58 protein-coding genes (2 of these 58 only partly in view) are annotated in these 57052 nt (G+C 69.7%); 26 read left to right on the top strand and 32 right to left on the bottom strand.

All coding sequences use genetic code 11. The annotated features are described in order from the left end of the window. From ABIA35_RS02855 to ABIA35_RS02770, 18 genes are all read right to left on the bottom strand, one after another. Window positions 1-291, bottom strand: the 5' portion of a protein-coding gene (locus ABIA35_RS02855; protein WP_370356421.1) for a hypothetical protein. The gene continues 87 nt to the left of window position 1, outside the view; the window shows 291 of its 378 coding nt (coding positions 1-291); it begins with the start codon at window positions 289-291; its stop codon lies beyond the left edge, outside the window. Between the two features lie 92 nt (window positions 292-383). After that, window positions 384-1136 carry a hypothetical protein gene (locus ABIA35_RS02850; RefSeq protein WP_370356420.1) on the bottom strand — a complete coding sequence of 251 codons (753 nt, stop codon included), beginning with the start codon at window positions 1134-1136 and terminating at the stop codon, window positions 384-386. Window positions 1137-1205: 69 nt separating this feature from the next. After that, window positions 1206-2057: a hypothetical protein gene (locus ABIA35_RS02845; RefSeq protein ID WP_370356418.1), complete on the bottom strand. Its 852-nt coding sequence runs from the start codon at window positions 2055-2057 to the stop codon at window positions 1206-1208. A 5-nt stretch (window positions 2058-2062) separates the two neighbouring features. Next, window positions 2063-2785, bottom strand: a complete 723-nt coding sequence (locus ABIA35_RS02840) for a hypothetical protein (protein WP_370356416.1) — start codon at window positions 2783-2785, stop codon at window positions 2063-2065. A 255-nt stretch (window positions 2786-3040) separates the two neighbouring features. Beyond that, window positions 3041-5314, bottom strand: a complete 2274-nt coding sequence (locus ABIA35_RS02835) for a cell division protein FtsK (RefSeq protein ID WP_370356414.1) — start codon at window positions 5312-5314, stop codon at window positions 3041-3043. Then, on the bottom strand, window positions 5311-6468 hold the full coding sequence (locus ABIA35_RS02830; protein ID WP_370356412.1) for a hypothetical protein: 1158 nt from the start codon (window positions 6466-6468) through the stop codon (window positions 5311-5313). Before ABIA35_RS02830 ends, ABIA35_RS02835 begins: the two co-directional genes overlap by 4 nt. A gap of 74 nt (window positions 6469-6542) precedes the next feature. Next, a complete protein-coding gene (locus ABIA35_RS02825; RefSeq protein WP_370356411.1) occupies window positions 6543-7424 on the bottom strand; it encodes a hypothetical protein in 882 nt (293 codons plus the stop codon). Window positions 7425-7496: 72 nt separating this feature from the next. Continuing rightward, the gene (locus ABIA35_RS02820; protein ID WP_370356409.1) at window positions 7497-8153 is read right to left on the bottom strand and encodes a GGDEF domain-containing protein; all 657 of its coding nucleotides are present in this window, start codon (window positions 8151-8153) and stop codon (window positions 7497-7499) included. Next, on the bottom strand, window positions 8150-8701 hold the full coding sequence (locus tag ABIA35_RS02815) for a hypothetical protein (protein WP_370356407.1): 552 nt from the start codon (window positions 8699-8701) through the stop codon (window positions 8150-8152). The genes ABIA35_RS02820 and ABIA35_RS02815 overlap by 4 nt, the downstream gene beginning before the upstream one ends. Beyond that, on the bottom strand, window positions 8698-9030 hold the full coding sequence (locus tag ABIA35_RS02810; protein ID WP_370356405.1) for a hypothetical protein: 333 nt from the start codon (window positions 9028-9030) through the stop codon (window positions 8698-8700). Before ABIA35_RS02810 ends, ABIA35_RS02815 begins: the two co-directional genes overlap by 4 nt. Further along, on the bottom strand, window positions 9030-9923 hold the full coding sequence (locus tag ABIA35_RS02805; protein ID WP_370356403.1) for an NUDIX domain-containing protein: 894 nt from the start codon (window positions 9921-9923) through the stop codon (window positions 9030-9032). The genes ABIA35_RS02810 and ABIA35_RS02805 overlap by 1 nt, the downstream gene beginning before the upstream one ends. After that, window positions 9920-10390, bottom strand: a complete 471-nt coding sequence (locus tag ABIA35_RS02800) for a transcriptional regulator (RefSeq protein WP_370356401.1) — start codon at window positions 10388-10390, stop codon at window positions 9920-9922. The genes ABIA35_RS02805 and ABIA35_RS02800 overlap by 4 nt, the downstream gene beginning before the upstream one ends. Beyond that, on the bottom strand, window positions 10387-11499 hold the full coding sequence (locus ABIA35_RS02795; protein WP_370356399.1) for a hypothetical protein: 1113 nt from the start codon (window positions 11497-11499) through the stop codon (window positions 10387-10389). Before ABIA35_RS02795 ends, ABIA35_RS02800 begins: the two co-directional genes overlap by 4 nt. Then, a complete protein-coding gene (locus ABIA35_RS02790) occupies window positions 11496-11951 on the bottom strand; it encodes a hypothetical protein (protein WP_370356397.1) in 456 nt (151 codons plus the stop codon). The genes ABIA35_RS02795 and ABIA35_RS02790 overlap by 4 nt, the downstream gene beginning before the upstream one ends. Window positions 11952-11954: 3 nt before the next feature. After that, window positions 11955-12206 carry a hypothetical protein gene (locus tag ABIA35_RS02785; protein WP_370356395.1) on the bottom strand — a complete coding sequence of 84 codons (252 nt, stop codon included), beginning with the start codon at window positions 12204-12206 and terminating at the stop codon, window positions 11955-11957. Beyond that, a complete protein-coding gene (locus tag ABIA35_RS02780; RefSeq protein WP_370356393.1) occupies window positions 12203-12544 on the bottom strand; it encodes a hypothetical protein in 342 nt (113 codons plus the stop codon). Before ABIA35_RS02780 ends, ABIA35_RS02785 begins: the two co-directional genes overlap by 4 nt. Continuing rightward, window positions 12541-13326, bottom strand: coding sequence for an RNase adapter RapZ (locus ABIA35_RS02775; protein ID WP_370356391.1), 786 nt, complete (start codon window positions 13324-13326; stop codon window positions 12541-12543). Before ABIA35_RS02775 ends, ABIA35_RS02780 begins: the two co-directional genes overlap by 4 nt. After that, on the bottom strand, window positions 13323-13604 hold the full coding sequence (locus ABIA35_RS02770; protein ID WP_370356389.1) for a helix-turn-helix domain-containing protein: 282 nt from the start codon (window positions 13602-13604) through the stop codon (window positions 13323-13325). Before ABIA35_RS02770 ends, ABIA35_RS02775 begins: the two co-directional genes overlap by 4 nt. 340 nt (window positions 13605-13944) lie before the next feature. Here ABIA35_RS02770 and ABIA35_RS02765 point away from each other — a divergent pair, with 340 nt between their 5' ends. From ABIA35_RS02765 to ABIA35_RS02755, 3 genes are all read left to right on the top strand, one after another. Continuing rightward, window positions 13945-14427, top strand: a complete 483-nt coding sequence (locus ABIA35_RS02765; protein ID WP_370356387.1) for a GntR family transcriptional regulator — start codon at window positions 13945-13947, stop codon at window positions 14425-14427. Window positions 14428-14517: 90 nt separating this feature from the next. Continuing rightward, window positions 14518-15765 (top strand): hypothetical protein, encoded by a 1248-nt coding sequence (locus tag ABIA35_RS02760; protein ID WP_370356386.1) that lies wholly within the window; start codon window positions 14518-14520, stop codon window positions 15763-15765. Window positions 15766-15771: 6 nt separating this feature from the next. Further along, window positions 15772-16590, top strand: a complete 819-nt coding sequence (locus tag ABIA35_RS02755) for an integrase (protein WP_370356384.1) — start codon at window positions 15772-15774, stop codon at window positions 16588-16590. Here ABIA35_RS02755 and ABIA35_RS02750 read toward each other — a convergent pair. After that, complete coding sequence (locus ABIA35_RS02750; RefSeq protein ID WP_370356382.1) at window positions 16576-16977, bottom strand: type II toxin-antitoxin system VapC family toxin; 402 nt, start codon at window positions 16975-16977, stop codon at window positions 16576-16578. The genes ABIA35_RS02755 and ABIA35_RS02750 overlap by 15 nt on opposite strands. 457 nt (window positions 16978-17434) lie before the next feature. Between ABIA35_RS02750 and ABIA35_RS02745 the strand changes: the two genes are divergently transcribed. Further along, window positions 17435-18004 carry a hypothetical protein gene (locus ABIA35_RS02745; RefSeq protein ID WP_370356381.1) on the top strand — a complete coding sequence of 190 codons (570 nt, stop codon included), beginning with the start codon at window positions 17435-17437 and terminating at the stop codon, window positions 18002-18004. Between the two features lie 1017 nt (window positions 18005-19021). After that, entirely contained in the window at window positions 19022-19570 is a 549-nt protein-coding gene (locus tag ABIA35_RS02740; RefSeq protein WP_370340983.1) for an N-acetyltransferase family protein, read from the top strand. Between the two features lie 60 nt (window positions 19571-19630). Here the strand turns inward: ABIA35_RS02740 and ABIA35_RS02735 are convergent, their stop codons facing one another. The 3 genes from ABIA35_RS02735 to ABIA35_RS02725 all read right to left on the bottom strand — a co-directional run bounded on the left by ABIA35_RS02735 (window position 19631) and on the right by ABIA35_RS02725 (window position 22395). Beyond that, window positions 19631-20128 (bottom strand): FBP domain-containing protein, encoded by a 498-nt coding sequence (locus ABIA35_RS02735; protein ID WP_370340982.1) that lies wholly within the window; start codon window positions 20126-20128, stop codon window positions 19631-19633. Between the two features lie 138 nt (window positions 20129-20266). Further along, complete coding sequence (locus tag ABIA35_RS02730) at window positions 20267-21787, bottom strand: hypothetical protein (RefSeq protein WP_370340981.1); 1521 nt, start codon at window positions 21785-21787, stop codon at window positions 20267-20269. Window positions 21788-21813: 26 nt separating this feature from the next. After that, window positions 21814-22395: a SigE family RNA polymerase sigma factor gene (locus ABIA35_RS02725; RefSeq protein WP_370340980.1), complete on the bottom strand. Its 582-nt coding sequence runs from the start codon at window positions 22393-22395 to the stop codon at window positions 21814-21816. 187 nt (window positions 22396-22582) lie between these two features. Between ABIA35_RS02725 and ABIA35_RS02720 the strand changes: the two genes are divergently transcribed. The 3 genes from ABIA35_RS02720 to ABIA35_RS02710 are packed head-to-tail and all read left to right on the top strand — an operon-like array spanning window position 22583 to window position 24525. Then, on the top strand, window positions 22583-22879 hold the full coding sequence (locus ABIA35_RS02720) for a type II toxin-antitoxin system VapB family antitoxin (protein WP_370340979.1): 297 nt from the start codon (window positions 22583-22585) through the stop codon (window positions 22877-22879). Continuing rightward, window positions 22876-23172, top strand: a complete 297-nt coding sequence (locus tag ABIA35_RS02715; protein WP_370340978.1) for a hypothetical protein — start codon at window positions 22876-22878, stop codon at window positions 23170-23172. Before ABIA35_RS02720 ends, ABIA35_RS02715 begins: the two co-directional genes overlap by 4 nt. A 48-nt stretch (window positions 23173-23220) precedes the next feature. Further along, window positions 23221-24525, top strand: a complete 1305-nt coding sequence (locus tag ABIA35_RS02710; protein ID WP_370356379.1) for an MFS transporter — start codon at window positions 23221-23223, stop codon at window positions 24523-24525. Here ABIA35_RS02710 and ABIA35_RS02705 read toward each other — a convergent pair. Further along, a complete protein-coding gene (locus ABIA35_RS02705) occupies window positions 24456-25931 on the bottom strand; it encodes a CCA tRNA nucleotidyltransferase (RefSeq protein WP_370340976.1) in 1476 nt (491 codons plus the stop codon). The genes ABIA35_RS02710 and ABIA35_RS02705 overlap by 70 nt on opposite strands. 56 nt (window positions 25932-25987) lie before the next feature. Between ABIA35_RS02705 and ABIA35_RS02700 the strand changes: the two genes are divergently transcribed. From ABIA35_RS02700 to ABIA35_RS02645, 12 genes are all read left to right on the top strand, one after another. Continuing rightward, a complete protein-coding gene (locus ABIA35_RS02700; RefSeq protein WP_370356377.1) occupies window positions 25988-28126 on the top strand; it encodes a hypothetical protein in 2139 nt (712 codons plus the stop codon). Between the two features lie 54 nt (window positions 28127-28180). Continuing rightward, the gene (gene murJ, locus ABIA35_RS02695) at window positions 28181-30979 is read left to right on the top strand and encodes a murein biosynthesis integral membrane protein MurJ (RefSeq protein WP_370356375.1); all 2799 of its coding nucleotides are present in this window, start codon (window positions 28181-28183) and stop codon (window positions 30977-30979) included. Between the two features lie 183 nt (window positions 30980-31162). Beyond that, window positions 31163-32905, top strand: a complete 1743-nt coding sequence (locus ABIA35_RS02690; protein ID WP_370340973.1) for a protein kinase family protein — start codon at window positions 31163-31165, stop codon at window positions 32903-32905. 10 nt (window positions 32906-32915) lie between these two features. After that, complete coding sequence (gene sigM / locus ABIA35_RS02685; RefSeq protein WP_370340972.1) at window positions 32916-33593, top strand: RNA polymerase sigma factor SigM; 678 nt, start codon at window positions 32916-32918, stop codon at window positions 33591-33593. Beyond that, the gene (locus tag ABIA35_RS02680; protein ID WP_370340971.1) at window positions 33590-34465 is read left to right on the top strand and encodes a hypothetical protein; all 876 of its coding nucleotides are present in this window, start codon (window positions 33590-33592) and stop codon (window positions 34463-34465) included. The genes sigM and ABIA35_RS02680 overlap by 4 nt, the downstream gene beginning before the upstream one ends. Before the next feature lie 109 nt (window positions 34466-34574). Continuing rightward, window positions 34575-35528 carry a thioredoxin-disulfide reductase gene (gene trxB / locus ABIA35_RS02675; protein WP_370340970.1) on the top strand — a complete coding sequence of 318 codons (954 nt, stop codon included), beginning with the start codon at window positions 34575-34577 and terminating at the stop codon, window positions 35526-35528. Between the two features lie 103 nt (window positions 35529-35631). Then, on the top strand, window positions 35632-35958 hold the full coding sequence (gene trxA / locus ABIA35_RS02670) for a thioredoxin (RefSeq protein ID WP_370340969.1): 327 nt from the start codon (window positions 35632-35634) through the stop codon (window positions 35956-35958). Between the two features lie 93 nt (window positions 35959-36051). Continuing rightward, window positions 36052-37197 (top strand): N-acetylmuramoyl-L-alanine amidase, encoded by a 1146-nt coding sequence (locus tag ABIA35_RS02665; RefSeq protein ID WP_370356373.1) that lies wholly within the window; start codon window positions 36052-36054, stop codon window positions 37195-37197. Window positions 37198-37323: 126 nt separating this feature from the next. Further along, the gene (locus ABIA35_RS02660) at window positions 37324-38325 is read left to right on the top strand and encodes a DUF371 domain-containing protein (RefSeq protein WP_370340967.1); all 1002 of its coding nucleotides are present in this window, start codon (window positions 37324-37326) and stop codon (window positions 38323-38325) included. After that, a complete protein-coding gene (locus ABIA35_RS02655) occupies window positions 38322-39077 on the top strand; it encodes an rRNA methyltransferase (RefSeq protein ID WP_370340966.1) in 756 nt (251 codons plus the stop codon). Before ABIA35_RS02660 ends, ABIA35_RS02655 begins: the two co-directional genes overlap by 4 nt. A gap of 250 nt (window positions 39078-39327) precedes the next feature. Then, window positions 39328-40641, top strand: coding sequence for a PLP-dependent aminotransferase family protein (locus ABIA35_RS02650; RefSeq protein WP_370340964.1), 1314 nt, complete (start codon window positions 39328-39330; stop codon window positions 40639-40641). A gap of 271 nt (window positions 40642-40912) precedes the next feature. Continuing rightward, a complete protein-coding gene (locus tag ABIA35_RS02645; RefSeq protein ID WP_370340963.1) occupies window positions 40913-41860 on the top strand; it encodes a D-alanine--D-alanine ligase in 948 nt (315 codons plus the stop codon). A gap of 237 nt (window positions 41861-42097) precedes the next feature. Here ABIA35_RS02645 and ABIA35_RS02640 read toward each other — a convergent pair whose 3' ends face one another. From ABIA35_RS02640 to rpmH, 9 genes are all read right to left on the bottom strand, one after another. Continuing rightward, the gene (locus tag ABIA35_RS02640) at window positions 42098-42313 is read right to left on the bottom strand and encodes an IS3 family transposase (RefSeq protein WP_370340962.1); all 216 of its coding nucleotides are present in this window, start codon (window positions 42311-42313) and stop codon (window positions 42098-42100) included. Window positions 42314-42714: 401 nt separating this feature from the next. Continuing rightward, a complete protein-coding gene (locus ABIA35_RS02635; RefSeq protein ID WP_370340961.1) occupies window positions 42715-43902 on the bottom strand; it encodes a ParB/RepB/Spo0J family partition protein in 1188 nt (395 codons plus the stop codon). A gap of 22 nt (window positions 43903-43924) precedes the next feature. Then, window positions 43925-44905, bottom strand: a complete 981-nt coding sequence (locus ABIA35_RS02630; RefSeq protein ID WP_370341229.1) for a ParA family protein — start codon at window positions 44903-44905, stop codon at window positions 43925-43927. Between the two features lie 492 nt (window positions 44906-45397). After that, window positions 45398-46135 (bottom strand): 16S rRNA (guanine(527)-N(7))-methyltransferase RsmG, encoded by a 738-nt coding sequence (rsmG, locus tag ABIA35_RS02625; protein WP_370340960.1) that lies wholly within the window; start codon window positions 46133-46135, stop codon window positions 45398-45400. 29 nt (window positions 46136-46164) lie between these two features. Further along, window positions 46165-46743 carry a protein jag gene (locus ABIA35_RS02620; RefSeq protein ID WP_370340959.1) on the bottom strand — a complete coding sequence of 193 codons (579 nt, stop codon included), beginning with the start codon at window positions 46741-46743 and terminating at the stop codon, window positions 46165-46167. Between the two features lie 15 nt (window positions 46744-46758). Next, the gene (gene yidC, locus ABIA35_RS02615) at window positions 46759-47745 is read right to left on the bottom strand and encodes a membrane protein insertase YidC (protein WP_370340958.1); all 987 of its coding nucleotides are present in this window, start codon (window positions 47743-47745) and stop codon (window positions 46759-46761) included. Continuing rightward, window positions 47742-48149: a membrane protein insertion efficiency factor YidD gene (gene yidD / locus ABIA35_RS02610; protein WP_370340957.1), complete on the bottom strand. Its 408-nt coding sequence runs from the start codon at window positions 48147-48149 to the stop codon at window positions 47742-47744. The genes yidC and yidD overlap by 4 nt, the downstream gene beginning before the upstream one ends. Next, the gene (rnpA, locus tag ABIA35_RS02605) at window positions 48146-48496 is read right to left on the bottom strand and encodes a ribonuclease P protein component (protein WP_370340956.1); all 351 of its coding nucleotides are present in this window, start codon (window positions 48494-48496) and stop codon (window positions 48146-48148) included. Before rnpA ends, yidD begins: the two co-directional genes overlap by 4 nt. 28 nt (window positions 48497-48524) lie before the next feature. Then, window positions 48525-48662 (bottom strand): 50S ribosomal protein L34, encoded by a 138-nt coding sequence (gene rpmH / locus ABIA35_RS02600; protein WP_015797593.1) that lies wholly within the window; start codon window positions 48660-48662, stop codon window positions 48525-48527. Between the two features lie 473 nt (window positions 48663-49135). On the opposite strand from rpmH, the gene dnaA reads away from it, so the two are divergent. The 6 genes from dnaA to gyrB form a co-directional block, all read left to right on the top strand. After that, window positions 49136-50794 (top strand): chromosomal replication initiator protein DnaA, encoded by a 1659-nt coding sequence (gene dnaA / locus ABIA35_RS02595; RefSeq protein WP_370340955.1) that lies wholly within the window; start codon window positions 49136-49138, stop codon window positions 50792-50794. A 754-nt stretch (window positions 50795-51548) separates the two neighbouring features. After that, window positions 51549-52736, top strand: a complete 1188-nt coding sequence (dnaN, locus tag ABIA35_RS02590) for a DNA polymerase III subunit beta (RefSeq protein WP_370340954.1) — start codon at window positions 51549-51551, stop codon at window positions 52734-52736. An 85-nt stretch (window positions 52737-52821) separates the two neighbouring features. Next, entirely contained in the window at window positions 52822-53700 is an 879-nt protein-coding gene (gnd, locus tag ABIA35_RS02585; protein WP_370340953.1) for a phosphogluconate dehydrogenase (NAD(+)-dependent, decarboxylating), read from the top strand. 8 nt (window positions 53701-53708) lie between these two features. Continuing rightward, window positions 53709-54854 (top strand): DNA replication/repair protein RecF, encoded by a 1146-nt coding sequence (gene recF / locus ABIA35_RS02580; protein ID WP_370356371.1) that lies wholly within the window; start codon window positions 53709-53711, stop codon window positions 54852-54854. Beyond that, window positions 54851-55366, top strand: a complete 516-nt coding sequence (locus tag ABIA35_RS02575) for a DUF721 domain-containing protein (protein WP_370340951.1) — start codon at window positions 54851-54853, stop codon at window positions 55364-55366. Before recF ends, ABIA35_RS02575 begins: the two co-directional genes overlap by 4 nt. A 470-nt stretch (window positions 55367-55836) precedes the next feature. Continuing rightward, window positions 55837-57052 carry the 5' portion of a DNA topoisomerase (ATP-hydrolyzing) subunit B gene (gene gyrB, locus ABIA35_RS02570; RefSeq protein ID WP_370340950.1) on the top strand. Its footprint extends 773 nt past the window's final position, so only the first 1216 of its 1989 coding nucleotides appear in the window; its start codon is at window positions 55837-55839; its stop codon lies off the right edge, out of view.

Here is a 57052-nt window from a genome sequence, read left to right as displayed (position 1 = left end):
GGTCGAGCCCTGGTGCTCTTGCGGCTCGCTCAGCCGGGTCACGCCGCCGTCCAGGACGGTGGTCCAGGCGCGGATGGTGTCGATCCGGTCAGCCTCATCGCCGACGGCGGAGCAGTCCTGCGCCTTCAGCGTCCAGCTCCGGTTGGAGTTGTCGTAGTTCAGCGAGTACGACGCCGGGTGCGACATCGTGTTGTGGACGTCGATGAAGCGCACCAGAGTGGCGATGGCGTCGCCCAGGCCCGAGTCGGTGGGGATTTCGACGGCGCGGGTGTTGCCGAGGATGTGAATCATGGTGAAGCCCTTTCCTCTTTGCGGGTTTGGGGTTGAGAGCCGGTCTGTGGTCGCGTTTCCTGGCGGATTCAGGCGCCGCGCACCGGGCGGGGTCAGAACTCGACGTGCTTGTCGGCGAGCTGGGGGCAGGTGCCGTCGGCGACCAGGTCCAGGACGTCGCCGAGGGCAGTGATGCCGTCGACGCCGTGTTCGTGGCTGCGCCCGCAGCTGCCGCAGCCGGCGATGACGAACGCGGTGTGCTTGGTGTCCTGGCGGTCGACGCCGCCGAGGGCGTGGGAGCGGTGGGCCAGGAACATGCCGTCGCCGAGGAAGGCCAGGGCGTGGATGTCGTCGGGCTCGTGCTGGTCCCAATGGGCACGACTGTCCGACAGCGGATATCCGACCCAGGTCAGCATGGGCGGCTCCACACCGCCTACGGCGAAACGGGTGCACCACCAGGCGGCGGCCTGCGCGGCGCGGTCGCTGGCGATGCGCTGCTGCTCGGCCAGGCGCCGCGCGTGCAGCCGGGCTTCGGCGCCGGCCTTCGCCTCGCGGGCGGCGCGCGCCATCGTGCCCAGCGTGGCCAGCAGCTGCGGGCCGCCGGCGACCGGGCCGACGACGGCCGAGCGCTGGTAGTACCGCTTGAAGTCGGTGCCGTTGAACGGCTTCAAGCCGATCGAGGCCAGCGCGGACTTCACCGCGGCGGCGTCGGTGCCGAAACCGGGGTTGACGGCGGCGATGCGGGTGAGCAGCTCGGGGACGGGCAGCCGCTCGTCCGGCCCGAACGCCTCCAACACCAGCAGTCGCAATGCGGTCGCCTTCTCCTGCGCGCCGGCGTCGACGTCGCTGTGGTCAGTGATGGTCATGTCGTGGTTCTCCTTCGGGTCGTGGTGCGGCCGGTCACCGGTTTGGTGGCCGGAGATCTCAGGCGGCGGTCATGCCGTCATGCGCAGCACGCCGAGGGCCTCGGCCAGGTCGGCGAAGTCGTCGACGGCGGCTGCGGCGGGCTCGATCTGAAGCCGAGGCGTGGCGTCCAGGGCGTCGCGCGCTGTCGAGCTGAGGGCGTCCGCGGCGGCCGGGCGGGGTTGCTGCATCGCATCGGCGGCGGTGGGGCTGACTGTCATGAAGTGCCGGCGCCGGGTGTCGCGTTCGGTCCTCAGCGCGTCGTATTCGGCGGCGTCCAGGCGCAGCTCGGCCCGCTTGGTCTTGCCGAGCTGCCGCAGCTTCTCCCGGTTGGTCGCGCCCTGCTCACGCAGCGCGGTGACCTCAATCGCGGTTTGGCACTGCATGCCAACGACATTCGCCTCATGGTCGCGCTCGGCCTGCCGCTCGGCGGCGGCCTGGCGGCGGATCCCGCGGGCGAGCCACTGGCGGCGGGTGAACACCCAGCCGGTGACCGTGGCCACGGCGGTGACGATCAGCGGCTCGGACATGCCGGCCGGGTAGGCCATCATGCCAATTCCCAGCGCGGCGGCCGTCAGGGATCCGGCCGTGCCGACCAGCACCGCGTCCTTCGTCGCCGCGGCCCAGGCGGTGATGGCCGCGCCGAGGATCATCCCCACGCCGATGCTGACCATGTCGCCGTTGCTGTGCCGGGCGCCGTGGTCCGACCAGTGCCGGGCCAGGGTCAGCATCGTCGTGGTGACGGCCGGGGATGCCAGCGCGAGGGCGGCCGAGGTCGGCGACACCGGCAGGTGCCGGCGGGCCGTGTCCGGCGCGGCCGGGGCGGTGCCGTCGGCGGTGTGGATGGTGCCCGAGAGGGGCTGCGCTGTGGTCAGCTCGGTCATGAGGTTCAGCCCTTCCGGGAGTCGGTGGTGTTCGGGCCCTGCGGGTCCAGGCGGAACGGGGCGCCGGGGTGGGTGCCGGCCCAGTGGGCGGCGGCACGGCCCACAGCGGTGTCGGCGTCGCGCAGGCCGGTCTCCGACGCTGCGCAGCGCGGGCAGCGCCACCAGGACGCGCCGGGGTTGCCGCCGATCGCGATCGTCTGGCCGAAGCTGCGGTTGTTGCGGGCCCGGGCCTGCGCCGTGGTGGTGGTGGTGCGGGTGCCGAAGGCGCCGCGGGCCCAGCCGCGCACCGCGCGGTTGACCGGCAGGCGCTTGCCGCCGATCCCGAACAGCCGCAGCACCGTCGACGTCTTCTTCGCGGTCTTCTTCGTCTTGCGGTCGGCGCTACGCCGGTTGGCGGCGGCACCGTAGGCGGTGCGCGCACCGGTACCGGAGGCGGCCGGGCGCCTAGCGGCCACGGTCTGCCCGGAGGTGCGGGCCGGGCCCGGCTTCGGCGCGCCCTCGGCCGGCTTCTTCGCCGGCGGCTTCGTGGCGGGCTTAGCGGGAGTGGCGGCGCGGCCGGTGCCGTTGCAGCGGCGGCACGGGCGGGCTTTGCCAGCCTTGGTCTTGCCGTGGGTGCCCAGTCCGGAGCAGGTGGGGCAGTAGCCGCGCGCGGTGTTGGTCGCCGGCGCGAGCTTGGTGGCGACGCGCAGCTGCTTGCCGCCGAGCCGCACGGTCTTGCGCTGAGCCATCTCGGGGCGCTCCTTCATCGGGCATGGGGGTGGCGTGATCTGGCGGGCACAACAGCGGGGAGGGAAGACGCGTGGGGGATCGAACAGGGCTGTTTTCAGTGGTTGAGAGGCCGCTCACCTGGGCGGTTCCCCGGGCTCCCTGTGATCCCTTGCGCTGGTCGGATCGGGGGAGGCGTCCGGCGGGCCGGTTGGGGAGAACTCCCCGCTTCCCCGGCGCCTCCCCGATCTCTCGGTTGGCGGGAAACCGCTTTTCGGCTAGTCGACGTCCTCGTCGTCCTCATCGTCGAACCCGTCATCGGGCTCCTCGTCGGGCTCGTCGTCGTCGCGGTCGGCCAGCGCGGCGGCGACGGCCTCGGCCGAGACGTGCATCCGGCCGGAGGTCTTGTAGGTGGGTGCGCCGGCGGCGTCCATCGCCTCCTTGAACCCGGCCGGGGTGAGGTCCTTCCACACCATCGGGTAGCGCGCGGCCAAGGCGGCGATGACGGCCGAGCACAGCATCCGGTCGGCGTCGCCGAGGATGTCGGCGACCTCGGCCAACAGGTCCGGGTCCGGCTCGGCCGCGGTCTCGGGCTGCTCCACGCCAGAGGCGTTCAGCAGCGCCATCGCCCGAGTCACCACCGGCGTGATCTCGTCGGTGGCGCCTTCCTTTTCCACGTAGTTCATCCGCACCAGCTCGAACCGGTTGCGGGTGAACCCGATCGTGACCGCGGTGCCGATGTCCTCGTTCGGGTCCAGCTCGGTGGCAGTGATGCCGGCCTTGTACTTGCCGGTCCCGAGGATGCCGTCGTTGGCGATGTAGTCCTGGACCGCGAAGGCCGCGCGGTGGCTGGTGGTGCGGGTCACGTCCTTCGGGATCGAGTCCTTAGCCGGGGACACCGTGATCCACATCAGCGTGATGCCAGTCTTGCGGGCCTTCTTCATCACCTTCACCGCCAGCTCAGCGGCCTCTTTGCCGTACTTCTTGTGCTCGAACAGCTCGTGGCACTCGTCGAACACGACGATCCGCGGACGCAGCCGAGCGTCCTTGGCCGCCAGGTCGCGAGTCAGCTTGATCTCGCCGTACTGCTCCAGCAGCTTCCCGCGGGCCGACACGTCGCTGCGCAGCTCGCGCAGACCCTTCAGCGCGGCCTCGATCTGCTCGTCGTCATCGCCCTTGACCAGGGTGCGAAGCCGAGGCCGCATCGCGTCGTAGTCGGCGTTGAAGGCCATGGCGTAGACGTCGATGACGGTCAGCACATCCAACATCGCGCCGAGCAGCAGGTTGCGGGTCAGCGAGGACTTCCCGGTCCCCATGATCCCGCCGATCATGTAGTTCTTGCCCATGAGCTGCCCGAACACGATGTCACCGCGCTGGGTGATGCCGATCGGCACGCCCTTGAAGTAGTCGGCGGTGCCCTCGGTCAGCAGCGGCCACGGCGGCACCGGCCCAGACAACGAGCCCTGATGGGCCACCCACAGGTCCATCACGCCGGGCTTGTCCCGCGGTTGGGTCGGCCACACCTCCACCGGGGCGCGCAGCAGGTTGTGGGCCAGGGTGACCTTCTTCTCCACGATTTTGAACAGCGGCACCTCAGGCGGCAGCAGCAGCTGGCAGGACCAGCCCTCGCCGGCCAGGTGTGCCGGCTCGATCCACCGCGGCTTCCACCCGTTCTTGAAGTGCTTGTTCAGCGCCGGGATCCCGAGTGCGGCCAGCGCAGCCAGGATCGCCGACTCGTCCGGCACCATGTCCCGGTCCTCGCCGTTGCCCAGCTCGGCCGGGGCGTCCCAGGCCAGCTCGGACTCGCCGGCGCGGCCCATCGCCCAGAACGTGGCCAGCACCACGAACGGCGCGGACCAGGCGGCCGGGCGCCATCCGACCTCCACGACCGTGACCAGGAACTGCACGATGTCGGCGGCGATTTTGAACGGCGTCGCCACCTGCGCGAAGTCGTCCGTGTTCGCCCACAGCGCGATACCGGCGACCAACAGCAGAAACGCCGTCCCGGCCACCGTGGCCAGCACGCCCCGGGCGATCTCCACCGGCGCCGCCAGCAGCGCCATGCGCCGCTCGTGCCGCTCGTACCGGGCCAGACGGCCCCGCTCCTCCCAGGTCAGCGCCGACTCATAGTCGCCGGCCTCATGCGCGGCCTTCATCATCCGGTCATGCAGCGTGGACGTCTTCGACTCCCACGTACGCACCGCCGCAATCCGCGCACCGGAACCGATGTAGCGCAGGTGAAGACCGGTGGCGGCGGTGGCCGGGTGGCCGGCCGCCGCGCGGACCTTGGCCCAGAAGCGGCGCTTGCGGATCCGCCGCTGCGCCCGCGACGGCCCGGCGCCGCGGTTGACCACCACACCCTCGATGGCGTGGTCGGACACGGCGGCCTCGGCCAGGCTCGGCCCGGCCTGCCCCGGCTCCTGGTCGCCGCCGGAGGCGTTGACGAAGCCGGGCACGCCCAGGCCGTCATCGCCGGCCTCGCCACGCTGCGGGAACGTGTAGACCTGCGCGCCCTGAGGCTCGAAGAACTCTTCCTCGCTGTACTCGGTCATGACTGGGCCTCCTGCTCTCCGCTCGTGCCCGGCTCGGTGTTCTCGCGCAGCTCGCTCACCACGCGGAACGCAGTGGCCTGACTCACGCCGGTGGCCTTGGCCAGACGGCGAGTCGACAGCGGCTTTCCGGCGGCGACTGAGTCAAGCCAGGTCTGGGCGACTGATTCATGGTCGGTTTTGATTCGCGCGGTCACCGAGGCCTGACGGCGTGCCGGGGCCGATGCCGGGGCGGTGCGGCGGGACTTCGCGGTGCCGTTCACCGCAGGGGGGAGATTCGCAACCACCTGCGCAAACACCGGGTCTCCGGGGGTGAGGATGTTGCCGGGCTGAATCACTTTCAAGGGCAGTGATTCACCGCCGGACAGCACCGGTGAATCACCACGCGACTCGGCCGGTGACTCAATCGCGGGCGATTCAGGCAAGCCGTTGGACTCGGTGATTCCCAGGCGAGTCAAGGCGTCGGCGAACGCCGCGCGGGACAGCTTCTCGTGCACGCCGGTCGGGTCACCGTGCCGCAGCGCATCCCCGATCAGCCGCATCCGGCCCCGGTAGGCCCGCGGCCCGGCGAGCGTCAGCACAGCCAGCCACTTCGGCCGCTTCTCCCGATCGGTGGCTTTCAGGTAGCCGGCCACCCGCCGCGCGGAGTCCGCCGTCCACACGTCGGTGTCGATCGCGTCGGCCAGGCGCAGCCACACGAACACCCGCTCCGGGGTGATCCGCCAGCGGATCGGACCCTGAACACGGCGTTGGCGAGCGGCACGGCGCTGCGGGGCAAGAGCCCGCTCCCACAGCCACGCACCAACCGCCGGGATGATGGCGCGGCCCAGGGCCTCGCGGAAGTTGCCGGCGACCGAGGTGGACAACGCCGCTGAGATCCCGGTCAGCACCCACAGTCCGACGCCATCGACACCGGCCGCGCCGTGCTCCTTGATGTTCTTGCGGGCTCGCAGGGCCTCGGCGACCTGCGCTCCCTCCAGGACGGCGACCATCGGAATCTTCAGATCCAGGCCGTAGTGCATCGCGTCCGACAGGTACTTCCAGGTGCCGGTGGCCGCATACGTGGTGGCGCCCAAAGCGATCACCGCCGTGATCAGGTCGGCCAAATCCACCCGGCGCAGCCTGCCGACGGTGCGCACCAGCGCGTACAGCGCCACGACCAGCGCGACGGCGCCGCCGACCAGGGCCCAGCCCGGCAGGGCCGAGAGCTGGTGGGCCAGTGTGGAGGTGTTCACTGCCCACCCCCGGAGCGGAGATTGAACGCGGTGACGGTGGCATCGGCCGGGATCGGCTCGGTGGCGGCGGCGGAGCGCAGCCCGCGCCACAGCTGGTCCAGCACCACGGCGCGGGACACCGGGCCGTCCAGCGTCAGCTCGCCGGGGAAGGTCGTGATGAGCGGATCGCCGAGCTTGGGCCCGGTCCGGCCCCAGCTGCGCAGGTCCACCGGCCGGGCGGGCCAGGTCAGCTGGACGGACCAGCGGTAGGTGCCGGCGGGCAGCTGCTCGGCGGCGTCGCCCTGGTCATAATCGGCCAGCAGGTTCCGCACCGCCAGGTGCTGCGTGCGGTCGACGATGGGGTTGGTGTTCTCGGGCATATCAGAGCCCTTCCGGGTCGAAGAAGTCTGGTCGTGCAGCAGCGCCGGCGGCTCCGGAGAAACCGTGGTCATCAACGCACCGATCTGCGTGGCACCAAGGACGCCGGCGCCGTCCACGCCGAGCTCGGGCGGGAAGCCGGCCCGGTCGGCCTGGCTCGGCCACGTTCCGGCGTCCAGCAGCACCTGCACCGCTGCGGTGCGGTCGGCGCGGTCGAGCAGCACCGCGGCCAGGCGCCGCAGACCGGCGGCGTCGCCCTCGATGCTGATGCCGGGCAGCTCGACACCGCTGTACGCGCGCATCTCGTAGTTGCCGTAGACATGCAGCGCGCTGACGGCGGTGTCCTTGGTCAGCGGCACCACGACGACGGGGAAGAAGACCATGGCGATCGGGTGCCGCAGCCACATCCGCGTCCAGTGCGCGGCCCGCTTGGCCCACGACGGGCTGCTCATGCCGGCCTGGTCGCCGATGCGGTCCAGGTCTTGGGGGTAGTGCCAGCTGTAGGTGTTGGGCTTGCTCATGTCAGGAGCCCTTTCGGGTCGAGAATCCGAGGTTGTGCAGCGGGGTCCGACTCCGCGGGAAGGTCGCGGACATCAGGCACCGCCGGTCTGCCCGGCCGGGCCGACGCTGCGGGTCCGGCGCAGCGGGGCAGGCTGGATCGTGTAGCCGCCGGCGGGGGGCTCGGCCAGGCGCCAGGTACCGCGCCCGGCCGCCTTGGCCGCATACAGCGCCAGGTCCGCGCCCTTCATCGCCTGCGGCAGGGACGGTGCCGGCAGCACGGCCACCTCGATGACGCCCACCGAGGCGGCGGCCGGGATCCACGCCGTGCCGAACCGCACCGGCTCGGACAGGTCAGCCAGCAGCTCGGCCATGCGCACCGTCAACGGCCCGTCGCCGCGGCGCGGACGCCAGGTGGCCATGAACTCATCGCCACCCAGCCGCCCCACCGTGCCGCGCGGCCCGACCCAGGCAGCCAGACGCAGCGCGAGCGCGGCCAGAACCACATCGCCGGCGTCGTGGCCGTGGGTGTCGTTGACCGCCTTAAAACCGTCGCCGTCGACGGCCAACAGCCACAACCCGGCCGGGCGGCGCACCGCCTTGGCCGCGTGCCGCATCCACTCCGCGCGGGTAGCCAAGCCGGTCACCGGGTCACGGCGGCCGGCCACGACCTGGCGGCGCTGCGCCAGGTTCAACACGGCCAGGGCGCCAGCGGCGGCGGTCGGGAACGCCAGCTGAAGCAGGCTGCTCATGCCGACCTCCCCGGGTCGTCGTTGTGCACGTCGTGCCAGGCGCCGGCCCCGGCGTTGAAGGCCTGGATCTGGAGGAACTCGGCCAGATGCGGGCCGTCCTCGTCGCCGCCGATCTCCTCCTGGATCGGCCGGATCCGCCAGGTGCCCTCACCGGCCGGCCACTGGTCGGCGCGGTTGTCGTGGTCGAACCAGCACACCGCCCAGGGCGGCAGCACGTGGCACTGCGTGGGGTGGGTGACCTCGAAGAACAGTGCGTCGCAGTTGTCGATGGGGTGCCTGTCGGTGAAGCGGCGCACGGTGTGCCAGGCCGCTTCGGCCTCCTCTGCCAGCAGGTCCGGGCCGCCGTGCGCGGCCAGCAGCCGCAGCGCCTCCCGGCCGCCGTTGTGCTGCTTCACCTGGTCGACCAGGCGACCGGCGAGGATCTGCTGCCCGGTGCTGCCGGTGCGCAGCGCCGCCACCAGCCGGGCGACAGCGTGCGAGCCGCTGGCGACCAGCACCACCACCGGGCGGCCCGACTCGTCGTCGTAGGCGCGGGTCTGGATGCTCACTGCTCCACCCCCGCCCCGTCGAGGACGTCCAGGAGCGCGGTGAGCTGACGCTTGACCGATTCCAGGGCGTAGGTGCGGTCGGCGTGGTCGTCGTCCAACGTGGTCTCGACCTCGGTCAGCAGCGCCTTGATGGCGGTGACCGACTCCGGCGCGATGCCGGACGCGTTCGGGGCGTCGTCGCGCAGCCGCAGGTCCAGGTATTTGCGGACCTTCGCCGAGCCGCCGCGGTTGGCGTAGCTCGCCGACTCCTCCACCACGTCGAAGGCGCGACGCATCACCGTGGCGAAGGCCTCCACCTGGTCGGGGGTGTCCATCAGTCTGATGTCCATCACGCACCGCCCGTTCCGGGCCGACGCATGGCCCGCAGCGCCATCGACAGCATCGGGACGTGCGCCTCGTACAGCCGCCCGCCAGCCTCGGCCACCTCGGCGGTCAGGCCGTCCAGGTCGGTGAAGCCGAACCAGGCCGCGTCGGCGGCGTCGTCGCCGGCCTTGGCGGGGATAACGGTGGGCAGGTGGAACAGCGCGGCGGTGGTGCACACCCAGGCGTAATCGGAGTTGCGCCAGTCCTCCACGTAGCCCGAGCCCAACACCTGCGGGGTCTCCTGGGTCAGGTCGACGCCGGTTTCCTCACGCAGTTCCCGGACCAGGGCCCGCGGCGCGGTCTCGCCCGGGTCGACCATCCCGCCGGGGATCGCCCACACCCCGATGTCGGCACGCCGGATCAGCAGCACCCGACGCTCCGCGCCGTCGCCGGCGACCACGATCGGGTCGGCCGCGGCGTTCTCACCCCACTTGCCGAGGTTCCGGCCGGTGCGGCCGGTGCGACCCGTCGGGTTCAGCGGCCACCCGAACGCGTCGAAGGTGAACGGCACCAGCGCCGTCTTGACGCGCGAGCCCCAGTTTCCGATCTCGGACGGGGTCGCGAACGACTCGGCCCAGCCCTCGGCGACCGCGACGGCCAGGTTCTCCGGGCGCAACTCGGCCGGGGTGATGTCCGTCGGCGCGTAGTCGGGGTGCGGAACGGTCCAGGGCCGCAGCCCGGCCGGCACCGTTGAGACGCAGTAGTCGCGGCGCAGCTGAATCTCCAGCTGCTTGCGGGCGGTCCGCACCGCCCCGCGGTTGATGTAGGAGGTGTATTCCGAGGTCACGTCGAAGGCCTCGAACAGCACGTCGGCGACGGCCTCCACCTGCTCGGTGGTGTCGAACAGCTCGATCTTCACAGGGCACCCCCGGCCAGAATCAGAACGGTGATGAACAGCCAGCCCTTGTGCCAGGCCTGGTCCAGCAGCGCCGCGCCGGTCGTCGCCGGCACGTTGTCGTCGTGGCCGGGGCGCGGGGCGCCCAGGTCGTAGAAAGCGGCCTTGCCCGGCCCGCACAGCGCGGCCAGACGGCGCAGCGTGCTGCGCCGGTCAGCCCAGTAGTGCGAAGCGGCGTCGATGCCCAAGGCCAGGGCCCACCACGCCGGGCGGACCGGCAGCCCGGTCACGACGAACGCGGCCAGCAGTGCGGCCACCTTGGTCGCGGTCAGGGTCGCCACGTGCCGCGCGCACGCGGCCCGTCCGGCCCAGCCGGGCCCGCCCTTGGTCATCGCCTGGCACGGGGTCTGAAGCCAGTAGTCGGCGACCTCGTGGGCGGCGATCAGCGCCACGTAGGACACGGCCATCACGGCCGCAGCGGTCAGGTTCACTGGTCCGCCTCCTTCGTGCAGGCCTTGGCGTGCCACGACGCGTCGTCGACGGCGGTCTGCCATCCGGCGTCTTTGAGCTCGGGCAGGTAGCTGTGCAGGCCCCGCGGTCCGCACGCGGTGCAGATCGTGGAGAAGGTGTTCGGCAGCAGCGGGTACACCGCGACGTTCACCGCAGCCCCGCCGGCAGTGGGGAATGTGGCCAACGGCGCCGGCAGGCCTTCAGCCTCGTCGTCGTCCTGGCCACCGGCGCTAGGCGTGGTCACGGGCAGGTAGTCGTCCAGGTGCTCGTCGTCCCAGCCGACGGTGCCGGCCACGAGCCGGTGGACCAGGTCGGCCTCCCACGAGCCGGGCCGGTTCGCGGTCACCGCCTCCACCGAGCCCAGCTGTGCGGCAACGCGGGCGAGCACACCGGCGAGCCATCCGGCCACGTCCTTGCCGTGGGCGGCGACGGCCAGCACTGCCGGCAGCGCCGCCTCGGTCGCAGCGGCCACGTCCGGCAGCGCCAGCGCCGCCCGCAGCCGGGCCGTCGCGCCGCGGTGCGCGGCACGGGCCGGGCCCATCAGGGCCGCGATTTTGGTGCGCTGCTCGCCCTCGGGCAGTCCGGTCAGCAGCTGCTCGCCGGTGGCGAGCGTGTGCGACAGGTCCCGCAGCAGGTTCCGTGCCGAGTCGTACTCGCCAGCCTCGATCAGCCCGTTCAGGCCCGCGTCATACGGCAGCCAATCCAGGTCGATCGCCGTGTCGCAGATCCGGCAGGACTCCTCGGCGCCGTTCCACCACGGATACCCGAAGGCACAGCTCGGGCAGGACACCGGCGAGAACTCGGCGTCGACGGCGTCGATGTCATCGGCGAGGTAGGACTCAGAGAGCATCCAGCCCGCGGCGGTGTAGCCGGGCAGGATCTCATCCACGACCTGGCGGAAGCCATGGAGGTAGTCGGTGCTGCTGTCCGCCTCGGTGGGCAGGGGCAGCTGGTCGGCCAGGTAGATGCAGACGTTCTGGTTGCCGTCCCACAGCCGGATCATCATGTTCCCGCCGGCCGGATGCGTCAGCATCCACTCGGCCAGGATGTCCCGGCCGTCCAGGGCGTCGACGGGCCACACGCGGGTCATTCGGCCACCCCCGGTGCCTCGATGCCGTCCAGCGCGGCCAGGTCGCCGGCGCCGTTCAGCAGGCACGCCGGGCAGCCCGGCGCCTGGTGGTCGTGCACCAACCCGGCCGCGTCGACCCCGTCGACGGCGGCGATGTCGAAGGTGGCGTCGTGCAGCGCCGCCAGCTGCGCCAGCAGCCGCGGCGAGGCGGTCTTGCCCTGGCTCATCAGCCCGCCGATGAGGACGTGCTGGATGTACGGGCGGCCGGGGTCGGCGTTCAGCGCGTCGATGAGCGCCTCGGCGACGGCGGCGTGTCCGGCCTCGATCCGGTTGGCCTCGGCCAGCCGCGCCACCACCTCCGGGGCGGTACCCGGGTTGGCGATCACGGCACTGCGCTCACCCATGGCGAAGCGGAAGCCGGCCAGCACACTGCTGACCGCAGCCGCCTCGGGGATCAGGTTCGGGTTCGTCATGGCTCAGACCGCCTTCGGGTCCAGCACGCGCAGCCAGGACGCCGTCATGGGGCGCCGCTCGTTGCTGCTCAGGTCGGAGGTGATCTGGTTCTCGGCCGTCAGCGCGATGCGGGCGGCATCCATGTGCAGCGTGGCCATCTGCGTCCACAGCGCCACCTGCTCGGCGTCGTGCGGCGCGTCGGAGTAGTCCGCGGTGACGTTGGCGACCAGCGCCAACAGGCGCGAGGCCATCGCGTAGTGCTCGGGTCCGGTCATCGGGAAGCCCCCTTCGGGACTGAAGAATTCGACGGAGAAGAGTGAGAGGACGTGGGCCCGGCCGGGCTGAGCCCGTCGGTCGTGCCGTCCAGCGGCCCGGTCGGGCCGGGCGTGGTGTCGTCGGTCTTGGCCAGCCGCACCAGCGCCAGCACCATCGCCACGATCAGCGCCGCGTAGATGACGTTGGCCGGCAGCACCTGCCACCAGCGCGGCCCGGGCGGCGTCACCTGGTACACGGCCTGGGCCTTGAACGCCTTGTTGGCCTTGTAGATCCGCCGCTCACGGGCGATGACCAACACCACCGCCACGACCACGCCGAGGATCGCCAGCACGGTCACCGGGACACCGCCTTGGCGGCGTTGCTGGGGTCCTGCTCGCTGCGGGCCACCGGCGCGTCGATGCTGATGTGGCGGTTGCCGGCGACCAGCTTGTGGGCGTGCAGGATCACCTGGCCGTCGTCGTAGACCTGCGTGTCCAGCGGCGTGTCCAGGGCGTCGGCCAGCAGCTGCACCGCCGCGGCACGCTCCTCCATGTCCAGCTCGGTGCCGAAGAAGCCGATGGTGATGTTGCCGCGTGCGCCGACGAACGTGACCGTCGCCGAACCCAGCTCCGCGTGACGGTCGATGAACGCCGCCAGGGTCCGCAGCGACCGCGCCAGTGGCACGTTCCCGCTGGCCCCGTCGGCAGCGAAGCCGGCCCACAGCGACGATCCGCCCTGCGAAGTCGGGATCTTCTGCACCACCGGCTTGTCGATGTCGCGGTGGACCACCGCGACCGGCACGCCCTGAGCCCGCAGCCGGGCCGCGGTCGCCTCGGCGATCGCCACCGAACGGTGCCGGCCACCCTTGCAGAACACATGAACCGGCAAGTCCAGACCCTGCGGGTCCGACACGTGGTCGAACAGCGCCAGGACGCGGGCCACCGTGTCGTCCACGATCTCCATCGCGCCCGGCGTGGCCATCACGTGGTCGAACACCACGGCGTCCAGGCCGGTCTTGAACCGCATGCCCGGGTCGTCGTGCGGGTTCCGCAGCGCCGTACGCAGGTCCACCGACAGGGCATTGCCCTCCGGCGGCTCACCGTGCAGCACGCCGAACGTGGTGATGACGACCCGGCTCATGCCGCCACGTCCTCGACCGCGGCGGCGTAGAGGCCAGCCTGGTACTCAGCGAAGGCCTCGACGGGGATGCGGATCGTGCCCCGGCCGCGGCCGATGCGCAACGCCTTCAGGTCGCCGGCCTTGATGGCGCGGTAGATGGTGGTGGGGTCGACGTCCAACAGCTCAGCGACCTCGGCCACGTGCAGGGGCTTCTCCGGCGTGTGGAGCGTCGCGACAGCCGCCTCCGTAAGGCGGTACGGGCCGTTTTCGCCCAGCACAGAGGTACTCTCGTCGTGCATCGATGCTCTCCTTGACGGGTGGGGTTGGTGCACTCCGGTCCTGGTGGGTGGCACCCCGCCAGGACCTCTTTCGTTCAGGGCTGTTCTCTAGCTGCTGTAGGTGTCTGAGCTGCTGAGATCAGTGAACTCGCATGAACGTCGCGCAACCATGTACTGGGCATGTACTGGCACTGCACTAGCCGCGCATGTACCCGTTCACTGATTTGCTTGAGTTCACTGAGTTGCTTCAGTCGCTCTAACTTGCCCTACTGCACCTAGAGTGCTCTAGGGTGCTCCGACTGTCAAGGGCACACTCTTCAGCGCCCTAGTGAGGGCTAGGTGGCCGTGGGAAGATGACCGCATGCCCATCGACCGCAACTCGCCGACACCGCTCAAGGAGCAGATCCTTGACGACCTGCTTACGCGGCTTCGGTCGGGAGAGTTCGCCGTTGGCCAGCGGTTCCCATCGATGCGAAACCTCTCCAAGCAGTACGAGGTCGCCGAGATGACCGTCATGCCGGTCGTCCAGGACCTCCAAAGGGCCGGCTACCTCGTGGCGTATCCAGGCAAGGGCACATTCGTCCAGGCCCTCCCGGACATCAAGCCCGAGAGCAACGACGTCGAGCTCCTCAGATCACAGGTCAGCGAACTGACCCAGTCGGTGGCACGCATGGCGAACTGGGTGAGCGCGGTTCAGGAAGTCCTCACCGAGGAAGTGGTCGGCGTCTCGCATCGCGTTGCTGCGCTCGATGGCGGCGAAGTCGTCGACCCCGATGTCGTCGAAACCAAGGTCACGGAACTCAACCGTGAAACTCGTTCTTGGGCCCACGAAGACCTCACATAGCCGCACCTATAGCGCCCCAGTACCCACTACACGGAGCGTGATGGGTTCTGTACGCTCGACCCGAGACATGTGATCGGGGGTGAATCAGGCGTGGAAATCGTCGGGGTCTGGACCGGCCGCTTGGCACAAGCGCTTCGAGTCGCGATGCGCATGACGCACGAAGATTTCGCGGCGCGCCTCGGCTTCAACCCCCGGGGCGTCGCGAAGTGGGCGGCTGAGCCTGATGTCGTCCTGAAGATGTCCACCCAGCAGGTTCTCGATCTCACCCTTTCGCAGACAACAGATGACGTCAAAGCGCGCTTCGGCCTTCTAGCCGCAGAGACTGGCGAAGCTTCGCAGCTGATGTCCGCCACGGAAGTACGGACCATTCGGATCGAGCCGCCCGCCATCCCAGGCCTCAGGCCCGCGAGCGCGCGGCGTCGCCTGACGCCGGAGACGCTGTCATACCTGCGGAAACACCTTCAAGACCAATACGTCGCCGACAACCTCCTCGGTCCCAGGGTCATGCTTCCTGGGATCATCGACCACTTCGAGACCATCGAGGCATTACGGCGCGATGCGAACGGCGACGTGCTGATTGAACTCCTGCGCCTCGCAGCCGGCTACGCCGAATTCGCTGGCTGGCTGTGCCATGACGCAGGAGACCTTGACGGCGCTGCTTCGTGGTGTGGCAAGTCCCTGGAGATGGCCCAGGCCGGGGGAGACGACGTGATGGCGGCCTTCACCATGATGCGTCGAGCGGCAGGGGCAATCAGCGCCCGAGACGGTGCCTTCGCCGCTCGGCTCGCAGCTGCCGTGCAGCGGTATTCCACACCCGAGACGATCCGGGTTCGAGCCATCGCTGCCCTGACCGAAGCCCACGGCCACGCGCTGGCAGCGAATGCCGGCGAAGCAGACCGCGCGCTCGACCTTGCTGCCGGGCTCGTCGAGCAATCGGACCAGGTCTACGAGGGTGACCCCACAGTGGCCCGCTACTGCGCTATTCCGCTGTACGAGAGCATCTCGAAGGCCAAGTGCCACCTTGAGCTCGGTCGGGCGCCCGAAGCTATCGAGTCTTTCAAGGACGTCCTCGACACGTTGCCACCCGACTACCACCGCGACCGCGGCCAGTACCTGGCGAGGCTGACCCAGTCCTACGTGCTCGGCGAACAACCCGAGGCAGCATGCGCCGCTGCCGAGGAATCGCTCGCGATCGCACTTGAGACGGGATCCTCGCGCACCCTCGGCGACCTGCGGCGTACCGTGCCCACGATGGTGTCACGCTGGGGTAAGGTGCCCGAGATCCTCCGGTTCCGGGACATGCTCGCAACCGTCGAACGCTCGAATGGTGGTGCCTAGCACTTCATGTTCTCTCTCGCGACCGACGCAGCCCCTGGCCGCCCGAACGAAGACTTCGCCATTGTCACTCCCCACCTCGCCGTCGTCGTCGACGGCGCCGGCGTCCCACTCCGCGGGTGTCGTCACGGAGTCGCCTGGTATGCCCAGCAGCTTGCAACGCAGACCGTTGCGGCGCTCGCTGGCTCGCCCAGTCGGCCGCTGACCGAAGGTCTCGCCCAGGGGATTCGTGGCGTTGCCGAGCTACACAAGGACACCTGCGACCTCACTGATCCGAGCACGCCGTGCGCTGCCATCGGGATCCTTCGCGTCGGGACTGACTTCGTCGACACGCTCGCGTTGTCGGACTGCGCCGTCGTGGTCGAAACGGCCGAGGGGCCCAAGATCACATGCGACCTTGCGATTGAGCAGCACTCCGCGCCGGAGCCCGTCGCCCTAGCCGGGCTCCAGTTCGACACTCCCGAGCACCGGGCTGCTCTCGCTCGGCTGGTCGAGTCGCAGACCAGGACACGGAATCGCGAAGACGGATGGTGGGTCGCTGCGAGTGATCCAGATGCTGCATACCAGGCGATGACGAGTTCATATCCCACCTCGACGGTGCGCCGGATGGCAGCCTTCTCCGACGGTGCGACCCGCCCGGTTGATCAAATGAGCCTCTACGAATGGCCGGCCTACCTAGACCTGCTCGACAAGCTCGGGCCCGCAGATCTCATCGCCTTGGTCCGGCGGATTGAGTCAGAGGACCCTGCCGGCGCGCGCTTCCCTCGCACCAAGCGGCATGACGACGCGACGGTGGTGCAGTACGTCGCAAGCTCACGCAACAAGTAGCCGCAGACCGTGCCGCTCGGCGAAGTAGGTGTAGTCCTTGACGTTGAGCGTCGCAAGCGGCAAGTCGTAGGTAAGACACGCCGCGGCGATCCAACTGTCGTTCGTCGGCTGCGGCCGGCCATCCCTGATGGCCTGGGCAGAGATCTCGCCCCACACGGTCGCCACGTCCATATCCCCGTGGATGAGCGGCCGGTCAGTGAGCCAGTCGCGCAGCTTCACCTGTCGCTGCGTGCCCCACAGGCGTAGCCGAACCCACTGGGTCAGCTCGCCGTAGGTGATGAACGTGATGCACAGCTCGTGGCCTGCCAACTGGGCGGCGACGGGGCCTGGCAACTTGTCCTTGATGATGAACGACGACACGTCAGTGTCCAGGACGATGGCGGCCACGGAACGACTAGCCCTCGATGCTGAGTTTGCGCTGCGAGCGGTAGAAGGCGATGAAGTCCTCGACCTCCGCGTCGGACTCGAAGGCGCCGTCGACCGCCAGCTCGTGGATGTCCCTCACGGGGGCCGCATGCTTTGCGCGGAGGACGTCGTCGATTGAGCGACGCTTGTAGTGCGGGAACGGATGGGCTCCAGTCGTCTCAGCCGTCATCCTGTGCCTCCTGCTCCGGGCGTAGTCGCTTCACTACCAGCGTACGTGCCGCGACCCGCTCCCGTCGCGTCTTCACCGCTCCCGACCGCCGGATCTGCGTGGCCTGGATGTCCAGTCGCGTGTTTTTCCCGACGCCGGGAAAAACCCTGGAGCGTTACCAGCTCGGCCGATGGACGGTCGAACGAGCTTCCTAACGCAAGGTGTCCGAAAGGGCACGGGTTGTCAGAGCCTTCTGGGACTCTCGGCGCCATGAGCTATGCAGCTGGGGCGGAGGTCCCCCAAGAAGTCGTGCCCGTTCGAGTTCGGATCGGCATCCAGGAGCAGCCGACGCATCTGCGCACTGCTGCACAGATGGTGGCGTCAGGTCTTCGGCTCCTACCTGGGCAGACGCCCGCCGGCTGGCTTGAACGTGAGATGGAAGGCGACATCTGGACGACAGCGCTGTATGACGTCTCGGCCGCGCAACTCGAACCTGTACCAGTGCCGACGGCCCAGTCAGAGATCCCAGACACGGCACCGCCAGCCAACGAAGCCTCAGTCGAGATGTGTGCCGTGAGCTGGAGCAAGCGGATGCAGCGGTGGAGCGACGGCGTGGAGTACGACAAGCCCAGCAAGCGCCACATCACCTTGAACGGTGAGGTCACTCACTGCGGCACGGCTATCCCGGACGACGCGACGTTCAAGCCGGTCACGCTGGAGCGCTGGCCCATGTACACGGATTGCTACAACTGTGCCTACCGTCTGTGGCCGGACTATGGCCCAGCTGACTACATCCGCCCCAAGAACAGCGCCGACTTCCCTCCGCGGCGTATCTGTTAGTCGCAACGGCAGCAGACGGCGAGAAATCGGGCCGGGTTCATCGAGACAGGTCAAGCGATCCCACCAACGGTCACACGCAGGGGTGGCAATGTGTATGCCCGCTTGACTGGCAGCGCCGCCCTGTTGGGCGCCGGCCAGAAGAGGCGTGCCGGCGGTCGCAGACGCTCAGCGCACAACGTGGGACCGCAGAGACGCCAGCACGGTTCGACACGCCACGGATCCGGCGCCAGCCGGCGTCTCCTAAACCGAGCAGCAGCGCCGACCACTGAGGGTGTGGCCTGTCGTGACCATCGGTGATTTGGGACTTCAACTGGCCGACGATCAGCCGCTGAACTTCTTGGCGGAACCGGCTGGCGCCTTGACTGTGGTTGCAGTTCAGCACGGTTCGCCTGGTGACCGGGGCTGCGCAGCATGTGCCAAGATCCAAACTGCACCCGAACGGTTTCCCGATGCCTGGAAATTGCCTCTGATTCCAGGGGTGCAAATGTGTATGCCCGCTTGACTGGCAGCGCCGCCCTGTTGGGCGCCGGCCAGAAGAGGCGTGCCGGCGGTCGCAGACGCTCAGCGCACAACGTGGGACCGCAGAGACGCCAGCACGGTTCGACACGCCACGGATCCGGCGCCGGCCGGCGTCTCCTAAACTGAGCAGCAGCGCCAACTACTGAGGGTGTGGCCTGCCGTGACCATCGGTGATTTGGGACTTCAACCGGCCGACGATGAGCCGCTTGGCGTCGTGGCGGAATCGGTCGGCGCCGTCGCCGTAGTTGCAGTTCCAGTTGCAGTTCAGCATGGTTCGCCTGGTGGCTAAGGCTGCCCGAGACGTGATCGACTGACCCCCGCGCAGGTCACGCAGCATGTGCCAAGATCCGAACTGCGCCCGAACGGCTTGGAAAGCGTGTTGGGGGCAACCCCTCACGAGTTCAAATCTCGTATCCTCCGCTTTCGCCCAGCTCGGGCGCACAAAGGCCCGGACCCCAGGTCCGGGCCTTTGTCGTTTCCCCGATCCGAGGAGCGGCCGTGTCGGAAGCGGTGTCACCGTTCGCGGAGTACCTGCCCGCGCCGGCGGATCGGCGGGCCTCGGTGGCCGTCACGCTGGCCCGGGCCTCGGAGGAAGACGTCGGCGAACTCGCCGCGTTGCAGGTCGGGGCGCGTGGCGGCACGGTCGCGGACTGGGCCGGCCGGATCGGGACGACGCTGCGGGGCGAGCGGAACGTGGTCGTGGCCGCGCGGGTCGGCGGGGAGATCGCCGGGTACGGGAATGTGATTCATCTCGCACCGCATCCCGACGACGGGGCCCCCGGCGGCTACTACTTGATGGGTGTGTCGGTCGCTCCGCGATGGCGGCGGCGCGGGATCGGGGACGCGCTGACCCGGTGGCGGATGGCCTGGGTTGGTGAGCGTCAGGGCGCGCCGGAGGTCTGGTGCTTCGTGTCGGCGGCCAATCCCGCCTCGGTCGACCTGCACCTGGCGCTGGGTTTCGTGGAGGTGCGGCGGGCGCCGGCGCTGCAAGGGGTGTCCTTCGACTACGGCGAGGGCGTGTTGTTGCGGACGGAGCGCGGGCGCTGAGCGCACTTCAGACCGCACTTCACACTTTCGAGTGACACAGGTGCCTTACATCGCGATGCCCTATACGCCGAGCCGCACGAGGAACTCCTCCAGCTTCCCGGTCATGCGCCCCAGTTGCTCCCCGACGTTGAGCGTCTCCTCCATACGGTCGCCCGCAGCCCCGGGCGACTTCGTGCCGCGGATATAGAGCGAGCACGCGAGGTCCGAACACAGGTAGAGCCCCACGGAGTTGCCCTGGCGGCCGGCGTCCCCGGCCTTGCGGCCGGTCATGAGCGACACGCCGCCGCCGGGATGGGTGGTCAGGCACAGCGAGCACAGGTTGCGGCGCAGGAAGCCCTTGCGGGCCGTGGCGCTTCGGAGCATGACCCCGGTCAGCCCGTCCCCGCGCGGGGTCACCAGGTAGGCGCGGTCCTGCGCGCCGAGGTCGCGCCAGCCGAGGAAGTCGAGGTCCGGCCACGGGGTCCCGGCCAGGTCGCGGGGCATCGGGATGCGCTTGGCCTCGCCCTGGGAGCAGTTGGCGAAGCTGGCTCGGATGGCGTCTTCGGTGACCGGGTGCATGGGTTCGAGCTGACCATGCCGGGCCCGGAAACGGCAAAGCGGATTCACCGGCGTCTCACGACGCGACAGTGCCCGGACCGTGGAAGGCCCGGGCACTGTGGATATGACTGTGGATATGCGGCGACGAACGCGAAGAACCTAGTCGAGGGTCTTCAGGAGCGCGTTCGTCGTGGTGATGGCGGTCGCCAACTGCCCGCTCTGGACCACCGCGAGGAACTGGTCCGCACTCACCTGGACCGGCGCGTACGGCCCGTTGTTCACCGAGTAGGTGTTCCCGGGGTCGGGTTCGGACTTGCCGGGCAGGCCGGTCTGCTCCGCGGACGTCGCCAGCGTCATGGAGGCCACCGGCTTGCTGGTGTCGTCGGGGAAGAGCCAGTACTGGTAGCCGGACGGCGTCTGGTCCAGGATCGTCCCCTTGCTGTCCATCGGCTTCTCGGCCCAGACCAGCAGCGTCCCGCCGGGGACCGTCCGCTTCGTGCACGTGACGTTCGGCGGGCACCACCCCAGCGACTGCTGCCGGTTCTGCGCGGTCTGGGGGTCCACCGACCACGTCAGCTGGTTCTTGCCGGTCGGCCCGGTGACCATCAGCTGGGCCTGCGTCATTCCCATGTCGACGCTGGCCTTCACCCCGGTCGGAAGGGCGGCCTGCGCCGCGCCGACGATCTGCGCGTCGGTGCTCGCGATCCGGTTCCGCGTGTCCTTCGAGACCGCGGTCCGCGGATCGAGCAGGGACTCCAGCTTGTCCAGGCCCGGCCTGCCGAGCGTCGCGACGAGATCGTCCTGCGACATCAGCGGCCCCGACGGGTCCTCGCCCACCACGGTGCCGACGACGACGGGCGGCCATTGGCCGCCGGTCGCGAAGTCCGACGGCTCGTGGTCCGCGTACTGGACCTGCGCGGTGTGGGCGGACTCAGTGATGCTGAACGCGTACTTGGAGCGGTCCGTCGGGACGAAGACCATCGACAGTGTTCTGAACACGATGGTCTTGCCCGTGCCCGCCTTGACGGAGTCCACCGGGTAACCGGCCCCGTGCACGTAGTCCGTCGCCGTGGTGCTGTGGTCGTCGAAATAGACGGTCCCGCCCGCGACGCTCCTGCTCGTGCAGGTGCCGTCCGAGCACGTGGCCTGACGGACCGCGGTGTCGTCGGCCGGGGCCGTCCCGACCCACATCTGCACCTGGTTGGTCCCGGTGGGCCCGGTCAGCAAGCCGGTCGCCAGGCCTTCGTCGGGAAGCTCGGTCGGGGGCACCTTCCCGGCCGTGATCCCGCTCGGCAGCAACGGCTGCAGCAAGGCGGGCAGACGCTCCTTGATGTCCAGATTCTTGTCGACCCCGCCCGGCACCGGACCGAAGCCCAGCGGCCTGGTCGGGCTCGCCGAGGTCGAGGGCGAGGTCGCCGGGCTCGCCGGGTTCGGCGGCCCGTGCTTGGCCGGGCCCGCCCCGGCCACCAGGGCGAACGTCCCGAGCACGGCCACCACGCTGAGCGTGGCCCCGCCCGCGGCGGCCATCCGGTTCCGGTGCCGTGCGGCGTCCCCGCGGGCGATGGACCCGCTCGCGAGGTCGCGCAACGGCGGCTCGGACTCGGCGAAAGCCGTGCCGAGCAGACCGTGCACCGTGGCGTCAGTAACGTCAGTGGCGTGTTCGTTGTCTTCGATACTCATCGTCAGGTCTGCTTCCTCGCTCCTGCTCACGATCGGCCCGACGTCCCGGCGAACCCGGCCAGCGGCTCCCGCAACAACGTGAGGCCCCGGCTGGCCATGCTCTTCACCGCGCCCTGGGAGATGTCGAGGATCCCCGCGGTCTGCTCCACGCTCATGTCCTCCCAGTACCGGAGCACCACGACGGCGCGGGTACGGGGCGGCAGTTGCTTGAGCGCTTCCATGACCGCGAGCCGTGTCTCGGTCGGCTCCGCCGGCGACGCCTTCTCAGGGAGGTACTCCAGGGGCACCACGTCCAGGCGCCTCTTCCTGGAGTCCAGGAAGCACCGGTAGACCACCTGCCGCGCATAGGCACCGGGGTTGTCCGCGGCGCGGACCCGGTTCCAGTGCCGGTAGATGCGGTCGAAGGCCATCTGGACGAGGTCCTCTGCGAAGTGCCAGTCACCGCAGAGCAGGTACGCCGACCGCCGCAGATGGCCCTGGCTGGCCACCGCGAACTCGCGGAACTCCTCCCGCGTGTCCGGGTGTTCCGCACGGTTTCGGGGATCAAATTTGCGACGCGTAGCGTCTCCATAACGGGTGGCAGTGGGTGACGGGTGGGGGGATCTCACGTCAGTCTGGACTCACGTGATCTCGGAACAGGTTCGTAGGACAGGACAAGATTTTCGCGTCGTGACCTCCGGACGATCGAGCACCGCAGGAACGGAGATCACAGTCCGGCCCCGTTCCGTCACGATTTTGTGTCCTCTTTGCCGATCGGTAGCCGCCTCCCCGAGCCGCTCCGGCTACCCTGGTGCCGTGATCTTCAAGCGCATCGGCGAAGGGCGGCCCTACCCCGACCACGGACGCTCCTTCAAGGAGTGGGCCGAGGTGGCCCCGCGCCAGATCCGCCTGGACCAGCTCATCACCACCAAGCGCCACCTGGACCTGGACGCCCTACTGTCCCAGGACTCCACCTTCTACGGCGACCTGTTCGCGCACGTCGTGCACTGGCACGGCGGCTACTACCTGGAGGACGGCCTGCACCGGGCCGTGCGCGCCGCGCTCCAACAGCGCACGGTGCTGCACGCGCGCGTGCTGGACCTCGGGGAATGAGGAGCCGCGCAGCGGCGCTGACCGGCGCGGTCGCGGTCGTCGCGGTCCTGGCCGCCGTGCTCTGGTACGCCAACCGCCCCGCACCGTCTCCGGCCCGGGCCGGAGACTGCATCACGGCCCCATCCGGCGGGAGCTTCAAGACCGTCGGCTGCACCGACGGCGGCGCGGCCTTCAAAGTGGCCGCGGTCCTGAGCACCGGCGACAGCAACGGATGCGACGCCTACCCCGCGGTCGTGATGTCCGTCGTGGACAAGAACCGCACCAAGACCCTCTGCCTCGACAGCCCCAAGTAGATCCCCGGCTACAGGCGCCCGAGCCGCCCGGCGCACTACGCTTCGAAGGTGAGTGATCTCCGGGAGTTGCTGAGGTCCGGGCTCTTCCGGCGCCTGTTCGCGACCCGCCTGATCGGCCAGTTCGGCGACGGCGTGTTCCAGGTGGCCCTGGCGGCCTTCGTCGTGTTCTCCCCGGAGAAGGAGGCCACGGCGGCCGAAGTGGCGAAGGCCTTCGCGCTGCTCCTGATCCCCTTCACGGTCATCGGACCGTTCGCCGGCGTGTTCCTGGACCGCTGGCGGCGCCGGCAGGTGCTGCTGTACGCCAACCTGCTGCGCGCGGTGCTCGTGCTGGTGGTGGCCGCCCAGGTCCTCGCCGGGCACAGCGGACCCCTCTTCTACGTCTCGGCGCTGGCGGTCCTCAGCGCCAACCGCTTCATCCTCGCGGGACTGTCCGCCGCTCTTCCACAGGCTGTGGACAACGAACGGCTCGTCGTCGCCAACGCGGTCTCGCCGACGGCCGGGACGCTCGCTGCGACCCTCGGCGGCACCGTGGGAGTCGTGGTTCGCGCTCTTGTCGGAGCCGGGGACAGCGCGAACGCGCTCATCCTCGTCGTCGCCGCCGTCCTCTATATGGCAGGCGGTGTGGTGGCCCGCACCATGCCCCGCGACTCCCTGGGCCCGGACGAGAACCCCGACACCTCCACCTGGAGCGAGCTGAAGGTCGTGGCGCGCGGGCTGAGGGAGGGGCTGGAGCATCTCAGGCGGCGCAAGCCCGCGGCCGCCGCCCTGGGCGCCATCACCGCCAACCGCTTCTGCTACGGCCTGACGACCATCATGGTCCTGCTGTTGTTCCGCAACACCTTCAACGCCCCGACCGACACCAACGCCGGACTGCGCGGCTTCGGCACCGCGGTCGCGGTCACCGGGGTCGGCTACTTCATCGCCGCCTTCGCCACGCCGGTGATCGTGCGCCGCCTGGCCTTCTCCACCTGGATCACCGTCTGCCTGATCGGCTCCGCGGTCGCCCTGGCCGCCTCGGCTGTCTGGTGGCGCGTGGTCCCGCTGCTGATCGGCGCGCTGGTCCTGGGATTCCTGGCGCAGGGACAGAAGATCTGTACCGACACCACAGTGCAGCGCAATGTGGAGGACTCTTATAGAGGACGGGTTTTCTCGCTCTACGACATGCTCTTCAACGGAGCGTTCGTCGCGGCGGCCGCTGTGGCCGCCGCGACGCTCCCGCCGTCGGGGAAGTCGACGGCGCTGCTATACGCGACCGTCGCTGTGTACCTACTGGCGGGAATCGCTTATGCCTGGTTCAGCTCGGCTTCGCGCTCGGCCCACCAGGACCGCAGCTCCGTGACCGCCGTGTCGTGATCCAGCGGGCCGCGGTCCATGCGCAGCTCCAGCAGGTGCTTGTACGCGGCCCCGACCTCCGGTCCCGGCTTGATCCCGAGGATCTGCATGATCTCGTTGCCGTCCAGGTCCGGACGGATCGAGTCGAGTTCCTCCTGCTCGCGCAGCTCGGCGATGCGGCGTTCCAGATCGTCGTAGGCGTGCTCCAGCATCAGGGCGCGGCGGCGGTTGCGGGTCGTGCAGTCCGAGCGCGTCAGCTTGTGCAGGCGCTCCAGAAGCGGTCCCGCGTCGCGCACGTATCGGCGCACCGCGCTGTCCGTCCACTCCGCCTCGCCGTAGCCGTGGAACCGCAGATGCAGCTCCACCAGCCGCGAGGTGTCGTCGATGATCTCCTTGCTGTACTTCAGTTTCCGCAGCCGCGAGGACGTCATGTGCGCGCCCACGACCTCGTGGTGGTGGAACGACACACCGCCGCCGGGCTCGAAGCGGCGAGTCTTCGGCTTGCCGATGTCGTGCAGCAGCGCGGCCAGCCGCAGGATCAGGTCCGGGCCGTCCGTCTCCAGGGCGATGGCCTGCTCCAGCACCGTCAGGGTGTGCTCGTAGACGTCCTTGTGCCGGTGGTGCTCGTCGACCTCCAGGCGCAGTTTGGGCAGTTCCGGCAGCACGAACTCGGCCAGGCCGGTGTCCACCAGCAGCGTCAGGCCGGCCCGCGGATCCGGGGCGAGCAGCAGCTTGGAGAGCTCGACCTGCACCCGCTCGGCGCTGACGATGGTCAGCCGCTCGGCCATCGCGGTCATCGCCGTGCGCACCTCGGGCGCGACGTCGAAACCGAGCTGCGCGGCGAACCGGGCCGCGCGCATCATCCGCAGCGGGTCGTCGGAGAAGGACATCTCCGGCGTTCCCGGGGTGCGCAGGACGCCGGCGTCGAGGTCGGCCAGGCCGCCGTAGGGGTCGACGAACTCGAAGTCCTCGGCGTCGGCGGTCAGCCGCACGGCCATCGCGTTCACCGTGAAGTCGCGGCGGAACAGGTCGTCCTGGATCGAGTCGCCGTAGGCCACCTCGGGCTTGCGCGACTCGCGGTCGTAGGCCTCGGAGCGGAAGGTGGTGATCTCCAGCTTCGCACCGTCCTTCTGCGCGCCGACCGTGCCGAAGGCGATGCCGACGTCCCACACCGCCTCGGCCCAGCCCTGCACCAGCCGCAGCACCTGCTCGGGCCGGGCGTCGGTGGTGAAGTCCAGATCGTCGCTGTGCCGGCCCAGCAGCGCGTCCCGGACCGGACCGCCGACCAGAGCCAGGCTGTGACCTGCGGCGGCGAACCGGCCGGCGAGCTGGCCGAGCACGGGCACGACTCGTAGCAGTTCTGTTACCGCCGCCCGCTGTGCCTGGTCAAGCTGCGGTTCCGGCTGTCGCTGCTGGTCGGTGTGCATGGTGTCCGAGTTTACGTGTCGAGGTGCGGTGGCCGGGCCGGACTACGATTCGTCAGGTGACCAGCCGAGTCCTGCGCGCTCTCTCCGCCTTCGCGCTGTTCGTGGGCGCCGTAAGCCTGCTGCCCGGCAACGCCCAAGCCGCGGCGGCGCGCTCGGACGCCCAGCCGGTGGAGGTCGGGATCGGCCAGGTCTCGCCGCAGATTCCGAATTTCGCCGACACCAAGAAGACCATGACGTTCTCCGGTGTAGTGAAGAACACCGGCTCGACCACCCTGAAGAACCTCACTGTGCGGGTCCAGCGAAGCATGGTGAGCAGCCGCTCGGCGATGGGTTCGGCCGAGGGCCGGGGCTTCGACCTGGACCTGAGCAAGAAACTCCCCGACCGGCTGGCTCCCAACGCCTCCGCGACCTGGACGCTGACCCCGACGGAGTTGCAGCTGTTCGGCTCCCGCACTCCTTTCCCCGGCGTCTACGCCTTCGACTTCGACGTGACGGACGACAACGGCGACTTCCTCGGCGGCTACCGCACCTTCCTGGTGTGGAAACCGAAGGACATGTCGGGCGCCCAGCAGGCCCGCGTGGCGCTGATGTGGCCGGTCGTGGGCCAGCCCGGGATCACCGGGCAGAAGATGCCGAACTCCTCCGAGGCGCCGATCCTGGCCGACCAGTCGACGGCCCAGCAGTACGCGCCGGGCGGGCGCCTGAGCAAGATCATGCAGGCCGGCACGGGCATGCCGGTCAACTGGCTGGTCGACCCCGACGTGCTCTCCACCGCGAACCAGTTGGTCAACGGCTACTTCGCCCCGGATCCCAAGAGCAACAACAAGCTGACCGGCTACTCCGGCAACGATCCGGGGAGTTTCGCCAACCAGGCCTCCGCCATCCTCACGTCGGCGCAGGCGCAGAACTGCTGGAGCCTGCTGTACGGCGACCCGGATGTGAACACCTTGTCCCGCACCCCGACCGGCCGGAGCCTGCTGACCTCTGCCGCGGGCCTGCAGGCGCCGGCCACCGGCGGCTGCCGCCCCGGCAACCCGACGGTCGCCTGGCCCTCCGACGGCCAGGCCGACGCGACCACGCTGTCCGCCCTGGCCGGCGCCAAGGTGCCGAACCTGGTCACGCTGGTCGGCTCGAACCAGGTCTCCACCTGGCCCTCGGCCCACGCCTCGCTGCCGAACAGCCCGAACACGGTCGTTTACGACAACTACCTGTCGAACATCTTCACCGACCCCTCCAAGCCCGCCGCGCCCTCGCTGAGCAACCCCGGGGTCCTGGCCGGACAGCAGTGGCTCGCGCAGACCGCGCTGGCGGCCACCGAGGGCTCGCACGTCCTGGTGGTGACGCCGCCGCGGGACTTCGACCCGCCGCAGGAACTGCTCGACGCGATCAAGGCCGTCAACGCCGTACCCAACACCGACCAGTGGTTCGCCCTGGACTCGCTGAGCCAGGTCGTCGACAACACCCCGGCCACGCCGGAGAAGGCTTCGACGCTGACCCGGATCAGCACCGCGAACCAGACGGACGCCGCCGTGAACTCGGCCTCGGACAGCCAGCAGCTCTACCACGCGCTGCACTCCGTCATCGCGGACCAGCAGTACGACACCTCGGTCCCGTTCCGGCCGATAGCGACCTGGTGGCGCAACCACGGCGGCGGCGCGGCCTACGGCAAGACGGTCTACGACACGGTGGTCACCGACCACGGCCTGGTGTCCTTCGGCACACAGACGCCGCCGTTGACCATGTCCGGCAAGAGCGGGACCGTCCCGGTCACCATCAAGAACGACACCGACGCGCCGATCACGATCTACCTGCGCGCGCAGGACACCGGCGCGCACACCATGGAGCTCAAGGTCTCCGCGGATCAGGGGCCGCACAGCATCAACAAGGGCCAGTCGGCCACTATCCGTATCCCGGTGCAGGCACTGGGTAACGGACAGCCGGTCACTCTTAAGGCGACGCTGTACACCTGCAAGGATCTCAACGAGAACTGCACGTATTATCCGGCGAACCTGTCCACGCCGTTGAAGGGTGACAGCAGCGTCACGTTCGTCACGGTGAAGGTCAGCCGCATCGGGATCATCGCCCTGGGTCTGATGATCGGCTCGGGTTTCCTGCTGGTCCTGCTGATCGGTTTGCGCGTCTACCGCGCCAAGCGCACCCATCACGCCCCCGCACAGGACACAATGGCAAGCTGAAACACCGACAATGATCGGACGACGGACACCACGGACGCGGGGAGCGCTGGAGAGATGACGAGCGACGGCAGTGGTCTGTGGCACCCGGATCCGCCGCGCGACGACGACGACCAGCGGCCCCGGCGCGCTCCCCAGGCCGGTCCGGGCGGACCGCAGGGCAGTGATCCTCGTCACTCCCAGGGTCCCGGGCCCGCGCCTCAGCAGCCGTGGACGCCGCAGTCGGAGCCGCGGTTCGACCCGCAGACCGGCCGTCCGCTGCACCCGGACCCCCGGGCCGCCCAGGGCCGTCCCCAGGGTCCGGCTGGTCCGGCCGGTCCGGCGCCGCAGCCGAACCAGGCGAACCAGCCGCGCCCCGACCAGGGCCGCCCCGGTCCGGGCCGTCCCGGAACCCCCGGCAACGCCGAGCACCCGGGCTACCGCGAGCAGTACGCCGGCCCGCAGGACCCTCGCGGCGGCCGGGATCCGTACGCCGGCGACCCGCGCCAGGGCGGCCAGAACCCGCCGCGCGGCGGTGACCAGTACCCGAACTCCGGCGCGCCCTCGCGCGGACAGCGGCCCGACCCGCGCGGCCCGCAGCAGTACGCCGGGCCCCCGGCCGGCCGGCAGGCCGATCCGCGGCAGCCTGATGCCCGGCAGCCCGATCCGCGGCAGGCCGATCCGCGCCAGGCTCCCGGCCACCCGGACCAGTTCGCCGGCACCCCCGCGCACGGTGCTCCCTCCCACGGCGCCCCCTCGCACGGCGCCGACCCGCGCCGGGCCCAGGCCGACTCCTGGCAGCCGAGCCCGCCGAACCCGGGTACCGATTCGGGCCACGGCGGCAGCCACGGCCGCCGGCCCACCGACGACAGCCGCGCCCTGTTCCGCGACGAGGTGCCGGGCCGCGGCGGCGACCAGCAGCCGCCGTCCTGGCAGGCCGGGCCGCAGGAGCGCGAGCCCCAGGGCGCGGGCGCCGACGAGGACGACGCCGAGCGCGACTGGCGCGACGAGTACGAGGACGCGGTCAGCGCCACCCGCTGGGACCTCTCGCCGATCCCGACGATGACCGTCGCGCCCCGCCGCGCGAACCCCAGCAACCTCGAAGCCCTGATACCACCACGCAAGGGCCGGGTGCAGGGCCCGGCGACCCGCGGGCCCGGCGGCCCGGCCGGCACCGGGCCGGGCACCCGCGAGGGCGCCGCGTGGGAGCAGGGTGTCCGCGACCGCACCCAGACCGAGGTCCGCCCGCAGGCGCCGGCCGAGCCCAGCATCAGCCGCGCCTCGCGGCTGATGGCCCTGGGCACGCTGGCCTCCCGCCTGACCGGGCTGGTCCGGCAGTTCCTGCTGGTGGCCGCGATCGGCACCGCCGGTATCGCGAACTCCTACACCATCGGCCTGAACCTGCCGAACATGCTGTACATCCTGATCATCGGCGGCGCGCTGAACGCGGTGTTCGTGCCGCAGCTGGTGCGCTCGATGCACCGCGACCGCGACGGCGGCTCGGCGTACGCCAGCCGTCTGCTGACGCTGGTCCTGACCGGTGTGTTCGTCCTGACGATCGTCACCGAGCTGTTCACTCCGCAGCTGGTCGACCTGTTCTCCAGCTTCAAGGGCTCCAACCGGCAGCTGGCGATCGACCTGGGCCGCATGTTCATGCCGCAGATCTTCTTCCTGGGGCTGTTCGTGGTGCTCGGCCAGATCCTCAACGCCAAGGGCCGGTTCGGGCCGATGATGTGGACGCCGGTGCTGACCAACGTCGTGGTCATCGGCTCCACCGGCGCCTACTGGTACATCAACCGCAGCAGCGACCTGACCACCTCGACCATCCCGGCGGCCGACGTCCGGCTGCTGGGCCTGGGCGTCACGCTGGGCATCGCGGTGCAGGCGCTGACCCTGCTGCCGTACATCAAGTCCGCCGGCATGAACCTGACGCTGCGCTTCGACTGGCGCGGCCATGGCCTGGGCAAAGCGGTCACGCTGGCCAAGTGGACGCTGCTGTTCGTGCTGGTGAACCAGATCGGCCTGGCCGTGGTGATGCGCTACGCCTCCAACGTCAACAACGACGGCTTCGAGCACTGGGGCGTGGCGGCGTACAACAACGCCTACATGATCTGGGGCCTGCCGCAGGCCCTGATCACCGTCTCGGTGATCACCGCCCTGCTGCCCCGGATGAGCCGCGCCGCGGTGAAGAACGACCTGGCCTCGGTCCGCGACGACATCTCCTACGGTCTGCGGGTGACCGGCGTCGCGATCGTGCCGGCCGCCTTCGCGTTCCTGGTCCTGGGCCCGCAGATCGCCGTGGTGCTGTTCAAGCACGGCGGCATGTCCTTGGACAACGCGCACATCATCGGTTACATGCTGTCGGCGTTCGGCCTGGGCCTGATCCCGTTCTCGGCACAGTTCCTGATGCTGCGCGGCTTCTACGCCTTCGAGGACACCAAGAGCCCGTTCACCATCAACATCTGGATCTCGGCGGCCAACGTGGCGCTGAGCACGGCGGTGTTCTACGCCCTCAAGGGCGGCGGCGAGGAGCGCTGGGCGGTGGTCGCGATGTGCTCGGTCTACGGCATCGCCTACTGCCTGGGCCTGGCCATCACCGCCCAGAAGCTCAAGCGGCGGCTGCGCGGCCTGGACGGCAAGCGCATCATGCAGACCTACGTCAGGCTGATCGGGGCCTCCGCGGTCGCGGCCGGCGCGACGTTTATCGTCGCTTTATACGTGAACCGTATGGTCGGACAGAGTTGGCTGGGCTCCGCCGTGTCCCTCGCGGTCGGCGGTGGCATGCTCGCGACCCTGTTCGTGCTGTGCGCCCGCTTGATGCATGTGGAAGAAGTCGAGCAGCTGCTCGGCTCGGTGCGCGCGAAGTTGGGGAGGTAGCCGCCTGGCGATTACGCGGTGTCGACCGATCGAGACACGTTCTTGGATACAACCGCCCATGGTTCTGAACGGTCTGCACTGATGAGGGTCGGACAACGCGCCACGAGGACGGCACGAAACCTAATACCATGAGGCGGGGATGACGAGACCATGCCACAGAGCATGCACGGACCAGGGAGTCATGTGGCAGCCGACCAGACCACCGATCCGGACGGCGGCGTCGGCGCGGACGCCGAGGCGCTGATCCTGTCACTGGGCGTGACCGTGGGCGACCGGCTCGACGGCCGGTACCGCCTGGAGCGGGTCCTGCACACCACGGGCCCGGCCATCACCTGGCTCGCCGCCGACGAGAAGCTGAACCGTCCCAACCGCATCCACCTGCTGCGCTCGGACCAGCCGCGGGCCGAGGCCTTCATGGCCGCCGCCCGGGCCGCCGCGGCGATGGCCGACAACCACTTCGTCCAGGTCCTGGACGCCGTGCCCGACGACGGGCTCTACTACGTCATCACCGAGTGGCTGCACGACGGCCACACCCTGGGCGAGGTCCTGTCCGGCGGCCCGGTCCCGGTCACCGAGGCGGTGCGGATCACCACCGAGCTGGCCCGGGCCATGACCGAGGCCCACGAGCAGGGCCTGGCCCACCTGCGGCTGTCCCCCAAGACGGTGCTGCGCACCGACACCGGCGAGGTGAAGATCCTCGACCTGTGCCTGGCCGCGGCCCTGACCGGCACGGTCTCGCGCGACCCGATGGCCACCGACCTGGGCGCCATCGGCGAGCTGGCCTACGCGCTGCTCACCGGCAAGCGCCCGCAGCAGCCGGACCCGGTCCCGCCGAGCGAGCTGCGCTCGGAGATCTCCCCGCAGCTGGACGAGGTGATCCTGCGCATCCTGGGCGACGGTCCGGCAGGCCCGCAGTTCCAGACCCCGACCGAGGTCGCCGACGCCCTGGCCCAGCTGCCGCGCCCGCGCTACGAGGCGCCGCTGCCCTCGACGCCGCAGACCGCGCCGCTGCGCCACCAGCAGACCACTGTCATGCCGGCCATGCCCGCGGCCGCCGCGCGCACCACCGCCATGCCGCAGGTCGCCCCCAGCTACCAGCCGGCGCCCCAGCGTCCGGCCTCGCACGGCTCCGGGCACGGCGGCTCCCAGCGGCCGAGCTCCTACGACGAGGACGAATACCGTCCGCGCGGCGGGGGTTCCGGCGGAGGGTACGGCGGTTCCCGGGGCTCCGGCGGCGACGGCGGGCGCAACAGCTCGACGCTGATCGTCGTCGGCGCGGTCGCCGCGGTGGTCGCCGTGGCGCTGCTGGCCTACACGATGTTCAGCGGCAGCGGGAACAAGGGCAACCAGAACGCGGGCAGCACGAACTCGACCTCGGCGCCGCCCTCCACCGGGGGGTCCAGCCAGGCTCCGGCGAGCTCGGACATCACCGCCACCTCGGTCTCGATCTACGACGAGGACGACGGCAGCGAGGGCAAGGGCTACCTGCCGAACAACCAGCTCACCGACAAGGGCTGGGTCACCAACCAGTACTGCCAGGCCTACGCGACGCACAACGGCAGTCCCAAGAGCACGGGCCTGATCTTCGACCTGGGCGCGGCCAAGTCCATCTCCAACGCCACGGTGACCATCGGCACCGCGGGTGCGGCGATGGAGATGTGGGCCGCGGGCTCCTCGGTCACCTCGGTGCCCGGCGTGGTCGGGGGCCAGCCCCCGGCGAACTTCACGAAGGTCGCCTCGGCCGATCCCGGCAGCACCACGGTCACCCTGAAGGCCGACGCGCCGACGACCACCCGCTTCGTGCTGATCTGGTTCACCAAGCCGTTGCCGGCGGCGCCGAACGCGGACAAGACCATAAAGTGCGCCCACGACGACGGCAGCCGGTACGGCGACTCGATCATGTCCGTGAAGTTCAACGCCTCCTGATCCGATCGCCATGCCTCCCCAAGGTGCGGACCTCATCCCCCTCGACGACCGGGCCCTGCTCGCCCGGCACGTCGAGGGGGACGGCGACGCCTTCGGCGAGCTCTTCCGCCGCCACCGCGACCGGCTCTGGGCCGTGGCGCTGCGCACCCTGGGCGACCCGGAGGACGCCGCCGACGCGCTGCAGGACGCGATGATCTCGGCCTACCGGGCCGCGGGCTCCTTCCGCGGCGACTCGGCCGTCACCACCTGGCTGCACCGGGTCGTGGTGAACGCCTGCCTGGACCGGATGCGGCGGCGCGGCAGCCGTCCGACGGTCCCGCTGCCGGAGGTGGAGACCGAGTACGCCCGCCCCACCGCCACCGACGAGATCACCAACACCGATCTGCGCCTGGCCCTGCAGTCGGCGCTGGCGACCCTGCCGGAGGAGCAGCGGGTGGCGCTGGTCATGGTGGACCTCGAGGGCTACAGCGTGGACGAGACCGCGGGGGCGCTCGGCGTGGCTCCCGGGACGGTCAAGAGCCGCTGCGCACGGGCCCGAGCGAAACTCCTGCCCCTTCTGAGACATCTCCGCGAAGGAAATCCGGAGCAATCTCCGGGAAACGCCGAATCGACCGGGAACCAAGGGGGCACGGGCCGCGTCAAAGTTCCGACGCGGCAAGATCGCCGGAAAGGAGGCACGGCCGGATGATGACCGATCCCGCCGCTTCCCGACCCGGGACCCATCTGGACCCCGACCAGATGGCCGACCTGTTCGAAGGGCTGCTCGACCCCGCCGCGGCCGACGAGGCGCGGGCGCACCTGGCGTCGTGCCCGCTGTGCTCCGCCGACTTCGCCCTCATCGTCGGCGAGGCCGATTTGGGGGACCTCGGCGAGCTGCTGCCGCCGACGCCGATTCCGCACGATGTCATGGCCCGTGTGGAAGCCGCGCTGTACCGCGAGCCGCCCCTGCCCGCCCCCGCCGCTCAGGAGCCGGTCGGCCATCACGCCGCGGCCGCGAGCGCGGCCTCCCCGGCACGCCGCCGGCGGTTCCGGATCAGCCTCGGCGCCCTGGCCGGCGCGACACTCGTGATCGCGGGCGGCATCGGAGTGGTCACCGCGGTGAACGGTGGCAGCAGCGACAAGGGTTCGAGCGGCAGCAGTGCCGCGGCCGGCCGTGCCCCCGACGCGCAGTCCGGCGGCGGGGCCCACGCCGACACCCAGGTTCCCGGTGGCTCGATGTCGCCGCAGGTCGGGGCTGCTCCAAGCCCGAACGCGGGGGCCGATCAGTCCAGCCAGGAGAGCATCGAGCAGCAGGCCGAGGCTCTGCTCGGGCAGCGCGGCCAGACCCCGGCCGGGACCAGTGAGTTCGGCGGTCCCGCGTGCCTGCCGCCCGGCCTGATCGCCGGCAGTCGGCTGCTGGGCAGCACGCACACCGAGTTCCAGGGCAAGCCGGCGCTGCTTCTGGTCTACTCCGAGCCCGGCAGCACGACCGTCGCCGACGTCTATGTGATCGCCCCCGACACGTGCACTTCGGGCAATCCCGGACAAGTCGTCGACCACATCACGGTGCCGCGCCCCTGACACCGTCGTGTTGCCCCTCACGTGGCACGGGAGGGAATGCATCTTGCCTAGGATCGGTTGAGCCAACCGGCACGGCAGATGCCCCCAGGATTCGAGAGGCCAGGCTCACGTGAGCGAGATCCGTAACGTCATCATCATCGGTTCCGGACCCGCCGGGTACACCGCCGCGGTGTACACCGCGCGCGCGGGCCTGAACCCGCTGGTGTTCGCCGGTTCCGTGACGGCCGGCGGCGCGCTGATGAACACCACCGAGGTGGAGAACTTCCCGGGCTTCCCCGAGGGGATCATGGGCCCGGACCTGATGGACAACATGCAGAAGCAGGCCGAGCGCTTCGGCGCGGAGCTGGTCTTCGACGACGTCACCGCGGTCGACCTGAGCGGGGCCATAAAGAAGGTCACCGACTCGGCCGGCACCGTGCACCAGGCGCACACCGTCATCGTCTCGACCGGCTCGGCGTACAAGGAGCTGGGCCTGCCGGACGAGAAGCGGCTGAGCGGCAAGGGCGTCTCGTGGTGTGCCACCTGTGACGGCTTCTTCTTCAAGGGCCAGGACATCGTCGTGGTCGGCGGCGGCGACACCGCCATGGAGGAGGCGCTGTTCCTCACCCGCTTCGGGCAGAGCGTCACCGTCGTGCACCGCCGCGACGAGCTGCGGGCGTCCAAGGTGATGCAGGAGCGGGCCTTCGCGAACCCGAAGATCTCCTTCGTCTGGGACTCCGAGGTCGTCGGCATCGAGGGCGAGGCCCACGTGACCGGCGTGAAGCTGCGCAACCTGAAGACCGGCGAGCAGACCCTGAAGCCGACCGGCGCGGTGTTCGTGGCCATCGGCCACCTGCCGCGCACCGAGTTGTTCCGCGGGGTGCTGGACCTGGACGACGAGGGTTACATCAAGGTCGCCTCGCCGACCACCCGCACCAGCCTGCCGGCCGTGTACGCGGCCGGCGACGTGGTCGACCACACCTATCGGCAGGCCATCACCGCGGCCGGCACCGGCTGTGCCGCCGCCCTGGACGCCGAGAAGCACCTGTCGGAGCTGGCGCACCACCAGCCCGTCACCGTCTGACATGTTTCCCGTGAAACATCGCCCGATGTTTCACGGGAAACACCTTCACCACCCCGGACGCCGATCACCTGAACGCTGATCGCACGAGCATGAGGAGCACACCATGGGCGACATCCGCCAAGTGACCGACGCGACCTTCGAGGCCGAGGTCCTGAAGAACGACAAGCCGGTCCTGGTCGACTTCTGGGCGCCGTGGTGCGGCCCGTGCCGCCAGGTCGCCCCGGTCCTGGAGGCGATCTACGCCGAGCACGGCGACAAGATCGACATCGTCAAGCTGAACACCGACGAGAACCCCCTGACCCAGGCCAAGTACGGCGTCCGCTCGATCCCGACGCTCAACGTCTACCGCGGCGGCGAGGTCGTGAAGACGATCGTCGGCGCCAAGCCCAAGGCCCTGCTGCTCAAGGACCTGGCCGACTACGTCGGCTGATCCAGTGGGTCACTGGTCAAAGGGGCGGTCTTTGGACCGCCCCTTCGGCCTTTGCGCAGGAGAGGGGAGACAGAGTGCGTAGGGTAGGGGACCGTGACCACTGAACCGACCTACCGCCGCGGCGACTCCGGCCCCGCGGTGGCCGCGATCCGCGAACGCCTGGCCCGGCTCGGCCTCATCGACGCGGGGGCCATCCCCGTGCAGGGCGAGCCGGTCTTCGACGACGCGGTGGAGAACGCGGTCCGCCATTTCCAGCAGACCCGCCGCACCACCGTCGACGGCATGGTCACCCCCGGCACGATGCGTCTGCTGGAGGAGGCGTCCTGGCGCCTCGGCGACCGCGACCTGGTCCCGTCCCCCGCCGAGCCGCCGTTCGGCGACGACGTGGCCGAACTGCAGCGCTCGCTGCTCACCCTGGGCTTCGACTGCGGCCGGGTCAACGGCGCCTACGACCCCACCACCGTGGCGGCCGTCCGCGAGTTCCAGCGCAACGTGGGCCTGCCCGCCACCGGCGTCACCGACCTGCCGACGGTCCAGGCCCTGAACCGGCTGAACCGCCGCATGGCCCACGGCGGCCTGCTGCACGCGATGCGGGAATCAGAGGCCATCCAGAGCGCCGGCCCCGCCCTGCCCGGCAAGACCCTGGTCCTGGACCCGGGCCACGGCGGCCCCGACACCGGCGTCGCCGTCGGCGGCCTGATCGAGGCCGAGCTGGTCTTCGACATCGCCGACCGGGTCAAGACCCGCCTGGAGAAGCTCAGCGTCACCACGCACATGTCGCACGGCCCCGGCGGCAGCCCCGACGACCGCCGCCGCGCCGAGAAGGCGAACGAGCTGGGAGCGGATCTGCTCATCTCCCTGCACTGCGACGCCCACACCAACCCGGCGGCCAGCGGCGTCGCGGCGTTCTACTACGGCAACGACCGCTTCGGCCACAGCTCCCCCACCGGCGAGCGCTTCGCCGGCCTGGTCCAGCGCGAGGTCACCGCGCGCACCGGCCTGGCCAACCTCGGCACCCACGGCATGACCTGGGACGTGCTGCGCTACACGCAGATGCCGGCGGTCCGCATCGAGCTCGGCTACCTCACCAGCCCGCACGACGCCGCCCTGCTCGCCTCGCAGCGCTTCCGCGAGTCGTGCGCCGACGCCATAGTGGTCGCGGTCCAGCGGCTGTACCTGCCGCCGGAGTCGGACGCGCCGACCGGGGTGCTGCGCCTGGCGGAGCTGCGCTCGCACTGAGTGCGCGGGTGGGGCGCGCTTCGGCTCGGCGTTGTGGTTCGGCGTCGCGGCTCGTCGCCGCGACCATCCGCACCGTCCGGCGGCCACCGCGGGCTGCGCCCCCGATCGCGCCCCTACCCTGGAAGCGTGCCCCATCCCCACCAAGCCGTCCTCGTCGGCCGCGGACACCCGGCGATCCGGGCGACGCATGCGAAGACCTTCGAGCTGACCGCCGAGCCGGTCATCAGTGCGCGGGCCACGTGTGTGCTCGCGGTCGGGACCGTGCTGGACCCGAACCTGGCTCCGCTGCGGGGTCGCGTGCGGCTGACGCTGGCGACTCCGGGGCTGCCCGCGCTCGTCGGCGAGGCCACGCTCAACCCGCGCCGGGCGCTCACCGACCGGGCCGTCATCCGGCGCAGCCACACGCTCGACGCCGACACCCTGGCCGTCGGTTCCACGCTCACCGCGGACGACCTCCCCGAGGACTTCGCCTCGGCGCTCACCGATCCCGGGCGCGAAGTCACCCTCACCGTGGAGGAGATCGGGCCGGGCCGTCCTCTGCTCCACGTCGGCTTCGGCGAGCGGACCCATCTGCCCTCGCTCAAGGACCTCGGCGGGCGGGAGGCCCTGGCGCTGACCATCGCGTCCGACGCGCCGCCCAAGGAAGTCGCCGCGACCAACGCAGTCCTCGAACGAGCCGCCGCCGCCGGGGCCCGCGTGGCCGTCTCGAGCCCGTACAAGCCCCTGGAAGCGCTTCTGGCCGCCGGCCTACCTCCGAACCCCTACGCATACTTGGGAAGCCCACAGCGCCTCCCCACGCTCCCTCTGACGGCCACGGTGTTCCACATGCCACCCGGCTCCGATCCCTCGGTGCTGTCCGGGCGGGACATCTGGGTCGAGGACACCTCAGAACTCGATATCGGGACCGCCGTGGCGCGCTCGACGCCGGCCGCCGCGGTCGCGGCGCCGGGCGTCCTGACCGTCGTCGGTCCGGCCCTGTCAGACCGCGAACTCGTCGACCTCACCGCCGTCGCCCGAGCCCTCACCGGGGCCGGCATCGCACCCAGGACCCTGACCGAGGCCCTGGCGCCCTTCGGACTCACCCGCAAACGGCTCTACGCGCTTCTCACCGAGCAGGACCAGACATGACCACCCGCACACCCGCCCTCAAAGTCCTCGCCGGCAAGAAGCTGACCGATCTGGATCCCGTCGCCTGGGCCGCCGCGCTGGCCTCGGCCGAGCGGGTCCTCGTCGACGTCGGGACCGGCGACGCGCGCACCGCCTACCGGCAGGCCGTCGCGCATCCGGAATGGCTCGTGGTCGGTGTCGACCCGGCGTGGCAGCGCATGGCCGAGACCGCCGTGCGGGCCGCGCGCAAGCCGGCCAAGGGCGGGGCCCCGAACCTGGTCCTGGTCAGTTCGGCGATCGAGACGGTGCCGGCCGCGCTGCACGCGGTGGCCGACGAGGTCACCGTCCTCATGCCGTGGGGCAAGCTGCTGCGCGGTGTGGTGCTCGGCGAGGACGACGTGCTGTCCGGTCTGCGCGCGGTCGCCAAGCCCGGCGCCCCGCTGGAGGTCTCCATCGGCACCAGCATCTGGCGCGATCCCGTCCCGCTGGAGATCCGCGACCTGCCCGAGCTCACACCCGAGGCCGTCGTCTCAACCGGGCTGGCCGATCGTCTGGCCGCGCGCGGCTGGCAGGTCGCCGACGTCCGGCTGGTGCCGCACACCGATCTGGACACCATCAGCTCGTCGTGGGCGCGGCGGCTGGGGTCGGGGGCGACGGAGACCGTCCTGCACCTCCGAGCGGTCGCGGTCGACCCACGTGACCCGGTGGGGACGCACCACCCCGCTGCCGAACCCGGCCAGGACGCCGCCGAGGAACCACAGCGCGACGTGTAGCACGCCCCGGGCCGTCAGGCTGCGCCTGACTCCCGACGCGATCCGCCTCCGCATCAGCCGACTCCCTTCCCACGTGGCATCCGGCGACAACCGGCATGAAAGCGGGGGCGAACCACCCCCGCGGCCGTCTGCGAGGGGGATGTTAGTCCGGTCACACGACCCCGAAAAGACGGACAACCCGCCGAGAAGATGGCTTTGCCTGCTTGACTTGGTAAACAGGCTCCACCCAATCGACTCCAAGGAGAGTGATATGGAACTCCCGCAGCGTCCGGGTTCCCGGCTCGACTCGTATGTCGACCGTTACGCTGCCAGGACTCGCGGGATGACCGCATCCGAGATCCGAGCTCTGTTCGCCGTGGCATCCCGGCCGGAAGTGGTGTCGCTGGCCGGCGGCATGCCGAACCTCGCGGCCCTGCCGATGGACTCCATCGCCTCGGTCGCCGAGGAACTGGTCCGCGAGTCGGGCACCGTCGCGATGCAGTACGGCGGGGCCCAGGGCGACGAGACCCTGCGCGAGCAGATCTGCGAGATCATGCGCCTGGAGGGCATCGAGGGCCACCCCGACGACGTCATCGCGACTGTCGGCTCCCAGCAGGCGCTGGACCTGGTCACCCGGATCTTCATCGACCCCGGCGACGTCATCCTCGCCGAGGGTCCCTCCTACGTCGGCGCGCTCGGCGTCTTCGCCTCGTACCAGGCCCAGGTGGTCCACGTGGCGATGGACGACCAGGGCCTGGTCCCGGACACCCTGCGCTCGGCCATCGCCTCGGTGAAGGCCTCCGGCCGCCGCATCAAGTTCCTCTACACGATCCCGAACTTCCACAACCCCGCCGGCGTGACGATGGCCGTCGAGCGGCGTCCGGAGATCGTGGAGATCTGCCGCGAGGCCGGGATCCTGATCCTGGAGGACAACCCCTACGGGCTGCTCGGCTTCGAGGGCGAGACCTACCCGGCGCTCCGCTCGCTGGACACCGAGAACGTCATCTATCTCGGGTCGTTCTCCAAGACCTTCGCCCCCGGCTTCCGGGTCGGCTGGGCTCTGGCGCCGCACGCCGTCCGCGAGAAGCTGACGCTGGCGGCCGAGGCCGCGGACCTGTGCCCGCCGGCCTTCTCCCAGATGATGGTCTCCCGCTATCTGACCACCCAGCCGTGGCGCGAGCAGATCAAGGCCTTCCGGGCCATGTATCTGGAACGCCGCGACGCGACTCTGACGGCGCTGGCCGAGCTGATGCCCGCCGGTGTCACGTGGACCAAGCCCGACGGCGGCTTCTACGTGTGGGTCACGCTCCCCCCGGGGCTCGACTCCAAGGCGATGCTGCCCCGCGCGGTGACCGCGCGGGTGGCCTACGTCCCAGGAACGGGCTTCTACTCGGACGGATTCGGCGCGTCCTCGCTGCGGCTGTCGTACTGCTACCCGACACCCGAGCGCATCCGCGAGGGGGTGCGGCGCTTCGCCGACGTCCTGCGCGAGGAGATGGAACTGCGCGCGGCGTTCGGCCACGACGCCACGCGCGCGCTGGAAAGCCGCGACGGCGTCGACACGCCCGGGCCGGATCTGGCTTAGCGGCGGTATGTTTCACGGGAAACCGACGCCTGGTTTCCCGTGAAACATCGCCCGGGACGGGCGTGAAACGTGCCGTGTTTCCCGTGAAACATGGGGCGGTCAGACTGACGGCAGACGATGTTTCACGGGAAACGACGGCTTCGGCGAACCCGCCGGCCGCGTCCCGACGCCGTCGACCCGGCGTCGTTTCCCGTGAAACATCGCGCAGGACCCCTCCGGCAGCCTGGCATGATCGGGGGCGAAGATACCGGTGAGAAGGGCAGTGATTGCAATGAGCGACCTGGGCCGTGTCGTCGTCTTGGCCGGCGGCCTCAGCCACGAACGCGACGTCTCGATCCGCTCCGGCCGCCGCGTGGCCGACGCGCTGCGCAGTGCGGGCGTCGAAGTACAGGTGCGCGACATCGACGCCGCGCTTCTGCCCGCACTGCTCGCCGACCGCCCGGACGCCATCTTCCCCACCCTGCACGGGGCCACCGGCGAGGACGGCGCGGTGCAGGGAATCCTGGCGCTGCTGGACATCCCCTACGTCGGCTCGACCGCGGCCGCCTGCCGCCGCGCCTTCGACAAGCCCTCGGCCAAGTACGCCGTCAGCTCGGCCGGACTGTCCACGCCCGACTGGGTCGCCATCCCCAAGACGACGTTCCGGGACCTCGGCACCAAGGCCGTCCTGGACGCGGTGACCGGTGCGCTCCCGCTACCGCTGTTCGTGAAGCCGGCCCGGGGTGGCTCCTCCCTCGGTGCGGCGGCCGTGCACACCCGCGAGGACCTGCCGGCCGCGATGGTGGCCTGCTTCGCCTACGACGAGACCGCACTCATCGAGCGGCACATCACCGGCCGCGAGATCGCGGTCTCGGTCGTCGACACCGGCGAGGGCCCGCAGGCCCTGCCCGCCGTCGAGATCGTCGCCGACTCCGGCGTCTACGACTACGCCGCCCGCTACACCGCCGGCATCACCGAGTTCTTCGCCCCGGCCCGGCTCACCGCCGACGAGGCGAAGACCGTCGAGCAGATGGCCGTGCGCGCCCACACGACGCTCGGTCTGTCCTGCGTCTCCCGCACCGACCTGATCCTCGACGCCGCCGGCACCCCCTGGTTCCTGGAAGTGAACGTGGCGCCGGGCCTCACCGAGACCAGCCTGCTGCCGCTCGCCGCCGGGGCCGCGGATCTCGACCTCGGCGTGCTCTACCGCGATCTGGTCCAGGCGGTCATCGCCAAGTAGCCTGATGTTTCACGGGAAACCAGGTCGGCCGTTTCCCGTGAAACATCAGGGCCGCCGCAGCGAGAGCATCGGCGTCTTAGCGCGCAGTCGGCGGTCCCGAGCACTGCTCCGGACCGCCCGCCATGAACCTCGGCCGCGACGGTGTTTCCCGTGAAACCAAGCTCGTCTCGCGCCACCGCCACCGAGCGCACCCCTACCTGAGCTTGACCCGGTTTCCCGGACTGTTGCGGTGCGCTCTCACGTAGCGGTGAGCGCGTGTGCCCGTTCGAACTGCACGGGGCTGAGCATGCCGATGGTGGAGTGCCGGCGGTGCGAGTTGTACCAGGCTTCGATGTACCGGATAGTGCAGCCGCTGGTGCGACGTCGGTAGACCCCGGACAGGCGGCCCTCACGCATCAGGTGGGCCGCCTGCTTGCGCCCGATCCGGATGTCGAGTCCCAGGCAGCTCGGCATGCACGCGCGGTGCGCCGTAGGTGCCGCGGGAGATCCGGTGGATCTCGGCGATCGACACGAACAGCTCCGCGTCGGCTCGCGCTCGCGCCGATGGTGTCCGGCCGCGCCATTCGTAGAACCCGGAGGTCGACACGCCCAGCAGCCGGCACGTTGTCCCGGGCAAAATAGGCTGCGGCCGTACGCAGGATCTCGTTCTCCAGCTCCAGCTGACGGGCCCTGCGGCGCAGAGCCGCCAGCTCCGCTTGCTCGGCGGTGGACAGTCTCAGCTGCTCATACCTCTGTCTTCGCGATGTTTCACGGGAAACAGCGCGCCGCCCGGCCCGGCTGTTTCCCGTGAAACATGACAGAGGCCCGGCGGATGGACCGCCGGGCCTCGTCACGGTTTCCCGTGAAACAACGACCTACTCGCCGAGGATCGCCTTCGCGATGCGCTTGAGATCCTCTATCCCCGCGTACTCGATGGTGATGCGACCACGCTTCTGCATGATGTCGACCTTCACCCGCGTCTCCAACCGGTCCGACATGCGCTGGCCGAACTCCTCCAGGATCGGCATCCGACTCCCGGAGCGCACCCGCTTGCCCTTGGGCTTGTCGGTGAAGTCGAGGTAGTCCTCGGGCGTCTCGGTCAGGGCGGTGTCCAGCGCGGCCGCGTCCCAGCGGCCCATGCCCGCCAGCTCCTCGACGGCCCGCACCGACAGGTTCTCCCGGACGATGCGCTTGGCGATCTCCTCCTGCTGCTCCACGGACTTCAGGCCGAGCAGCGCGCGAGCGTGGCCGGCGGTGATGACGCCGGCCGCGACGCGGCGCTGGATCCCCGGGGTCAGAGTGAGCAGGCGCAGAGTGTTGGTCACGTGCGGCCGCGACTTGCCGATCTTCTCGGCCAGGACCTCGTGGGTGCAGTCGAAGTCCTTCAGGAGCTGGTCGTACGCCGCGGCCTCTTCGAGCGGGTTCAGCTGGGCGCGCTGGAGGTTCTCCAGCAGTGCGTCCAGGAGCATCCGGTCATCGCGGGTGTCGCGGATGATGGCCGGGATCGCGGGAAGACCGGCTTCCTGCGAAGCACGCCACCGACGCTCACCCATGATGAGTTCGTAGTGGTGGTCACCCTCGGGCTCGGGCAACTGCCGGACCACGATCGGCTGGAGAAGGCCGACCTCCTTGATGGAGGCGACGAGTTCGGCCAGGGCGACTTCGTCGAACTCGGTGCGGGGCTGCACCGGGTTCGGCCGGATCTGGTTCTGCGGGATCTCGGCGAAGGAGGCACCCGGAACCGGCATCAGTCCGTCCGGCAGCCGGGTGTCATTGACGGTGACGGACTCCGGGCTCGACGTGGGAGCCGGGAGCGTCGCGATCGTCGTGTCCTCGAAAGCCCGGTGGCCGGTGTCGATCGGCAGGGTGCCGAGCGCCGTCCGGACCGGAGCGGCTGCCACGGTTTCCCGTGAAACATCGGTGGCCGTTTCCCGTGAAACATCGCCGGCGGCCGCGGGGCCCGCCGACTCCGCGCGGGTCTTCTCGGAAAGTATCGCGGGCGGGGCGCCGGTGGGGATCAGAGCACCCAGGCCCTTGCCCAGTCCGCGTCGGCTGCTGCTCACCACTGCTCTCCCATCGTGCCGTTCACTGCCCACCGCTGTGCAGGGACGCCCCACCGTACTCGATGTCGGCCCGGAAATCGTTCATGCCGTCCATCGCGATACGGGACGCGCCGCGCTCGGCGATCTCCCGGGCCGCGTCCCGGTAGGCGATGGCCCCGGTGGAGACCGGGTCCCACGTCATCACGGTCTGGCCGTACGACGGCGCCTCGGAGACCCGCACCGAGCGGGGGATCGCCGAGGACAGCACCTCGTTCGGGAAGTGGGTGCGCACCTGCTCGGCGACCTCCGTGGACAGCCGGGTCCGGGAGTCGTACATGGTGAGCAGGATCGTCGACACGTGGAGATCGGGGTTCAGGTGGCCGCGGATCAGCTCGATGTTGTGCAGCAGCTGGCTCAGACCCTCCAGCGCGTAGTACTCGCACTGGATCGGGATCAGCACCTCGGCGCCGGCCACCATCGCGTTGACCGTCAGCAGGCCGAGCGAGGGCGGGCAGTCGATGAGGATGTAGTCCATCTTCTTCTGGTAGCCGGACAGCGCCTTGGACAGCCGGCTCTCCCGGGCCACCATCGAGACCAGTTCGATCTCCGCGCCGGCCAGGTCGATGGTCGCCGGGCAGCAGTAGAGGTGGGGGATCTCGGGCACCTGCTGCACGACCTCGTCCATCGTGTAGCGCTCGATGAGGACGTCGTAGACCGACGGCACGTCGGCGTGGTGCTCGACGGACAGCGCGGTGGAGGCGTTCCCCTGCGGGTCCAGGTCGATCACCAGCACGTCGGCGCCGGCCTGGGCGAGCGAGGCGGCCAGGTTGACCGTGGTCGTGGTCTTGCCGACGCCGCCCTTCTGGTTGGCGACGACCAGGACCCGGGTCTTGTCGGGCCGGGGGAGCCGGGTGACTCCGGAGAGCGCTTCTATCGCGGCGGCGGCTTGGCGGGCGATCGGGGTGTCCGAGTCGTCGGAGACGGACGGCCCCTGGGCGGGAACGGAAGAAGACGGCATGTGCATTACCTGAAGGGGTGCAGAGGGAGTGGCTCCCGCGGGAACGTGTCCGGACTCGTACTCGAGGTCCACCGGCGGCGTGGCCATGACGTCGGTGGTCCCGGCGGGGTAGTAGGGCTCGTCATTCAGGCTGTCCACCACGGACTGCGCGAGCAGCGGGTCGACCCCCTGGTGCTCTCGGTGTTCATTGCCGGGTGCGGCCACGGAAGAACTCCTGTCATGGGACGCGCGGAAGGCTGTGCTCAACATGAAGCGAGAAGCTACGAACCAACAGTCTGCCGTACTCGCTCCCCCGAGAACGAACGAAGGGCTGTGTTTCCCGTGAAACACAGCCCTCTTTTGTCGGTTTCCCGTGAAACATCGCCCTCGGCGACCTCCACGGCCCCTGCGGCCCCCCTCGGTTTCCCGTGAAACATGGATCGGGCGCCGGTTCGGGCGCGTCCCTGTTTCCCGTGAAACATCGGTCGGCCCGCGGTCGTCAGCCGCCGCGGGCCGTCCTCAGCGTCCGGGGCGCCGGTTCCGCGGCCGCTGCTTCTTCGGCGGACGCACCTGGATCTCCTGGTCGATTCCGACCCGGATCACGGTCGTCGGCGGATCCACGATTCCGGCACCGACCGTCTCCACACTCCAGCGGGTGGCGCCGAGCTTGGCGAGCAGATCGGCGCTCTCGGCGAGTTCGGCCTCGGCCGAGCCTCCCTTGAGCGCCACCATCTCGCCGCCGGAGCGCAGCAGCGGCAACGACCAGCCGGCCAGCCGGTCCAGCGGGGCCACGGCCCGGGAGGTGACCACGTCGAACCGCTCCTTGCCGGCGAACTCCTCGGCGCGGCCGCGCAACACCCGCACGTTGTCCAGGCCCAGGAGATCGATCACCTCGTCCAGGAACAGGGTGCGGCGCAGCAGCGGCTCCAGGAGGGTCACCGACAGGTCCGGGCGGGCCAGGGCCAGGACGATGCCCGGCAGGCCCGCTCCGGAGCCCACATCACAGATCTGGATGTCGTCGGGCAGCAGCCCGCCGACCACCGCGCAGTTCAGAATGTGCCGCTCCCACAACCGCGGCACCTCCCGAGGGCCCAGGAGCCCTCGGGTCACACCGGGGCCGGCCAGGATCTCGGCGTACCGGGTGGCGTCGGCCGCCCGGTCGCCGAAGACGGAGACCACCGCCTCCGGGACGGGGCCCAGGACCAGATCGGTCGGCTCGCCGCCGGGGGAAGCGGGATCGGGCGAAGAAGTTCGCATGTCTCCACTATGTCCTGACCGCTCGGTCCTCAGACCGGAAGCACTACGACACAGCGGTTCGGCTCCTCGCCCTCCGACTCGCTGCGCAGTCCGGCCGCCGCCACCGCGTCGTGCACCACCTTGCGCTCGAAGGGCGACATCGCCGACAGCTTCACCGGCTCGCCCGTCTCGGCGACCTTGCGCGCCGCCTCGGTGCCGATCCGGGTGAGCTCGGAGCGGCGGGTGGCGCGGTGGCCGTCGATGTCCAGCATCAGCCGGGACCGCTCGCCGGTCTCCCGGAGCACCGCCAGCCGGGTCAGCTCCTGGAGCGCGTCCAGGACCTCGCCCTCGGAGCCGACCAGGTGCGACAGCTTGCCGCCGACGATGGAGACCGAGGCCCGGTCGCCCTCGACGTCCATGTCGATGTCACCGTCCAGGTCGGCGATGTCGAGCAGGCCCTCCAGGTAGTCGGCGGCGATGTCGCCCTCGTTCTCCAGGCGGGCGATCCGCTCGGCGGCGGTTTCCGGGGCGCGCTCTGCGGACTTCTCGGCCCCGCCGCCGGCGCCCTCCTGCTCGGTGTCGACCTGCTCGGAGGCCTCAGCCTCGGTCACCGCGGTGGTGTCGCTCATGGGCGTGCGGCTCCTCTACTTCTTGCGCTTGCTACGAGTGGTGCGGACCGGCTGTTGGCGCTGCCTGGAGACCGGCACCTTGTCCTGGGAGGCGGATCCGTTGGCGGCGGCCAGTTCCTTGGCGGCCTCGGGGTCCTTCGCGACGAGCTCCTCGCGCTTGCGCTCCTCCTTGGCCTTGCGGCGGGCGAACATCTCCTTCTCCGCCTGGCTGCCGGGCATCGGGGAGTTGCGCAGAGTGTAGAACTGCTGGCCGATCGTCCACACGTTCGTGGTCATCAGGTAGAGCACGACACCGATCTGGACGTTCAGGCTGAAGAACAGCATGCCGAACGGCATGACGTAGAGCATGATCTTCTGGCTCTGCATCATCGGGTTCGGGACGCTGTTGTCCAGATTGGTGTTCTTGGCCATCATCATGCGCTGCGTCAGGAACTGCGACGTGGCATAGATGATCGCCATGACGATCGCGACGATCTGCAGGTTGGTCACCGAGGTGATGCCGACCGCGGCCATCTGCGCCGGCGTGTGGTGCAGGAAGCTCAGCGACAGCGGCGCACCGAGGAAGTTCGCGTGTTGGATGCTGTAGGCGTCCGACGTCGTCAGCGCACCGACCGCGTTGCCGGAGGCGGCGTGGCTGAGCACCCGGTACAGACCCATGAAGAACGGCGTCTGCAGCAGGATCGGCATGCACGAGGCGAACGGGGAGGTCCCGTTGTCCTTGTACAGCTTCATCATCTCCTGCTGAAGCTTCTGCTTGTCGAGCTTGTACTTCTTCTGCAGCGCCTGGATCTGGGGCTGGAGTCGCTGCATGTTCTGCATCGACTTGATCTGCTTGCGGAACAGCGGGATCATCGCCGCGCGGATGGTGATCGTCAGAAAGAGGATCGCCAGCACCCAGGACGCCGAGGAATCGCTGCCGAAAATCGCCCCGAACGCCCGGTGCCACAGCATCATCACGAAGCTGGTGGCCCAGATGATCGGGGAGAGGATTGTGTCGATCACGATCGCGCTCCTCGGCTGGACATCAGGTCGGGCCGGACCGCGGGGCGGGCCGGCTTGGTTGGCAAACCGACCATGTCAGTCCGGTCGGAAGTCTGTGAGTCTTCACCAGGGGAACTCGTCTCGGTCACCGAGAGGTTCCGCGCCTCGTGATCTTTTTCGCCGCCCCCGGACCGCCTGGGCTCCTTGGGCTTGACTGGATCGTATCCGCCCGAGCTCCACGGGTTGCAGCGCAGCACCCGCCACACGGTCATGCCGCCGCCCTTGATCGCCCCGTGCGTCTTCACGGCCTCGTAGCCGTAGTGGGAGCACGAAGGCTCGAACTTGCACACCGGGCCGCGCCAGTTCACGACCGGGCTCAAGATGATCTGGTAGAGCCGGATCAGGCCCATCAACACGTACTTCATCGCAACAGCTTCCGCAGGGCCGAGTCCAGGTCGGCGCCAAGGGTGGCCGAATCCGCGCCGGCCGCCGCCGGCAGTGCCCGCACCACCAGGCGCGAGCCCGGCGGCAGCAGGTCCAACCGGGTCCGGACCAGGTGCCGCAGCCGCCGCTTGACGGCGGTCCGCACCACGGCCGGGCCCACGGCCTTGCTCACGACGAAGCCCGCCAGCACGGCGGCCTCGGTCGCGGGCGGCGGGTCAGACGGGACTGCCAGGTGCACGACCAGCGTGGTCCGGCCGGCTCGCCGGCCACCGCGTACGGCCGCACCGAAGTCCGCCGCCCTCCGCATGCGGTGCGCGGAGGAGAGCACGGCGGGTCGGAAGGGTTCGAGCCGCGGCTCAGGCCGACAGCTCGCTACGGCCCTTGGCACGGCGGTTGGCCAGGATCGCGCGGCCGGCACGGGTCCGCATGCGCAGACGGAAGCCGTGGGTCTTGGCGCGGCGGCGGTTGTTCGGCTGGAAGGTGCGCTTGCTCACTGGGGGCTCCGCTTGTAGTTGGCGCCCTTCAGGGCGGCGTCAATGCTCGGGTCTGTCTGTGAAGTGCGCTAACGGCTCTCACGCGCGGACGCGCGGCATCGGCAATCGACTTCTCGACCTGCTTACGGTACGTGGCGCCACCCGGAAGGGTCAAACCCGAGGTGGACCAGGCCGAGAGCGTACTCCTGAGCACTATTATCCACAGGACCACCGTACTTGTGGATAACCGGGGCCACCCGCTAGCGTCGGCCGGACCGCCCCGGCGGTCCAGGAGCGGCATTCTGTGAGGTCCGCGCCGCTCCGACAAGCGCCGGACCAGTGAAAACGACAGATACGACGACCGACACAGCCGCGCCCGGCCTTATCCACAGCTGTACACAGCTTCTGCGTACGACCTGTGGAAAGCCTGTGGGAAACGTGATGCCGGCCCGCCGGTCCCGCAGGGGCCAGAGCACAGAATGGAGCCGCAGGCCGTGTCCGACCCGCAAGGCTACACCCCGGTCCCGCACCCGCCGGCCGCGCCCGGCGAGGCGACGGCGCTGTGGCCGCACTTCCGCGCCCGCGTCGAGTCGGACAGCTCCCTGACCAAGAGCGAGCAGGCCTTCCTCATGATCCCGGAGGCCCGGACGGTGATCGGCGACACAATCGTGCTGGCCGTGCCGGACGACTTCTCCAAGAACTATCTGGAGCAGCGGCTCGAGCCGATGCTCACCACCCATCTGGCCGCGATGTTCGGTCCGGACATCAAGTTCAGCCTGTTCGTCGACAAGGCGATGGAGAACACTCCCGCCCCGGCCTCGACACCCAGCCCGGTCCCGCCGGCCGCCCCGGTCATCCAGCAGCTCGCGCCGCCCCCGGCGCACTGGACCCCGCCGCCGGCGCCCCTATCCGGCGCCGAGCAGGCCGTCCCGCAGGCTTTCCACAGCGAGCCGGCCTTCACCACCGAACTGCCCCGGCCCTCGGCCGGCGGCGTGGCCCTGCCCCCGCCGCGCATCTCCGAGCCGCCGCCCGAGGAGAGCGACCCGATAGCGGCCACCCTGTCGTTGTCCACCGGCAGTCCCGGTGCGCGCTCCTCGATGCCCGACGACGGCGCCAAGGCCCAGCAGGCCAAACTCAACGAGAAGTACGTCTTCGAGACGTTCGTCATCGGCTCCAGCAACCGGTTCGCCCACGCCGCGGCGGTCGCCGTCGCCGAGGCCCCGGCCAAGGCATACAACCCGCTGTTCATCTACGGCGACTCCGGCCTGGGCAAGACGCACCTGCTCCACGCGATCGGCCACTACGCGCGCAACCTGTACCCGGGCACCCGCGTGCGCTACGTGTCCACCGAGGAGTTCACCAACGACTTCATCAACGCGATCCGCGACGGCGCCGGCAACCACCTGCGCAAGCGCTACCGCGACGTCGACATCCTGATGGTCGACGACATCCAGTTCCTGGAGAACAAGGAGGGCACGCAGGAGGAGTTCTTCCACACCTTCAACACCCTCCACAACGCCTCCAAGCAGATCGTCATCTCCAGCGACCGGCCCCCCAAGCAGCTGAACACCCTGGAGGACCGGCTGCGGTCCCGCTTCGAATGGGGCCTGATCACCGACATCCAGCCGCCCGAGCTCGAGACCCGGATCGCGATCCTGCGCAAGAAGGCGCAGCAGGAGGGCCTGAACGCGCCGCCGGAGGTCCTGGAGTTCATCGCCTCCAAGATCTCCACCAACATCCGCGAACTCGAGGGCGCGCTGATCCGGGTCACGGCGTACGCCTCGCTGAACCGGGCCCCTGTCGACTTGTCGCTGGCCGAGGACGTCCTGAAGAACCTGATGCCGGACGCGGCGGGTCCGGAGATCACGGTCTCGACGATCATGGTGCAGACCGCGATGTACTTCGGCATCACCATGGAGGATCTCTGTGGGACTTCCCGCAGTCGCATCCTGGTGACCGCGCGGCAGATCGCCATGTATTTGTGCCGGGAGCTCACCGACCTGTCACTGCCGAAGATCGGGCAGGCTTTCGGCGGCCGCGACCACACCACGGTCATGCACGCCGACCGCAAGATCCGCTCGCTGCTGCCGGAGCGCCGCGCCATCTTCAACCAGGTCACCGAACTCACCAACCGCATCAAACAGTCGGGCTGACCAGCAGTTCGTCCCCCGAGGGCCGTCACGCCGCAGCGCGTGGCGGCCCTTTGTGTCATGGGCCGGCCACGCCGGGCGCGACACGCCGAAGATCGAGAAAACCCGTGCCTCCCACCTTTCATAGCTCCTTGTCGACTAATGTCCTGCATGTCCGCTTCAAAGCTCTATGTCGCTAAGGAGATGACGGGACGAGAGGTCCGGACGCACGATGTTCGGCAGGTTCGACATGTCACCCACATGGCAGAACCCACGATCGCCGCAGCCTGGGGACAAGTCCGTGGAAAACTGGGGATAACCTGTGGACAACGCTGTGCGTAACTGAGTGGACGTGTGGATACCAGCGAGTTATCCCCAGAGATGATTTGTTTTCCACAGTTGAACACACAAGCAATGTGGACTAACAAAATAGGTCTGAGCTGCCCTAAGACCGGTTATCCACAGTATCCACAGCCCCTACTACTACTACGACTACAGATAGCTAACTCGGCCGATTTGAATCGTCTCGGCCCACATCTGTGGAAAACTTGCGGACCACTCGTCGGACGTCCCACCGCAGCGAAGACGGATTCACTCTTTCAGGGCCCTCTGACACTCCCTCCCCCGTTGTCGCCGTTTCCACTCCTGCCCAAGCTCGTTTCAGGCACACTGGAACCTCTCAACACGCACCGCCGATTCACAGCCTGTGGGTCGCAGACGGCATGATGGGACGCTGGTTCCGACGAGCAGCGAGCAAGCAAGCAGGAGGCGGTGTCCGGTGAAGTTCCGGGTGGAGCGCGACGTCCTTTCCGAGGCCGTGGCATGGACTGCGCGGTCCCTGCCCAGCCGTCCGGCCGCCCCGGTCCTGGCCGGCCTGGTCTTCGAGGCCGCGGAAGGCGATGGAGGGGACAGCGGCTCGGTCACCCTGTCCGGGTTCGACTACGAGGTCTCCTCGCGGGCCCAGATCACCGCCGACGTCACCGAGCCGGGCCGGATCCTGATCCACGGCAAGCTGCTCGCCGACATCGCCAAGTCGCTGCCGAACCGCCCCGTGGAGTTCTCCACCGAGGGCTCGAAGGTTCTCCTCAGCTGTGGATCCAGCCGCTTCACGCTGCAGACGCTCCCGGTCGAGGACTACCCGGCGCTGCCGACCATGCCGACCGCCACCGGCGCGGTCACCGCCTCGGGCCTGGCCGGCGCGGTCTCCCAGGTGGCCATCGCCGCCGGGCGCGACGACACCATCCCGATGCTCACCGGCATCCGCGTGGAGATCGAGGGCGAGAAGATCACCCTGGTGGCCACCGACCGGTTCCGGCTGGCCGTGCGCGAGCTCCAGTGGAAGCCGGAGCAGGACGACATGACCGCGACCGCCCTGATCCCCTCCAAGGTCCTGTCGGACACCGCCAAGGCGCTCACCGGGGGCGACTGGGTCTCCCTGGCGCTGTCCTCGGGCGATGCCGGCGAGGGCCTGATCGGCTTCGAGTCCGGTGACGGCGCCTCCAGCGGGGCCAAGGGCTCCCGGCGGATGACCTCCCGGCTGCTGTCCGGCGAGTTCGTGAAGTACCGCTCGCTGTTCCCGAACGAGTACAACATCACCGCGACCGTCGAGACCGGGCCGTTCCTGGAGGCCGCCAAGCGCGTGTCCCTGGTGGCCGACCGGACCTCGCCGATCAAGCTGGCCTTCACCCAGGGCGAGGTGACCCTGGAGGCCGGCGCGGGCGACGAGGCGCAGGCCTCCGAGGCCATGGACGCGGTCCTGGACGGCGAGGACATCTCCGTCTCGTTCAACCCCGCCTTCCTGCTCGACGGCCTGCAGGTGATCGACACCCAGTACGCGCAGCTGTCGTTCACGGTGGCCTCCAAGCCCGCGGTCCTCATGGGCCGCCCGGCGCTGGACGCCCCGGCGCAGGAGGAATTCCGTTACCTGATGATGCCGCTGCGTGTCCCCGGTCAGTCCGCGGGCTGACCCGGAAAGCGATCGCCTCTCAGGCCCCGTAAGGTCGGTTCTGACACGATCAGGTGAAGGTGACGGAAGAAACAGAGGGAAGACCATGGAGATCGGTCTTGTCGGCCTGGGCAAGATGGGCGGCAACATGCGTGAGCGCATCCGCCGCGCCGGACACACCGTTGTCGGCTACGACCGCGACCCCAAGCTGGCCGACGTCGGCTCGCTGAAGGAGCTGGTCCAGACGCTGGCCGCGCCGCGGGTGATCTGGATCATGGTCCCGGCCGGCGATGCCACCGACGCCACGGTGAACGAGCTGGCCGACCTGCTGCACACCGGCGACCTGGTGATCGACGGCGGCAACTCGCGCTGGACCGAGGACATCAAGCACGCCGAACTGCTGAAGACCAAGGGCGTCGGCTTCGTCGACGCGGGCGTCTCCGGCGGTGTCTGGGGCCTGCAGAACGGCTACGCCCTGATGGTCGGCGGCGACGAGGCCGACATCGCCCGCGTGCAGCCGGTCTTCGACGCGCTCAAGCCCGAGGGCGACAGCGGCTTCGTGCACGCCGGCGCGGTCGGGGCGGGCCACTTCTCCAAGATGGTCCACAACGGCATCGAGTACGGCATGATGCAGTCCTTCGCCGAGGGCTGGGAGCTGCTGGAGGCCGCCCCGCAGGTGACCAACGTGCGCGAGGTCTTCCGCTCCTGGCAGGAGGGCACCGTCATCCGCTCCTGGCTGCTGGACCTGCTGGTCCGCGCCCTGGACGACGACGAGCACCTGGCGGGCATCCGCGGCTACGCCGACGACTCCGGCGAGGGCCGCTGGACCGTGGAGGCCGGTATCGACATGGCCGTGCCGACCCCGGCGATCACCGCCTCGCTGTACGCGCGCTTCACCTCGCGCCAGGAGGACTCGCCGCAGATGAAGGCGGTCGCGGCGCTGCGCAATCAGTTCGGCGGACACGCCGTGCAGAAGGAGAGTTAGGACACCCATTGCGGGTCACGCATCTGTCGCTGGCGGACTTCCGCTCGTACGCCTCCCTCGAGATCGCGCTCGGGGGAGGCGTCACCGCGTTCGTCGGCCCCAACGGGCAGGGGAAGACCAACCTGGTCGAGGCGATCGGCTACATCGCCACCCTCGACAGCCACCGCGTGGCCACCGACCAGCCGCTCGTGCGCTTCGGCGCACCGCGCGCCATAGTGCGCGCGAACGTGGAGCGCGAAGGCCGTACACAGCTTGTGGAAATCGAGCTGAACCCGGGCGGGGCGAACCGGGCCCGGCTCAACCGCAATCCGGTCTCGCGGCCGCGCGAGGTCCTCGGGGTGCTGCGGACCGTGCTGTTCGCGCCGGAGGATCTGGCGCTGGTGAAGGGCGACCCCGGAGAGCGGCGGCGGTTCCTGGACGAACTGCTCGTCGCGCGCTGGCCCCGGTACGCCGGCGTCCGCGCCGATTACGACAGGGTCCTGAAGCAGCGGAACACTTTGCTGCGCACGGCCGCGATGGCCCGGCGTAACAAGACCTCCGGCCCCAACATGTCCACGCTCGACGCCTGGGACCACCACCTGGCGCTGGCCGGGGCCGAACTGGTCGCCGCGCGACTGAATCTGATCTCGACCTTGTCCCCCCTTGTGGACAAGTGTTACGTCGAGATCGCCGAGGGGGGCGCGACCCGCATCGGCTACCGCTCGACGATCTCCCCGGAGCCCGATCCGGCTGTCGCCGTCCTCACGGAACAGTTCATGACCGCTCTGGGCGAGGCTCGCGCTAACGAATTGGACCGCGGCATCACCCTGGTCGGCCCGCACCGCGACGAAATGCTGCTGGAGCTGACCTCGGCCTCCGGAGAACACATGCCGGCCCGCGGCTACGCCAGCCACGGCGAATCCTGGTCGTACGCGCTGGCATTACGTTTGGCCGCGTACGACCTGCTGCGCTCGGACGGGTCCGACGGCGGTGAGCCGGTCCTGATCCTGGACGACGTCTTCGCCGAACTCGACGCCAAGCGCCGCCGCCGGCTGGCCGAGCGCGTCTCCGGCGCCGACCAGGTGCTCATCACCGCGGCGGTGGAGGCCGACGTCCCCGAGCAGCTGATCGGGCAGAAGTTCCGGGTGGCCGACGGTCAGGTGGGTGAGGCGTGAATCCACAGCCTGTGGACAACGGTGGCGGCACAGACGGTGGCGCCGAGGGCTCGGGCGTCGACCTGGCCCGCGCCGCGCTGGCCGCGGCCCGCGCCCGGGGCCGGGACAACGGCGCGGGGTGGAGCGGCAACCGCCGGCGTAACACCAACTCGGGTCAGCGCTCGGGATCCGGCCCGGACGAACGCGATCCGCAGCTGCTGTCCTCGGCGATCCCCAGGATGATCGCGGACCGCGGCTGGAGTGTGCCGGCCGCGGTCGGCGGCGTCATGGGCCGCTGGGGCGAGATCGTGGGCAGCCACATCTCGGCGCACTGCCGGCCGGAGGAGTTCCACGACGGTGTCCTCACCGTCCGCACCGATTCCGCGGCCTGGGCCACCGAACTGCGGATGATGGCCCCGCAGCTGCTGGCGAAACTGAACGCCGAACTGGGGACCTCCCGCGCGGCCCACGGCGGCCGCGATGCCGCCGGCGCCATCGCGACCCTGAAAGTGGTCGGCCCCGGCGGACGCTGAGGCGATCTCGCCCGTTCCCTGTCTTTTGACCTTGTTCGGCACGACCGGCGGCGAATAGGTTCGCCCCGTGCCGCCGGCCCGCGCCTGGGGCGGTCTCGGCGGCCGCTGCGGCCCTCCGGCGTCTCATCTGCGACGATCGCCTGCTCAACAGGCCTGGATCGGCCCCGCCGACGCGGACGATAAACGTCCATATCTGTGACAATCACCCTCTCGCATCCTCAGATCGTGCAGGACGCTGTCGTGAGCCGCGTGCAGGGCGCCTCGTATGGGGGGACTTCAAAGACGGGCAAAAAATGTCTCTCGCGGCCTCACAGGGCCGTAGGAGGGCCACTTTGGTCAGCCGGGCAGGGTAGAATAAAGCCTGTAAGTCTTCCCCTTCGCGGCTCGCGTCGGGCCGCGACTGTCCGGTGGGTTCCTCCGACGGCGCGCTCCGAGGCCCGGGTCGTGTTTTGAGAAAGGGCCAGCGCGCCGTGGCGGACGTAGAACCGACCGGGGACAACACCACCCCAAGCTCCGATGGCACCTACAACGCCGACTCCATCAGCGTTCTGGAGGGGTTGGAAGCCGTCCGGAAGCGGCCGGGCATGTACATCGGCTCCACCGGCGAACGCGGTCTGCACCACCTGGTGTACGAGATCGTGGACAACTCGGTGGACGAGGCGATGGCCGGCTACGCCGACACCATCGAGGTCAGGCTGCTGGCCGACGGCGGCGTGAAGGTCGTGGACAACGGCCGCGGCATCCCGGTCGGCATCAACACCAAGACCGGCAAGTCCGCGCTGGAAGTCGTGATGACGATCCTGCACGCCGGCGGCAAGTTCGGCGACGGCGGCTACAAGGTCTCCGGCGGTCTGCACGGCGTCGGCGTCTCCGTCGTGAACGCGCTGTCCACCCGGGTCGAGGTCGAGGTGCACACCGACGGTTTCGTCTGGAACCAGGTGTACAAGCACGGCGTGCCCGAGTCCGAGGTGTGCAAGGGCGGCCCGGCCGAGGACACCGGCACCTCGACCGTCTTCTGGGCCGATGTCGACATCTTCGAGACCACGGTCTACTCCTTCGAGACGCTCTCGCGCCGGTTCCAGGAGATGGCCTTCCTCAACAAGGGCCTGACGATCTCGCTGACCGACGAGCGTCCGGAGTTCCTCGACGAGAACGGCGAGCAGCGCTCGGTGAAGTACCACGCCGAGGGCGGCATCGCCGACTTCGTGCGGCACATCAACTCCCGCAAGGGCGAGCCGGTCCACCCGAACGTCATCGACTTCGAGGGCGAGGACAAGGACCGCACCCTGGCGGCCGAGATCGCGCTGCAGTGGAACAGCCAGTACTCCGAGTCGATCTACACCTTCGCCAACAACATCAACACCCACGGCGGCGGGACTCATGAGGAGGGCTTCCGCGCGGCACTGACGACGCTGATCAACAAGTACGCGCGCGATCAGAAGCTGCTCAAGGAGAAGGACGAGAACCTCGCCGGCGAGGACATCCGCGAGGGTCTGACGACCATCGTGTCGGTGAAGCTCTCCGAGCCGCAGTTCGAGGGCCAGACCAAGGACAAGCTGGGCAACCCCGAGGCCAAGACGTTCGTGCAGCGCCTGGTCTACGAGAAGCTCGGCGAGTGGCTGGAGGAGAACCCGAACGAGGCCCGCGAGGTCATCCGCAAGACGATCCAGGCCTCCACCGCGCGCA

It is taken from the genome of Catenulispora sp. MAP12-49, from assembly GCF_041262705.1.
Taxonomy (GTDB): domain Bacteria; phylum Actinomycetota; class Actinomycetes; order Streptomycetales; family Catenulisporaceae; genus Catenulispora.
The sequence above is the reverse complement of the archived record's forward strand: the minus strand, read 5'-3'. Positions and strand labels throughout refer to the sequence as shown.

Excerpts from the sequence above, each read along its gene's own strand:
- ABIA35_RS02645 (WP_370340963.1), top strand. The coding sequence starts at position 40,913 with ATGAGCGACCTGGGCCGTGTCGTCGTCTTGGCCGGCGGCCTCAGCCAC.
- murJ (WP_370356375.1), top strand. The coding sequence starts at position 28,181 with ATGACGAGCGACGGCAGTGGTCTGTGGCACCCGGATCCGCCGCGCGAC.
- ABIA35_RS02825 (WP_370356411.1), bottom strand. The coding sequence starts at position 7,424 with ATGAGCAAGCCCAACACCTACAGCTGGCACTACCCCCAAGACCTGGAC.
- sigM (WP_370340972.1), top strand. The coding sequence starts at position 32,916 with ATGCCTCCCCAAGGTGCGGACCTCATCCCCCTCGACGACCGGGCCCTG.
- ABIA35_RS02765 (WP_370356387.1), top strand. The coding sequence starts at position 13,945 with ATGCCCATCGACCGCAACTCGCCGACACCGCTCAAGGAGCAGATCCTT.
- ABIA35_RS02630 (WP_370341229.1), bottom strand. The coding sequence starts at position 44,905 with ATGCACATGCCGTCTTCTTCCGTTCCCGCCCAGGGGCCGTCCGTCTCC.
- ABIA35_RS02850 (WP_370356420.1), bottom strand. The coding sequence starts at position 1,136 with ATGACCATCACTGACCACAGCGACGTCGACGCCGGCGCGCAGGAGAAG.
- ABIA35_RS02840 (WP_370356416.1), bottom strand. The coding sequence starts at position 2,785 with ATGGCTCAGCGCAAGACCGTGCGGCTCGGCGGCAAGCAGCTGCGCGTC.
- ABIA35_RS02640 (WP_370340962.1), bottom strand. The coding sequence starts at position 42,313 with ATGCCGAGCTGCCTGGGACTCGACATCCGGATCGGGCGCAAGCAGGCG.
- gnd (WP_370340953.1), top strand. The coding sequence starts at position 52,822 with ATGGAGATCGGTCTTGTCGGCCTGGGCAAGATGGGCGGCAACATGCGT.
- ABIA35_RS02785 (WP_370356395.1), bottom strand. The coding sequence starts at position 12,206 with ATGACCGGACCCGAGCACTACGCGATGGCCTCGCGCCTGTTGGCGCTG.
- rsmG (WP_370340960.1), bottom strand. The coding sequence starts at position 46,135 with ATGCGAACTTCTTCGCCCGATCCCGCTTCCCCCGGCGGCGAGCCGACC.
- ABIA35_RS02745 (WP_370356381.1), top strand. The coding sequence starts at position 17,435 with ATGAGCTATGCAGCTGGGGCGGAGGTCCCCCAAGAAGTCGTGCCCGTT.
- ABIA35_RS02790 (WP_370356397.1), bottom strand. The coding sequence starts at position 11,951 with ATGACGAACCCGAACCTGATCCCCGAGGCGGCTGCGGTCAGCAGTGTG.
- ABIA35_RS02655 (WP_370340966.1), top strand. The coding sequence starts at position 38,322 with ATGACCACCCGCACACCCGCCCTCAAAGTCCTCGCCGGCAAGAAGCTG.
- ABIA35_RS02770 (WP_370356389.1), bottom strand. The coding sequence starts at position 13,604 with ATGCACGACGAGAGTACCTCTGTGCTGGGCGAAAACGGCCCGTACCGC.
- ABIA35_RS02680 (WP_370340971.1), top strand. The coding sequence starts at position 33,590 with ATGATGACCGATCCCGCCGCTTCCCGACCCGGGACCCATCTGGACCCC.
- ABIA35_RS02820 (WP_370356409.1), bottom strand. The coding sequence starts at position 8,153 with ATGAGCAGCCTGCTTCAGCTGGCGTTCCCGACCGCCGCCGCTGGCGCC.
- ABIA35_RS02755 (WP_370356384.1), top strand. The coding sequence starts at position 15,772 with ATGTTCTCTCTCGCGACCGACGCAGCCCCTGGCCGCCCGAACGAAGAC.
- ABIA35_RS02650 (WP_370340964.1), top strand. The coding sequence starts at position 39,328 with ATGGAACTCCCGCAGCGTCCGGGTTCCCGGCTCGACTCGTATGTCGAC.
- ABIA35_RS02735 (WP_370340982.1), bottom strand. The coding sequence starts at position 20,128 with ATGCACCCGGTCACCGAAGACGCCATCCGAGCCAGCTTCGCCAACTGC.
- ABIA35_RS02795 (WP_370356399.1), bottom strand. The coding sequence starts at position 11,499 with ATGACCCGCGTGTGGCCCGTCGACGCCCTGGACGGCCGGGACATCCTG.
- ABIA35_RS02775 (WP_370356391.1), bottom strand. The coding sequence starts at position 13,326 with ATGAGCCGGGTCGTCATCACCACGTTCGGCGTGCTGCACGGTGAGCCG.
- ABIA35_RS02810 (WP_370356405.1), bottom strand. The coding sequence starts at position 9,030 with ATGGACATCAGACTGATGGACACCCCCGACCAGGTGGAGGCCTTCGCC.
- yidD (WP_370340957.1), bottom strand. The coding sequence starts at position 48,149 with ATGAAGTACGTGTTGATGGGCCTGATCCGGCTCTACCAGATCATCTTG.
- trxA (WP_370340969.1), top strand. The coding sequence starts at position 35,632 with ATGGGCGACATCCGCCAAGTGACCGACGCGACCTTCGAGGCCGAGGTC.
- ABIA35_RS02705 (WP_370340976.1), bottom strand. The coding sequence starts at position 25,931 with ATGCACACCGACCAGCAGCGACAGCCGGAACCGCAGCTTGACCAGGCA.
- ABIA35_RS02715 (WP_370340978.1), top strand. The coding sequence starts at position 22,876 with ATGAGGAGCCGCGCAGCGGCGCTGACCGGCGCGGTCGCGGTCGTCGCG.
- ABIA35_RS02730 (WP_370340981.1), bottom strand. The coding sequence starts at position 21,787 with ATGAGTATCGAAGACAACGAACACGCCACTGACGTTACTGACGCCACG.
- ABIA35_RS02845 (WP_370356418.1), bottom strand. The coding sequence starts at position 2,057 with ATGACCGAGCTGACCACAGCGCAGCCCCTCTCGGGCACCATCCACACC.
- ABIA35_RS02835 (WP_370356414.1), bottom strand. The coding sequence starts at position 5,314 with ATGACCGAGTACAGCGAGGAAGAGTTCTTCGAGCCTCAGGGCGCGCAG.
- ABIA35_RS02620 (WP_370340959.1), bottom strand. The coding sequence starts at position 46,743 with ATGAGCGACACCACCGCGGTGACCGAGGCTGAGGCCTCCGAGCAGGTC.